This window comes from Paenibacillus sp. MABNR03 (assembly GCF_050455445.1).
GTDB lineage: Bacteria > Bacillota > Bacilli > Paenibacillales > Paenibacillaceae > Paenibacillus > Paenibacillus xylanilyticus.
In genome coordinates this window covers 576,714-634,384 of the sequence record NZ_JBCIYR010000004.1, presented here as the reverse complement: position 1 = coordinate 634,384, position 57,671 = coordinate 576,714, and the positions used below count along the sequence as shown (strand labels likewise).

Sequence of the window (57,671 nt, the reverse complement as noted above, 5' to 3'; positions counted from 1 at the left end):
CCGTTCCTGCAACAGTCGGCGTAGGTAGCATCAAGAGATTACTTTTGTTTATTTGTAAAAAGTATTGGGAAACTTGATCATTCTCCATGATGCTATAAATTTTATTCTTCTCTTTCCGCTGAGAAATTTCAAAATAAGACGATGAAGTGAATAGCAACGTGGGTCGTAGGGTTTCTTCATTAGAGAAGATTTTATTATTTATTTCATGGCCATCCATTATAACACATAAATGAGGCTCAATTCCGTGTTTCATTAGTGCTTGTACACTTGAACCAGCTGCAATAATTAGTGCATGCTTTGAAATTTTTCTAATCCATTCTATATCTTCAGTCAAAGAAGGACCCGACGATACAATGATAGCCGTATTCCCCTCGAAAGCCCCCTTCATATTTTCAATAGAGTGGTTTGTAAAAGACTCGTGCAAATGATACAGATAGTTTTGAGTCCACTCGTTTCTAAAGCGATTTTCCACATACTTATTAGATTGATAGTCACCTTTGTAAGTTAGAAATTCTTTTTTTACCTCATGAAGCACCTCAATCTGGTCTTCCAAAAACTTGCGGAGCCCGATAAAGGCAAGTCTTTCTTGCATATAACTACATAGTAAATGGAATAGCATTCGCAGTTGATCATCACCAACAGAAATCCAATATAGATTAGGATGACTTAATAATAGGCTAATATCATATTCGGTCATCGCGCTGTTGAAGGACACTTCATCCGGTTCGTATACAAAGAGCCACCGATCTGGAAACTCTTCTAAAAGATCAGCGATACTTAATCCCTGCCCAAAACCATATACAAATAGGATTTTTGATTCATCAATCAGTTCCTTGACTGCCTGTAGCCAAACCTCATCTCTTTCAAATCGCTCATATACAACTCGCTCTTGTCGTAGTTCTGATGAATTAATGCTCTTCAATTTTTCTGCTATATGTGGGAACTTGTGCTCCAATACTTCAAGATTAGCCTGATTCATAACTCATCCACCCATCTGCTTTTTCTACATATCTACTATTATCGGCCTATCTTTGTCAATAATGAAGCAAAATAGAAAAAGCATCGGTCATAACCGACGCTTTACTCTACCTATTTTCGATAATCTATAAAGGCGCTGCTTGCAGAATAGGATTGCTGATATGCAATTTGTTGAGATTTGATACTCCCTCTTTTTTCAAGCCATTCGGATGCTTCATTTTTTATTTCCAACATTCTTTCAACGATAGCTCTTTCCTCTATAATCAACTCATTAATCTTGATTTTCATTTCACCTGTTATCAACGAGCGGTAGGCCTTCATCTCGTTAACAATATATTCTCTTCGCTCGGCGTAATCCAACAATTGATCTTCATTTAATTCCAAAATATTCGCGATAGTGGAATGGGATAATTGACAGTACTCATTTACAAATTGCTCCAACTTTTCTCGATCAGTCATAAGGCAAATCCCGTTCCCAAAGATTTGCTGGCTTCGACCCATGCTTCTCTAAGCTCTTTTAAGTAATCCAATACTTCTAATGCTGGAAGAGTAGTTTTATTTACATTAGATTCAATTAAACGATGCAACATATATTCATACACTGAGACCAAGTTATTAGCCAATGAATAGTCAAAATCTAATGATGAGATTAGTTCATGAACAATAGCCTGAGCCTTACATAAATTACGATTTGCTAATTCGAAATTACTTTGCTCAATCCCTTCAATACCTGCTTGAACAAACCGAATAGCACCATCATATAACATAATCAATAGTTTTGGTTTTGAAGCTGTTTGAGCCTGAGCTTGTTGATATTTCTGATATGGAGAATTAATCAATTTTCTGTCCTCCTCACATAAAACTGGACAAACTAGAAGATGTATTATTGTACTTATTCAAAGCAGTCTCCATAGCTGTGAACTTTTTATAATAGTTATTCTCCTTACTAGTCAATCGGCTTTCCATAGCAGAGATGCGAGTATCAAGAGTTCTAAGCTGGTTGCCCATAATACTATCGGTTATAAACGCGGCACTAAGTTCAGTACTTACTTTTGAAGTACCAGCAGTAGTGTATAAGCTGTTTAATGCCTTTGTCGATATCTTTTTCATTTTAGCGAATATACCATCACTTTGAGCATAATCTGTGTTGGAAAATGACGTTGAGTAATTTGTACTAAAAAAGTCATTTACAATATCAGGATTAGAATCCAATGCCGTTTTTAGCTTATCTTGATTCAAAATCAATTTACCTCTACTCTCATATCCACCTGTAGTAATTCCTAATTGAGTTAAATTAATTGTAGATCCATCAGTTAATTTGACGCCCTGTACCATGGCAGCACGCATCTCAGAGATCGTATTTTCAAGAATGCTATCTCTTTTCAACATACCGCTTTGAGCCTTATTAGTCCACAACTCAATTTCACTATCAGACATTTCACTTTTCTGATCACTTGTAAGAGGCGGATATTTACTATATCTTTCTTCATTTACTTTTGTATTCAAAAAAGATAATAACTCATTATAGGCATCGACAAAACTTTGAACCGTTTCCACAATCTTATCCGTATCCTTTGAGACTTCAACATGAGTCGCTTGAGTGCTCACGCTGTTTAAAGTAATTTCAACACCATTTAATGTAAATGCATTCGAACTATTAGTCATCTCCAGACCATTCACTGTGTAACTTGAATCCATTCCACCAGTTAACTTGGAAGCAAGTCCTAAAGAAGTAAACACGTCAGTGGACCCACTATCTAATTCAATTGAATTTCCGGCAACACCTGTACTTTTACTGGTAATCGAAACTTCACCCGTAGCCGAATTAAAAATGGCGGTTACTCCTGCTGCTTTTGTCGAATTTATTTTATCAACAAATGATTTAAGCGTCTCATTTGCATCGATCGTAACTGTTGCCCCGTTAATTTCCACATCTCCAGATCCACTGAAACCAGATATATCGGACAACAATACTTTTCCCCAGTCCGTTTCTGAGCCTACATTTGTTGGTGCATTTGAGGATTTTGCACTTGCAGCAGTAGCCAATGATTTTACAGTAATATCCATAACTCCGCTTGCCGAAGAAGTAGCCTTAGCAGTTACTGCTGATGTATTACCAGTAACTTTAGCGGTTTGTGCATTCAACGCGCTTGCTTTACTAAATATATCTGAAATTTTAGTTTGTGCAAAGGTTACGAGTTTCACGCTTGTTTCACGATAACCCTCTCTTTTCCACTCCATAATCTGTTTATTCTGATTCAACTTATCAAGAGGTTTTTTTTCAGCAGTCATCAATTGCTTGACAATGGATTCTATATCCATCCCTGAGGCCATTCCCATAATTCTTGTTGTAGCCAATGAAAATCACTCCTTATTCAGATTTTTTTATCAACTATCAGTCCTGCTAGTTCCATCATTTTAGCTGCAACATCAAGTAACTTCTCAGGGGGTACTTCTCTGATCAATTCCCCTGTCTCCCTGTTCGTTACTTTAATCATAATAGAGTGGGTTTCTTCATGAACGGAAAATTCAAGTGACTTTTGAGGTCCCTGAATAGCTTCTATCGCTTTTTTCAATTCTTCCACTGCATTCGCTTTATTCTGTTTTTCTCCGTGGTGAGATGCAATTTGGGAATCAGAAGACTGATTAATATTATTTCCTTTTTTAGCAAAGAACTCCTTATTCCCACTGTCTACAGAACTTCCAGCCGAACCAATCGTGCCCATATTTTATCCTCCCTTGTAAATGACCGTGATCACTAAGGCTTTTTGAGGTATGTTATTTTATATATCGGTAAAATCAAACATTTCTTTAAGTTCTTTAATAAAAAAACAAAAAAGGACCTGTAAAATACAGGTCCCAAAGAAAAATAGTATTAACGAAGCAAGGAAAGAACGCCTTGAGGAGCTGAGTTTGCTTGCGACAACATCGATTGTGATGCTTGCAACAAGATGTTGTTTTTGGACAAAGCAACCATTTCTTTAGCCATGTCTGTATCACGAATACGGGATTCGGAAGCAGTCAGGTTCTCAACAGTTGTTCCCAAGTTGTTGGAAGTATATTCCAAACGGTTTTGAACAGCACCAAGTTTAGCGCGTTGAGTTGCCACTTTTTCAATTGCAGTAGTAGCACTTGCAAGAGTAGCCCCTGAAGTCATACCTTTAAATCCGTCAGTGTCGATACCATCAATAGTAATTGTGAATGCATCGTCATCAGCTTGGATTTTTACACCCGAAGCTGCAGTAATGTTAATACCATTGAATTTGGTATTGGATGTGATTGCGTCAATTTGTGCACCCAATTGTCCCAATTCCATTTTAATGTTGGAAAGATCGCCTGATTGGTAAGTTCCGTTCTCGGACTGAACCAGAAGCTCTTTCATACGAGTCAGCATGGAGGATACTTCGTTCATTGCGCCCTCAGCTGTTTGTGCGAATGAGATACCGTCTTGAACGTTACGTTGAGCTTGCTCCAAACCACGGATTTGACCGCGCATTTTTTCGGAGATGGAGAGACCTGCAGCATCGTCAGCCGCACGGTTGATACGCAAACCGGAAGACAATTTCTCCATGTTTTTGCTTGCTGCTGTGTTGTTCAGACCCATATTACGGTGTGTGTTAACCGCTGGTAAGTTGTGATTGATAATCATTGTTTATTTCCTCCCTGAAATGGTTATATGCCCACATCCATGTGGTATTAGCGTCTTCACAGGTCGGCCGCCCTGAAGAATTACCGCCTTAATATATATATCGACGCCATGCCATAATTTGTTTATAGCCATTTCAACTTTTTTTCTATTTTTTATCATGGTTTATAGGACTGCACTAACTTTTGAATAATACTATTCAGAAAGTCTCCCTAATCCTTTTATCGTTTTCTGTAATGCCTCCAGATTCATCGCCGCATTTTGATTGTTTTGCTCAATTGCTTCGAGAACTTCTTTACGATAAATATCAATATCCCTTGGAGCTGCTATACCGAGTTTCACATTCTCTCCATCTACGGATAGCACTGTCAATACGATATCATCTGAAATGACAATGGATTCACCCTTTTTGCGTGTAAGTACCAGCATCAGATGTCACCATCCTTGTTGAGAGAATCTTCATCTCTCCATAATGCATGTTTAGTCTTGTACTCGGTATTTTGCAGTACAATTTGTTTACCCCATTTTTTTTGTTTATTGAACACAATTGGAGCCAGCAAGTTTGCTGTTGCATTTCGAATGTCATCATGTAAAGTGACAATACAGCGGACCTCCACATCACCTGGATCTGTTACGCCAAGATCTTCTACGTTTTCAAGAGAAAGCTCAAACTCATAATCCGGATGAAAATCGAATGGATTTACGGTTACAAAGGCCACAGCCGGTTCTTCAACTGAACTAAAGAGACTGAACACTTCATCATGCTGCTGCAAATCAAAGGATTTCAGTTCTTCAAAACCAGGGATTCCTTTATGAAAAGTATATGTTTCTTTTACCATCTGTTCTTCAGTAGTATTCATATCATTGTATTGAGTCATTTTGTTCATCCTCCCCCATTAGTAAAAAAAGCTACGGACTGTTCTCTGTCCATAGCTTACTGTGTATCCTGGATTAAAATCAATTATTACCTCATAAAGTCCATAAGAGATGGCTGCATGATTTGAGCGGAAGATTTAAGAGCTGCTTCATAGATCGTCTGTGCTGAAGTAGCCTGTATCATAAGACTAGCCACATCTGCATCCTCAGTCTTGGATTGGAGAGTAGTGAAGTTTAGATCCTGATCCTGCAAACGATTTTGAACCAATTCAATCCGGTTGGTCCGTGCACCGACTTCTGAAAGAGATGCTTGCATTTTGGTTGAACGGGACTCGATGTTCTTCAATTGCTGCTGCACTCCGGTCTGATCGCCACTATTTAATGCTGCAGATAAATTATCGATAATTGCGAAAATATTATCCGTATCACCTTTATTACCAAAAAAATCTGATCCAGAGGTATTAATTTGGAATGTAACCTGTTCACTTATGGAGTAAAGAACTCCCTGTTTATCCGTTTCCACATCCGCATAATCTGTTACTGTTCCTGATAATTCATACGGCGCCTTGTCATAGGTTTGGCCATTAAAAATAAATTTCCCACGGATTTGTGTATTACCAATATCCACAAGGTGTTTCTTCAATTCCTCTACTTCCAGATTAACAGCTTCAAGGTCAGAGTCTGACAAAGTCCCGTTGGATCCTTGAACTGCCAGTTCTTTCAACCTTTTCGCCACATCCAGCGCTTGCTGCATATTCGAATCCGTCGCATCCAACCAGCTTACCGCAGCATCCGTATTGGATTGATACTGCTCATTCGCCGCCAACTCTGCACGGTAACGGAGCGCGTAAGTTACACCAACAGGATCATCTGACGGTTTATTGATTTTACGACCGGTAGAGATCTGGTTGGACATGTTATCCATTCGGTTCAGGTTGCGGTTCAGGTTGCTAAGCATCTGAGTGCTCATCATGCCTGAGGTTACGCGAATAGCCATTATTGGTTACTCCTCTCTATGTCTTAGCGACCGACTACACCGGTGCTGTTAATCAGTTTATTTAGCAATTCATCGTAGGCAGTCATGAAACGGGCGGCTGCACTATACGCGTGCTGGAATTTGATCAAGTTACTCATCTCTTCATCGAGAGATACGCCGCTTACCGATTGACGATTCAAGTCAACCTGTTCGGTAAGGAGTTGAGCGTTTTGCGCTTGACGATTGGCTTCTTGAGTTTGTACACCCAATTGACCCACAATCGCACCAAAAAAGTCATCTACCGTGGTCGGTTTAGACAGACCTGTACCAAAATCAAATTTTGCATCTTTTAACCCAGCCAAAGCCAATGCCAAGCTGTTATTACCCAGAACAACACTCTCACTTGTACCCGTTCCGGTAGTACGCATCGAAGTTGCAATGTTATTCGGATCATTTTGAATATCCGTACTTAATGTAATATTCCCAGCCGTAATCGTTCCTGAGCCGTCTTTGGTTGTAAAGAAGTCTCCGCCCGCTGTTGGCGTATTTCCACTAAGCGTATAACCCAATTTGTGCAGCCCATTGATCCCTTGAACCGTCACTTTCAAATCTGATGTTAACGTTCTATTGTTATTGGCATCGGAATAGGTCACGTTGTTGAAAACCGTGCCGCTAGGCAATACGGATCCAGCAGGAATGGTAATCTCAATATCGCCGGTTGCGAGCGTATTCGCCAGTTGATTGATCTGGTTGCGATAGTCTGCTACATATTGATCACGGGAATGGATCATTCCGTAGACTTCGCCGCCAGTTAAAGTCCCCGCTTGATAAGCGTTCTCCAAAATATCAGCCGTGACAGGAACAACCGCAGCTCCAGTAACTGCTACTTGGCCTGCAATCGTTACCTGGTAGCCGCTATCCAGTTCTGTTATCTGAACGCCGGCAATCTTGGAAAGCTGATCTACTGCATAATCACGCTGGTCACGCAAATCATTGGCATTGTCTCCAAGCTGCTCCACTTTTACGATATTGTTGTTCAGATCCGCGATGGACTGCAGATATGAATTGATTTCGGTCGTTTTTAACGAAACGTTATTCGTCAGGTCGTTAGTCAGCGCATCCAATTGGAGACTAATCTGATTTAAACCATCCGTTAATGCCAACGTTGTTTCTTTTACGATCTTTCGGTTAGTAACATCCTGCGGATCTTGGCTCAGATCGGACCAGGAGTTCCAAAAATTATTCAGAACTGTACGAATCCCTGTATCCGAGGGCTCATTCATAATCGTCTCGAGCTTTTCCAGTGTACTGTTTCGAACAGTCCAGCCCCCAAGTGATGTATTTTCATTACGGAACTGGCCATCCAGAAAAGATTCACGGACACGCATAATGGAGTTAAATTCAACCCCTGTTCCAAGCTGACCTGGAGATGTCGTGCGATAAAAGGCCACAGCATCAATCGGGTCTGCCGCAGTCATATTGACAACTTGACGTGAATAACCCGGTGTATTTGCATTGGCAACGTTATGTCCTGTTGTATTCAAAGCGGCGGTTTGCGTAATTAAACTGCGTTTGGCCGTTTCAATTGAATGGAATGTTGAAGCCATGTTGTTTTTCCCCCATTATTAAGCCCGTGTATCAAAGAGTCCGGAGCGAGCCATACCGTAAGGCTTCTCTGAAGGATTCTGATAAGTGGCCTCTGATTCAGAATGAAATGACATTGTCTCAATAAAGAAGTCGATGTACGAGAGTGACTGTTTGATCAGCTGTTGATTGGCTTCATTCAGAAATTTCACCTTTTGCAGCACATCTGTTAATGAGGTTTGAGCTTGAAGGAGTCTCTTCTTCTCGGAAGCATCAAAAACAAGTCTCATTAACTCACTGATCGTCAAATTCAGTTTCGACTTGATTCCACGTTCCTCCAGGAACTGATGAACCGCCTGAAGTCTCTGCTGCTCGATCATCTCAATTTTTTTAGCCAATTTGGTTTCTTGATTGATCAGAGCGATCAGTGTCTCGACTTTGTTGGCAACAACCGCTTCCTTCTTTTGTTCTCCCAGTTCCAGCATATCCTCATGTGCAGCTTGCAGCTGTTCAAGTACATCGATTATCGATTCAATGGCCATGTGTCCTCCTATTGATTAGGGAAGTTCTTAAAGTATGGAGCGAGCTTCTCGGCGAGCTTCTGGCTGTCTACTTGATACGTTCCCGAATTTACCTGTTCTTTTAATTCCTGAATGCGCTGTGTACGTGCTGCATCCTGTGTACGACTTTGATCTTCAAGCATCTTCATCGCCTCCGGAGAAATGGATACTTCGTCCTTACGGCGGCTTTTTTTGGCATCAGCCTGCTGATTGGATTCAATGTTCCTTTGATAGGAATTAATAGCACCAATTCTATTCGGTTCATTGATTTTCATACGAAATACACTTCCTTCACCTTGGGATTTTTACATTATCTTTATCATAGCGAACAATTCGGATAATAAAAAAAACCGATAATCTTTAATAAGTTTATCGGTACGTTCCAAAACATTTGTTATAGCAAGAACTGCATTTAAGCCCTCGTTCCTATGAATCCCGGAGTTTGTCGACAGCATTGTAGGCTCGTCCGCCTATATTACCGTTATCCTTCTGGCCTACCTCACGTGCTGCTCCAGCCAAGTCCTTCGTTAAGCGATTTCGGCACGAATCACACATGTGCCCTTCACGAATTAGCGTTCCACATACTTCACAAGGATACATCATATTCGGGGCATTTTCGATGGAAATCCGTCCCTCACGGATGAACTTGGTAATCTGTTTAATGGAGACCTCCGTTGCATCAGATAATTCCTGTATATTAGTACCTTTATTTTCCCGCAAATAGTCAACACAAGTCTGGTATTCCTGTTCAATTTCTTTGATACAGTTCGAGCACACATCCCGAAAGTTCAATGCATACAATCTGCCACAGCGAGGACAATTACCCAGATTCATCGCTTAAAACGCCCCTCTCAAACTTCCTTATTCCGATGGATAATATCTATACATTACCTTATTGTCTCACATCAAGTCCATAGTCTATTTGCGCACCAAGAGGACAGATAATGCGTACATATGCAAAATTTCTGATGATTTTTTATTGTTATGAACAAAGAATTTATATCCTTTCCTCTTTATGAAAAAGCTTTATTGCTTTTATTTCATGATAATCTATCACATCATATAAATTCAAATTCACTGTATTATCAAAATGTCTTCTATGATCTCGCTAAAGTTAGTGAATAGATCTCTATGGGAATATCACTAGACGCAGCAGCATTTAAAATGACCCTCCCGCACGCGTCCAAGGTGCTGCCTGTTGTGTAAATATCATCGACCAGCAGCAAACGAAATGGAGAAGTGTGCTCTCTTACGGTTTTAGAAGCTGCTCCCCTCATATGAAGCTCCCTCAAGACATCTATTGCCCCCGGGCTCATTGAAAAAGCTTCCTTCATGGTCTCGATTCGCTCGCCACGTGTCTTGAAGCTTTGCTTGGCGGTGTTGATCCGGCGCTGCAGCAGATCAACCACGGGTAGGCGGCAGGCTGCGGCGAGTCCGGCAGCGAGCCGCTCGGCCTGGTTGAAGCCGCGCTCGGCAAGGCGCTCGCTGCTGACAGGGACGTAAGTCACCGCGTCAGGCCGCCATCGCGGCTTGGGGCTTTGGAGCAGCGACTGCGTTTGGCGTGTCGCTGCTTGGGGTTGGTCCCGCACAACTGTTGATGTGTGCGGGCTAGATGGCTGAACGCGCGCGTAAGTTGACGCGCGCGGACTCGGTGGATGGAATCCAGCATCCACCGGAGGTAAAGCAGAGGTGGCGGGATGTGCCACGGAAGCTTGGTTTTCTTTTGCCACAGCCGAACTCAGTTCTTCGCTCATGGCTTGGAAGGCTTGGGTGAGAAGCGACGTTAACAGCGGCGCGTAGCGTTCATGGCCTCTGAATTTGTACATACCGATCCATTCTTTCATAAGGGCATTGTACTGGACGGCACTGCGGTTGCAGATGAACGAACGGTTTTGCATATGTGGACGGATACAGTCCGGACAGCCGATGGCCCGGCCACAGCGCTGACAGCGAATGGAGCGAATCCAGGGAATCTGTTTCACGCAGCGCGTACAAATCCCTGGGTAGGTTGGAGATAGTACGGCACGGGTGCCACAGGTCAGGCAGGTTGAGCCAGGCGGGGCGAACAGGTTATGTATGCGATGGGTCAGTTGGTGAACAAAGTCGGTTATATCGTTAAGCCGATTGAGCATTGCGCCGTAACCTCCTTGGATGGAATGGATTTATGGTTGGAACTGTCGGTGCAGGTAGCCTTTGCGGCGGGCGATGGTGTTCATTTTCCGGATCTGTGCCACCGCCTTGACCTGAGATCGTGTGCGCCGGAAGGATGCGAAAACGACTCTGCCTGCAGGATCATCCATGGAACGCCCTGCTCTCCCCGCCATCTGTACCAGTGAAGCTTCGTCGAAGAGCCCATTATCTGCATCCAAAATAAATACATCGCTGCGTGGAATGGTCACTCCCCGCTCCAGAATGGTGGTCGTCACCAACAGACGAATGTCTCGTTCGCGGAAAGCCATGACTTTACTCGCCCGATCCTTATCTTGGGATGATGTCCCTTGGATATGGATTTGGGGGAATATACGGCGCATCAGGTCAACAAATGCCTCAATCTGAGCAATGCGCGTTACAAATACAAACACCTGCGCTTCACGCTGCAAAGAGGTTTGGATGCTACTCTTCAAAGTGGCGGGAAGACTGCACTTTTTAATGCATTCAGCAACAGTTGGCATCTTGATTAATTGAGGCACGGGTAAAGGATGGCGGTGAAAGCGTACCGGCACTCTGGCATGGGTGAGCTTTCCCTGTGATACTTCTTTTTGTAACCGGGCTGGCGGGGTAGCAGACAAATATATAAAATTCCCATCGGGCTTGCAGGAAGCTGCCGCTGCATGAGCGAGCATGGGATCATTGTGATAAGGAAACGCGTCGAGCTCATCGATAATGACCAGATCGAATCCTTGGTAAAAACGCATCAACTGATGCGTGGTCGCGAGGGTGAGCTGTGCGTCTTTCCATCGCTCGGCACTGCCTCCATACAGCGTGGCAAGCGTAATGTCCGGAAAGGCTTTGGCCAGACGTGGCGCAAGCTCCAGCACCACGTCCCTGCGCGGCGTTGCTACAAGCGCTCTTCCCCCGCGTTCTAGCGTGTGCTGAAGCAAGGGGAAAATCATTTCTGTCTTGCCGGCCCCGGTCACGGCCCACAGCAAGAACCGCCCCGGCCCATCCTCTGCGGAGGTAGGCCGGGCCAAATACGCCAGCGCCGCGGAAGCTGCCGCGCTCTGCGCTGCGCTAAGCCCCCACCGGGCAAGTCCGCCGCCGGTGGGAAGAGCGACCGTGCCCTGCACGGCCGCAGGCGCTGCACTGCGCAGCAGCAGCGCACAGGCACGGCTGCGCCCCAGCGCGAGGCAGGCCTCGCAGTAGGCGCACGCCGCCAGGCCGCAGGCAGCGCAGGGCACGCGCTGCCTGGCAACGCTGCCGCACCTGCGGCAGCGGGGCGCGCCATGCGCGCTCAGCCACGCGTGCCGGCGGCGCGTGGCTAGTTCCAGGGCGGCTGTGATGCTCAGCCGCCCGTGCAGTCGCGCAAGCTGCGCAGCCGCGCGCCAGGAGGCCAGCTGCGGGACGGCGTCCGCCAGCAGCGCCTCTGCCTCGGCCGCCAGCAATTGGCGGCCGCGAAGCCGCTCAGCCAGCAGGGCAGCGCCCCGCTCCAGCTGAGCCCACCCTTCAGCGGGATAAGAATCAGGCATCCCGCCCACCCCAGCTCCACTTGGGGCAGCAGCCATCCCACTTGTCCCAGCCCTACGTTCAGCAGCAGCTATCCCCGCTTTTCCCGCCAAGCCCCCACCTTCTCTTCTGGCTGCCTGTTCCCCTGACAGCTTTTCATATTCATCCACTTTACGCCGTATATATACTTTCCAGTGCCCTGTATTCCAATGATCCATCCCTCGCTCCATCTCAAAATGTTCAACAAGCCAAGACGCCTGACTTAAAGGCAGCGCCTCATCTAACAACAACCAGTTCAGCACCTGCTTCCCACTTGCTCCTTCCAGCCACCAGGTGACATCTACCCGAATATCCAAAGACAGCAGCATTCTCCACCCCTCCCTGAATCGGCACACATATAACGCAACTTTCATCCGAACTCCCCCCTCGTAATGGACTTCCTAGAAACGCAAAAAAAGCACATGCTTACCCGGCTGTTCGCCGGAGCATGTGCTTCATGTCCTGATCTCGTCCAATGTCTTATCCTTTTGTCTTTTTACTATATCAATTGCTCTTATGCAGGACAAGATTTTGTGATGCCAAATTCACGTTATAGTCCCATTTTACCAATTTGGCGAATCCCCCAAAACTCTCTTTTAAAAAGCGAAACTTTTTCCAATCCGATCCGTCTATACTTTTAAGTTAAGATTTACGGTTTCGAATCGCTTCTTACTTCCAATCCAACAACTCATCATACCGACATTAACCATAGATTGCATAAAAACCCATTTTTAATTTAACAGCAGACTTGGCTACAATGAACAAAAAAGATTACAGCCTGAGCTGCAATCTTCATGTGGATCTATCGAAACCAATTCAGTTCAGTCTTCAATTCATCAATGCTCTGCCTCACGTAGATCAATCAGGCGAAATGCACGGTATCCATCCTGCGTGGAACGTTCCATATCAGGTGGTACGGATGACAGGTACGAGGGCTCCATCCCCTGCCTGTGCATCAGCTTTTCAATAATACGAACTGTTTCCGATTCCATACGATCCGCAACGACTGTCAATGTGAAGCTCTTTCCACGGTAAAACAGCTCCCGGCAAAGTGCTCTTACAACGCCTTCGATCTGCTGTTCCTGATTGGAAGGAATGAGCAGAATCTGCTCGTAACCCTCGGGTTCCGGACGAGAAAGATGACGCTGGTGCATGGCATGAACGGCCACTGCCGCCAGGAAGTATATGAGCAGAATCATAGTCAGATGAGCAACCATGGCAACTGCACCTCCTCGGAAGGTCATGCTCACCCATGGCGAACATCCCTGTATACGACAGTATATGCCGTACTCCTGAAAGGGTTACACCTGCACATTCCAAGCGCCATATTTCTTTCTGATGACATCAGGCAAGAAGACAGGCCAGGTCATTCACTCATTCAAACCTAAGCTTGAACAATTGTTCAGCACAGCTTCACACTCTGCTCTTATGCAGTGGTAAAGTCCATTAACCCGCAGACCAATCCGGGCAATTCGGAACGGGCGCGAGTGAACAGAGATCTATAATGTCATGCGAAATTCTATAAGTTAAAATCTCTTATATCGAATTAGAGCGTAACCCAGCCATACTTGATGGAATTAATAACGGCTTGTGTACGGTCATCCACTTCCATCTTCTGCAGAATGCTGCTGACATGGTTTTTCACCGTTTTCTCACTGATAAACAGGAATTCACCAATCATTTTGTTGCTCTTGCCTTCAGCCATCAGGCGAAGTACTTCTGCCTCACGGCGAGTTAGCGGGTTGTTGTCGCCAGCGACAAATTTAACCCCAGCTTCTTTTGAAGCACCCTCACTCATCGCACCTGTTTCATTAAGATACGTCATCCGGCGCAGCTGCATGATCAGTTTGCCTGTTACTTTAGGGTGAATGAACGCATGCCCCTCATGAACGGAACGAATCGCATTGATCAGGGACTCGGCTTCCATATCCTTCAGCAAGTATCCGTTGGCACCTTTACGCAATGTTTCGAATACATAACTTTCATCATCATGAATGGACAAAATAATGACTTTGACGTCCGGGAACAGCTCACGCAGTTTCTCCGTCGCTTCAACCCCGTTCTCTACAGGCATGTTGATATCCATCAAAACGATATCCGGTTTATCCTGATTACAGAATTCAAGCACCTGAATCCCATCGCCGCATTCGCCGATGACCTCAATGTCGTCCTCCATATTCAAAATGCGTTTCAGCCCTTCACGGAACAGCTGATGATCATCAGCCAAAAGAACTTTAATTGATGTATTACCAGTATCACGGTTTTCCATCCTGCTACTCCTTTCCCTTATCCACGTTTGTCGGGATATGAATCACGATTTTCGTTCCTTGATTTTCTCCGGATTCGATCTCTATTCTACCTTCTAACAGTTCAACCCGTTCTCTCATCCCAATCAGACCGAAGTGAGAATGATCCTTGCTTTTCTTCGCAAGAAGCTCCGGTTTGAAGCCAAGCCCATTGTCCTGAACGACAATTTTGACGAGCTGAGCCTGGTATGTAATTTCCACTACAACATGAGTGGGATAAGCATGCTTTGCAGCATTGGACAGACCTTCCTGCACGAGGCGGTAGATCGCAGCCTCCATTGCAGAAGACAAGCGGTGTTCCTTGCCTCTTGTTTCAAAAATCGAGCGGATTTTTGTTTTTACCTCAAAATCCTGCACGTACTTCCGAAGCGTTGGAATCAATCCCAGGTCATCCAGTGCCATAGGACGCAAATTGAATATTACTTTTCTCATTTCTTCAAGACTGGAACGAACCTGGCCTTTCAAATCTACTATTTCGGCCTGGACCATCTTAAAATCCTGCTTAATGAGCATTCTTTCTACAATTTCCGTCCTAAGCACTAGATTGGCGAGCATCTGCGCAGGCCCGTCATGAATCTCACGTGCAATGCGCTTCCGCTCTTCTTCCTGGGCCAAAATTATTTTCAAACCAATCATTTGTCGATTCTTGGCAGACTCGATGATTCGGGTCACCTGACCCAGTTCACCTGACAAGTACTCGAGTACGACCCCCATCTGCGAACCAATCGTCTCGGCACGCTCCACAGAAGCTTCCACATTTTTGGCACGCTTCTGCAGATCATCCCGACGGGCCTTCAGATACATTTCCTTCTCACGATAAATCATCAGGTCCAGCTGCAACTGCGTCGCTTTCTCATACGCCTGTTTGATATCATGCTCGGAATAACGGACGAAGTCACGGCTAACCTCAGTCAGACGGATCCGGGAACGGCGGTAGTTCAGCTCCAATTGATCTACTTTCTCGATCGTTTCCGCCGTCTCCTTCAGAACCGACTTCAACTCCTCGTTCAGAGTTTTTAGCTCCTCACGGGTCGAGTCCATGATTTCGAACATTTGATATTTGCTGTTTTCCATGACTTGTATGGCGTTTTTGATGACGCGGTCTATGGCATCGGCTTGTAAATCCACGTTAGTTCGACTCCATTTCTATCGTTTCCGGTATATATCATACCATATCACGATGAGATGGTAACGGTCTTCGTTTTCTGTTCCCATTTTACAGTCAATCCAAGTTGCTCGGAAACGAGTCGAAGAGGGACTAAAGTCCTACCTCCGGATACATATGGGGCTACTGTTGCGCTTTGTCTTTTTCCATTCAAGATGAATTCTTTCTGACCTACGACCAGGTCGATCAGCTTTCCGCCGCGAATGACGGTGATCCGCTGATTTTTGCTATCCCAGCTTGCCTGTCCGCCAAAAGCATCCAGTACATGCTTGATTGGGACGTACGTCGTACCATTTTTCAGCACTGGTGCTGCATCGATCGCCTTTTTCGTTCCGTTCACGGTCATCGATTTTTGCCCAAGTACCAGGGAAGCTGTTCCTGTAGGCAGTCCGACTTCACTGGATTTCGATGGCATCGTGAAAGCAATATTATCAAATGCAAGCGTACCTGTCATCGCCCGTTCATCCTGTCCTTCTTCCACATTGACCACATAGACCCGTTTCAGCTTGGCCGGATAAGCAATGTTCAGACTGCTTAGGTCCACATTCACCTTTTTCCACCCGCTCCAGTCGATCGCCTTCGCGAGGTCGGCATAAACGGTTTTCCCGTTTGCATCGGTAAACTCTGCGCGAAGCCAGTTCAAGCTCTTATCACCCATGACGTCCATTGACATCGATGTCGCAGCAGAAGATACCTCTCTACCCGTTGTACCATTCAATTGGGCATAAGCATACATTTTCCCAGTGCCAGCCGTCATGTCATAGCTCAACTGCAGCACTTTGGAGCCAGCCTTTTCACCTGTACCCGCTGTTACGGAAGCTGAACCAGTCACGCCAGTCGCGTTCGTCGTGAAGTTGATCGGATAGCTTACATTCTCAAAGTTCTCCCAGACGGTTTCACTGTCCGAAGCCGTGAGGACGACAACGGTGCTGTAGCCGTCATAACGGCCGATCGCATATCCAACTTGTGCACCTGGAGTTACAGAAGACACAGTCAATTGATCGCCTGCAATTTTACCTTTGAAGCCGATAAACTCCCACGTCAGCGATTCTGCCGGAACCGTTACACTTTGTCCGTCTTTCGTTTTTGCAGTCACAGGGATGGACATGGTGGTTCCCGCTTTGAGTGAACCGAGGCCAGATCCAGCAGTCAGAGAGGATAGTTCACTTCCTCCTAGTACCGATACTTTAATGGAAGAAGAAGCGCCATTGCTTGTTGCTGTCAATGTAGCCGTTCCCGGTTTAACCCCTTTAATTACGCCATTGCTCACACTCACGATACCGTTATTGCTTGATTTCCATGTCAGCTTGATATCGCCTGTTGCGATAGGGTTGTAATAGGTGTCATATCCTTTGGCTGTATACTTGCCTTCCTGTCCTACCAGCAGCGTTTGGCTGCCACTTACAGCGAAGCCTTTCAGCTTACCTTCTGGAGCCGTAGAGAACACGCCCAGCGTGTTTACGACCTGACGCTGCTCCGTACCATACTCTGTATTGAAGGTAAGACCTGCGGTTTCCTCGCCCAACGGACGTGTCACCATGGTGGTGGAGCCGCCGCCATCCAGGTTCATGCCTTTCCATACCCCGATGCTGGTCATGAAGGATTGCAATTCAGTCAGCGACATGCCGCTACTGTTGCTGTTTTTCTCTGCCGCAATAATGTAGACATACCGACCATCCTGAGAATAACCTACCGCTGTTCTCGCACGAATGCCGCCAATGCCGGAAGATGCGATATCACGGGAGAAGGTAGCCGCTTTTCCACCATTAACAAGGATCGTATGACCGCCAATCATCATTTCCAGATTACTTGGATCAACCGATTGTCCCGTTGTTTTGGCTACGAGCTTGTAATCCGCGCTAAGCGTCTGTCCCACGGAGAGGTGAGTCATAATCCAGGTAGCTGCTGTTCCGTGCGCACGTAAAATGTACCCGTCTTCCGGCACCGTCATGTCTAATGCCTTTTTGTCAGAAATTTGTGTTATTACGCCGTTCTGCACCAGCACCTCTGTCGGTGTTGTGGAAGGATCATTCGGACGCTTGGTTGATGTCCAGGCTGGTGTATAAATATACATCGAATTGGCGTGACTGTATTTAACCGAGCCTGATTCTACCGTATAGTCTTCCTTGTTAATTCCACGCAAAGCAAACGTTGAGCCATCATCGGCCTTCACCGTACCGTCAAAAGAGTATTCGTCGATCATCGGTTTGCCATCCTTAGTCACTGTCAGAGCATACATACCCTTCAGTTCCGAAGGTGTGGATATCAGAACCCCGTCAGAGACCTGTCCACCGATTGGAGCGAGCTCGCCGGATACGTTGAAATAATCGCCGTTCACGGCTGCGACTGCCTCATTTTCTTTGGCCATGCCGCCTGTGCTTTGTTTGCTGTTCAGATTACCGCCCTTACCTGTCATTACATCAAGTTTCACATAAGGGTTTTGCAAATCCACCTGGATCACGTCAGCCAGTACATTCACCTTTGAGCCGGATCTTGTGGTTGTATATTTGTATTTCATCAACTTCGCACCGGAAGTCAGAATTTCCTCACTTAACTTGCTTGTACTTGTAGATGCCGCAGCGGCTACCGACTGCCACGCTGTTCCCGACCAGACCTGCTGCCCTGCTCCCAGGACCGGTGCAATCCAAATCACACCTGCCAGCGTCACAATTGCCCATTTCTTTGCCTTACTGCCCTTAACGTCTTCCAGCTGTTTCCCATGTTTCCCCAGCATGTTTGAAACGTCTCTCCCATCTTGTATATCAATCTTAGACATCATGTGTCCTGCCAGAAGGCAGGGAACAGCCAGATCCCTAGTATACTCTACTATTAATAGACTGCTTTTCGTGGAAAAAGTTACGCACGCAGCCAACATTGAGGTTATTTCAGACAAAAAAAGACTTCAAGTATGGCATCAAATTGCCAAACTTGAAGTCACAAATATGGTGGATAATCTATTAGCGATGCATTCATTCTGCCTATTAACTTGCATAACAAAAAGCGAAAAAGCAATCAGATAAACTTATTTTTCTGATCGCTTCCCGCTTTAATTAGATAAATCTATTTATTCCTATTTGGATTACAGATAACCCAATTTGTTCAGTACACGTTTCAACATTACCGCTGCTTGTGCACGTGTTGCATTACCTTGTGGCACAAATGTCTTCGATGTCATTCCTTGGATAATGCCTTCCTGTACTGCTTTTGCGACAGAATCCTTGGATTGAATTTTGTTGCTGTCCTTAAACTTGGACAATGTTGATGCTGCCGAAGTATTCAGAACGGTTGGCTGACCAGCATAATCCAAAGCCCGAACCATCATGATAGCCATCTGCTCACGAGTGACGAGGCTATCCGGTTTAAAAGTACCATCCGTATTACCAGTGACAATACCCGCTTTAGCTGCTGCACCAATATAAGCGCCCGAGACATCACCATAACGAACATCTTTGAATTGTTGAGCACTAGCATAGTCGCCTGGCAATCCCAATCCTTTTGCCACTAAAGTAGCGAATTCTGCTCGTGATATTTGCTGATCGGGAACATACAAAGTTCCATTTTGTCCATTAATAATCCATTTTGCAGACAACTCACCAATGACATCCTTAGCCCAGTGCGTAGCAGTATCCCGATATGAAACAGGATGGGATGCAGCTACAATAGCCTGATTGCCTTTCAGCTGACCTGTTATAATAACTGCTCCAGTTGCATTGGAGAAATGATGCGGGATATTAGCTAGAGCTGAAGTTCCTTGATCAATGTAAACCAGACCGGTGGCTGGTCCTGATGTCGTTGATGGTAATCTAAGTGCAAGTTTACTCTTCACTTGTTGTTCTGCACGCTGACCACTATAGCCATTATAGGCTGATAGATAAACGTCCGTAACATCGGATACTCTCTGTGCCCCGGCGGATGCAAGCATGCCGTCCATTGTACCAGATACGGTCACAGGAACTGATTCGAGTTGAACATAAAAGTAGGATGATCCTGAACCTGCATTCACACTTTGTGCAATACTGGAAGGATTCAAATCTGACAAAGGCACGGACCACAGACGCTCTCCATATTTTACTCCAATAAATGAAAAGCGTTCACGTGAAGCAATCTCTGTGAGCGTGTCTATTGGAAATCCTACATAAGCTGATGCTTCTGTGGAAGGAACCTCAAATACAACCATTCGACTTGAATTATTGCTTAAGTTTGCATATTGAAATGCCTGATTTAGCTTACTAGCATCCACATTAAACTGCCGGGTAGAACGACTATTGCGTGACTGGGCAGAATTTGTTGTTGCTGCATCCGTGCTCATGACATACATGGACTGGTTAAAAGCCGATGTGTCCGATACGGTTAGCCATGATGGCAGATTGCCACTTAAACTGCCAGTATTGGTAGTTGAACCCGTGCTTTGAGTTTGGCTAATAGGTAAAGGTCCAAATGCCTCAACAATTACGTTATCAAGCGTACGCAGCGGGATTATCCCTGGTGCATAACTTACAGTTCCTGCTTGTCCGTTGGTGCCCGAACTGGATAACTTCAGAGTTAATGTTGTACCACTTGATACTGCAGAAACCACACTTATCTGTGAGCCCCCCAACTGTACACCGAATTGAGAAGCGGTAAGCAGGGTCTGTGACTGCAGAGATTCCCTGAAGGTAATAGTTACGGTATCTCCTTGCAATGTAGCTGATTTCACCATACCATTACCCGCTGTGTAGCTTACAGGTGTTAGGTTGATATAACCAGCCGGATTACCGTTTAAGTCCGTCAAACGCAATGCACCCGGTACATAAGAAAGTGTTACATTCTGGTTCGTGCCTACGGCAGAAGCCAAAGTCAGCGTCACTGTTTCATCTTCAATATCCGTGTCATTTACAAATAATGGTTTACCGTCTACAAGAACAGAATACTGACTTTTTAACGGTTTGTTGGTTGTTCTAAGTGGTTCATTGTAGCGGATCCACAGCTTTGAGCCACTTATTTCCGCACTCTGAAATTCAGGAGCCTTGGTATCAATGCTATTCCGGACATAGAACCCGCTGAATCCAGCAAGGGCTTGTCCTCGACTATCTTTCACAGGGGAAGAGCCTGGTGCATACGAGACACGCACCACTTCTCCATCGGTGATGGAACGGCTCAGATTCAATGTAACCATTGAACTATTCGTTAAGGATATACTGTTGATCCCTACCGAAGACTGGTTTGCAGTTACACTGAATTGTGACACTGCATCACTGGAATTGATATATACCGTCTCGGGGTAATATAAGTTAATTGTACTGTAATACACCGTGCCCTCACGTGGTTTGGACATGACAGAGTCAAGTGTATTTTCCACATCTCGTGCTGCAAACGAAGCAGCGGGATTCAGGGAAGTATCCTGTATTGGACGCAGTCCAGGCGTATATCCGATCCGGACAACCTGCCCTACAGCTACACCTGTATCGAGTACGACATATACGCTATCTCCTGATACATATGCAGTGCTGACATTACGCGCTTCCCCATTTACTGTTACCGTGAAGCTGCTATAAGCTGGATTCGCGCTAAACAAACTTTCATCGTAAGTAAGTCGAATCGTATTGTTACTATACATCTTAACTGTTTTGAGAACCGGGGCTGTAGTATCTCTGCTAAGCGTCTTAAAGCCCCATGAACTGGTACCTGTCAATCCTGTAAAGAGATTACCAGCCTTGTCCCTGAACACATTTGCAGGAATATCCACATAATAATTCGTGTTGCTTTCCAGAGTACTCTGCGGAACAATTCGCAGCTGTCTATTGTTTGAAGTGCTAATGGTTGTTGTTACGGCTACGGTTCCACCATTGGCCTTTCTCAACGTCGCATTGCCTGGGTAATTGGTATCAAGCTCTTTATTAAATGTAACCGTTAGTTCTCCCGTCAAAGGCGCATTCGTTGTACCGTTTGTTGGAGAAATAGATGATACGGTGAGAGCAGTAGGATCCGAGATTACGCCAAAACCCCACTCGGTTCCGGTTATTCCTCTCGTGTCGTTCCCCCTTTCATCTCTCAAAAAACCTTCTGGCATAACAACATAATACGTGCTGCTACTATTCCAGTTTTTCTCTGGATCAATCACAATGGAATTCGTCCCCAGACCAGTAATACGTGAAGAACCTGCATTCACAGGTATCTCCTCATATAAAGTAGTCCCTTGAAAAATCTGCAGTTTCCCAGCACCTGCAAAAACCTTTTTATCAAATGTCATCGTTATATTAGATGAGGGCGATACCTGCATTGCTGCATTCGCAGGAATTTTCTCTACTAACGATGCTGAGCCTACACCTTGAGTATGAAATGTCCACTCTTTATTCAGCCCATTGAAAGCTGTATTATTCTCATCCGCGTATACAAATGCATTTTTGTCGATTTGAACGTAATATGCCCCTCCTGGCAGAGGTGCATGATTAATCGTCACTTTTTTCCCTACATCCGGAATACTGGCATCATCTGGTGTAATGCTAATATTACTTGATTCCGTTGGGTCCACTAAGATAGGTGGAATGACCTCCGAATCATCTGACACACGTTTTATCGATATGTATCCACTGGTAGTTCCCGCTGCTTTTCGAATGGGTTGGGCAAATTCGATCTCCAATGGGGTTACTCCATCTACATTCTTCTCTCCTGTTACAGGTAATGTTGCCTTGACCCCTAGCGTAGTTAAATCATCTGCTGCATAAGCAGTGTTTTCCACTCCAAGCAGACCTGTTAGCCAACCTTGGGCGGTTAATAGTACGATTAAAAGCCCGATTGTACTCTTCTTGGCTATTCGTTTCAAACGCACCGATTCGTCCCCCTCAACTTATATTTCTTCTCCTGTCTAATGTACAGACCTCATTATGTATGTCGGTCAAAACGAGCATTTTATTTAGCCAAAAGGCAATAAAAGGGATATTAATTAGCAAGGCAGATTCTTCTTTTGACCCAATTGCTTATGTATGAAAAAAAGCCCTTGATTCCTTATCAGAACCAAGGGCTTCAATCTATTCATATTTTAAACTTACAGACCCGCTTGAGCTTTCAAAGCATCGGCTTTGTCCACTTGCTCCCAAGGTACATCCAGGTCTGTACGGCCAAAGTGACCGTAAGCAGCGGTTTGTTTGTAAATTGGGCGACGCAGATCCAGCATACGGATGATGCCAGCTGGACGCAGATCGAAGTTGTTACGTACCAACTCAACCAGCTTCTCTTCGCTGACTTTGCCAGTTCCGTATGTATCCACGTTGATCGATACCGGATTGGCTACACCAATCGCATAAGCGAGCTGAATTTCCACTTTGTCTGCAAGACCTGCAGCAACGAGGTTTTTCGCTACGTAGCGAGCCGCGTAAGCAGCGGAACGGTCGACTTTTGTCGGATCCTTACCAGAGAAGGCACCACCGCCATGACGAGCATAACCTCCGTAGGTATCTACGATGATTTTACGTCCAGTCAGGCCTGCATCTCCTTGAGGTCCGCCAATAACGAAACGTCCTGTTGGGTTGATGAAATATTTAGTCTGCTCATCCAGCAATTCAGCCGGAACAACAGGCAGGATAACTTGTTCTTTAATGTCTTTTTGGATTTGCTCAAGGGTAGTCTCTTCAGCGTGCTGAGTGGATACTACAATTGTATCGACACGAACTACTTTGTCGCCGTCGTATTCGATCGTTACTTGAGTTTTACCGTCCGGACGGAGGTAATCCAGTGTACCGTTTTTACGTACCTCAGCGAGGCGGCGTGCAATACGGTGGGACAATGCGATTGGCAATGGCATGAGTTCTGGTGTTTCATTCGTTGCAAACCCGAACATCAGACCTTGGTCACCCGCACCGATGTTTTCTGTTTCGCGAGCGACTTGAGCCGGATCACGGTTCTCCAGAGCTGCGTTAACGCCTTGCGCGATATCAGCAGACTGCTCGTTCAGAGATGTCAGAACTGCACAAGTATTATAATCAAAACCGTACTTGGCACGTGTGTACCCGATTTCCTTAACCGTATTACGTACAATGGCCGGAATGTCTACGTATTCAGAAGCTGAACTGATTTCACCGATGACAAGCACAAGGCCTGTAGCCACGGAAACTTCGCACGCTACGCGAGCGTTTGGATCATTCGCCAGAAACGCGTCCAATACGGCGTCCGAGATCTGGTCGCAAATCTTATCCGGATGTCCTTCGGTTACAGACTCCGATGTGAATAGATGTCGGCCTTTAACAGACATGAAGTTTCAACCTCCCATAACTAGTAGTATGGCGATTGCCCGAACAAAACATTTACGGTGATTCGTTCACTGTACCCTCGAAAGCTTTCCGGGCGGAATAAGGACGCAGGGTCCGCAGTTACGAAGATAAGGATTTCTCAGGTAATTGCCTTAACAAAAAATCAACCTTTTCCCCCTGGAAAAGGTTGCATACCTCAACTGCCATCTTATCGTATTTGTCAACCCATGTCAAACCGTGTGGGATAAGGAAAAACCTTATAATAACTGCTTTTCTGCCTGACGAATTAGCCTTTTCGTAATCTCGCCACCGACCGAACCATTCTCACGGGAAGTCAGATGACCCCAGCCTTTGTACTGACCATAGGAATGATCACTCACAGCTCCTAACTCAGAGCCAAACTCAGTATCTGCACCAGCAAGAGCATTCTGTCCATACCCAACGTTCAGACCAAATTCGGCAGCAATCTCATATTTCATCTGATCCAGCATCTGACGACTTTCCGGTACCACTCTGCGGTTGCTTCTAGCCATGATTCCTGCACCTCCGTTAATTGGTTTTGTACAATTATAGATTGAGCAGGAACCCTCATGGCTAGCCGTATAAATGTTTGTTAGAACTGGTTAATCTACACATATAAAATGAATAAAAATGCGAATAAATGCTTATCCTATTTTATAGAATATCCGCCCCGAACCATGACCGTCAGACTGTACTTGTTACCATCCAATACCGTTATACCCCGTCCATCCCTTGGAAAAGAGAGCAGGTGATTGGTCGGCGCCGCCTGGCCATTCGTCAGGTCAACCCCGTCCGTCAGATCAGCTACACCGTTCGTACCTTCACTGACGATCACAGCCTTGCCGCTGCGCACAATGAACTCTGCGCCAGAGGCACCGATCAGCTGTTGACCTGGCTTCACGGTTACAATCTCAACGGCATCAGATCCACCGGATACGACCGGAGGAAGCGAAGTGTCTCCACCTGTGCTGCCTGTTCCTGTTCCGGTAGATCCACTATTATTGCCTGCGGAACTTCCTGAGCCTGAAGAACCTCCGTTTAAGGCCTTTTGAATTTGTTGATCTACATAACTTTTTGTCACAACCGGATCATCCGCTGTACCTGGTTGAGTTGTCCCTGCACCTATAGCGGTGTTGCCGTATACGGACCCAACCCACACGCCAACACCAATGGCAAGTGCAGCCAGAGATACTTTCATATAAGGTTTCATTAATGTTGTACCTTCCCTTCTATTAAAAACAATCTACATATATTTGTCGTCAATCTCTATCATATCTTTAATAGAAAGATTCCACAACGATGCTTATTCCAAGATTTGTTCAGCACCTGGTAGATTGCCGACGGCTGGCACAAAGCCCATCGCCTGTGTTGCAAGCTTAATTCGTTGACCTTGAAACTCATCATATATGGCAATGGTATAAGCTCCACTGCGTCGATCTTCAAAGACAACATCCTGAATCGTCCAATTCAAAAATTGATTGTTACCTTCCTTCAAATCTTTATCGAGCACAATCTCTTTATCGAATACTTTTCCAGTAGGTTCAATAATTTGCACGATAAGCTTATGTTCATTTTCAGGCAGATTCAACTCATTATTCCGGGAAGCATCGTAGTTCCATGAAAGGTTAACTGTGGAGCCACCGCTAAGAGACGCTTTGAAATCTCTAGTTTGAATGTTGTAAGGATAAATATCCACATTTTTAATTGTTGTCAAGGTAGGCTCTTGATCAGGTTTGAGTTCGAACGAGGCTGCATCCACATACCCTTTGCCAGTAACTGCTCCCTCTTTATCTGTGCTTTCGCCCCCTACGGTCTCACCAATCAACAGCCTCATATCAGAGACAACCGTCTTCCTTGGGATTTTGGACCACATGGTTACTAATGCAGAATCACCAGGTCCAGCAGGATAATCAATCTGTTTAACCGTTGTTTTATAATACTCACCATTCTTAGATTCGTAATATCCCGTTAATTTGGCTAAATCAATCTGCCGATCCTCAACGTTCTTCACCTGAAGTTCCGTGTATACGATATCAGAAGATGTTCCTGGGTAGATTAGTGTTTTCTTCACTTTAAGTTCAGACTTCTTCCCAGGAGTATTCAATGCATGATTAGCCCCCAACTCTACTTGAGGAACTTGCGGGAGTTGGCCAATGTGAGTGAGTCTGATCAATTCAGATGTGTTCTCGCCCACAACTTCAGACAATGCCACCTGTAACTGAGCTACATCCAAATTGGTAGGTAGCGATGTTAATAGATGTACATCAACCGACATGCCTGGCCCAAGCAAAGCGGTGTTCTGACTAATTAACAACTGCGTATCTGCTATATCTGCTGAATCTATGGATAACATACCTTTTAGCTGCGGGAGTTTAAGCGTATTGGTTGAAATATTACGCAAAGTAACTCTCGCGGACAGAACATCCGCGTTATCCCAAGGAAGACGCTGAATGGAGTTCCATGTTACACCCAATGTTCCATTCTCAATCTGAAGGGTACTCTCTGTACCAATAGATTGCTGCATGGAAGTAGCTTTCGGAAGAATGTACGTTCCCGCAGGATACGAAAACTTAATTTCTTTGCTTTCTGTACCCTCGTTGCCCTCAGCTTTTGGTGTATTCATAACCAACTTCAGTGTTCCATCGGCTTCATCGTAAGGCAAACTAAATGTCAGACGAATTAGGCGCTCTTCATCTGGTTTCAATTTCAAATTATCTAGTGCCTTGGTAGACAACGGATAATCATTTCCCTTTTTGTTTTGAACCGAGAAATCATATTTGGGTACGGAAATTTCCCTTGATCCCGTGTTTTTGAATTTGAAGTTGACCGTATAGTAGTTATTGCCATGAGTCTGACTGACACTGACATCTCCCACACTCGTAGCCATCTTGCCCTTGTTATCTTCGAGCGTTATGGTATGGACCTTTCCAACCTTAATTTCTGTATTCTGCAACGAGGTTGATTTCGGCATTTGCATCGTCGCAAGTGGAATAACCGATTTCTCGGCTTCGTTCTCTTGTACCATAATAAGCTCAGCCCCATCCAGCTTTACCTTTTTGGGAACGGTAGTTATATAATTGATGCTTTTGGACTCTTGAGGCTGTACGCTGTACGTTGTATCGTTCGAATTTAGATTAAGGGGGTAGCTGCTGCCACCTTTTGTTCGCAGAACCCACTTCACATTCGGATTTTCCAACCCCTTATAACCAACGTTATGCAGATTAATTTTCACACTTGCATAGTTGGATGTGTCCGAGGCAGAGAATGTCTGTAGACCCTGGACTTTAATTTTTACCGGAATATCATTGATCCGTACCTTTTTGACTGTATTCACTGGGGTAGCAACCGTATACGAGGCAGGAATATTGATTTTCCCCAGAATGCTTTCATAATTTGGCTTACTGAAGTCCCATTTCACAATTTCAAAATTCAGATTGCTGAGCTGCACGTTCTTTCCAACAGTCGTCACATATGTAACGGACAAAGTAGAGCCAGCTGCAACACTCTTTTTCTCTGCATCTTGCGTCAGCAATTTGGACGTATAACTTGTTCCACCTTTACTTCTAACCTTGGTCCAGTAATCAACTAACTGCAAGCTTTTTTTCTCATTGTTCGTATATGTGAGGGTGTACGTAATCAACTTGCCTTCGTCTTGAGTCAGAACATTGACATCTGTAAGTCTAACACTGCTTTTGGATGATAGCTTGACAGCCGGGACATTAGATAATGTTTTGACAGCCTTTTGAGTTTGAGCTGTATTGCTAGAAGAAGTTGCGGCTTCTGCAATTTGAAAATTGTTCATCCAAGCGGCCTGAGTCAACCCCAGCACGGTAGTTGCGACAATGACATTCTTCAGTTTATTATTCACTTGAAACCTCCATACATAGATTTCCATAATACATATATTATAGACGAATAATATATACAGGAAGTTTCAAAGAGGTAACTTTTAGTACAGCAATCTTGTTTAGATTTATTGAAATAAAACAAAAAACAGCCTAGCATCTATTAAGATGCAAGGCTGTTTCAGAAATATAATATTAGTTATTCAACTGTTGACCGAATGAGAACTCATCCAGCGCATTACCGTTTGTATCAGTAATAGCTTTAGCTGCTTTGTTTTTAGAACCATCGAATGTTACAGACGTTACTTTGTTAGCTGTAACACCATCTACAGTTGCTCTGATAGTAATAGTTTTTCCATCAGTTGAGATAGCAGCAGATTCAACTTTAGTTTCTACATTAGCACCAGCGTCAACACTGAACAGTCCAGTGATGTACTCAGGAGTGTAGTTACCATCTCTTTTAATAACCTCGGATGCATTCACAACAATTGTTACAGTGTTCTCAGTTCTAGAGATGCTACCCAAAGTAACAGTTGGTGCAATACCATCTTCGATATCTTTTGTGATTGCTGTAACTTTGTTACCAAAGCTATCTTGTGTGCTTGGATTTTCAACGATCAATTGAATGCCATTAACATCATTAGCAAATGTACCATTAGCAAATTTCAAGATAAGGGACTTGTTAGAATCTGCCAATGTGTAGCTCAATGGTCGAACATTATTGCTCAATCTGAAGTCATTCAGATTAACACTAGACAATGCAGTGTCAAATTTAACTTTAATTTCGTTACTGCTTGTAGCATATACATCGTCAGTAACATTAACAGCTGAAGAACCTACATTTTTACCTACAGTATAGTTTCCAGTGTTGAAATAGTTACCTTCAGAATCTTTGATGTAGCTTGCAGATACTTTAAGATCTTTAGTCCAGTCTACATCTGGGCTATTTGTTACAGCGATTCTTACAGTGTTTGTAGAAATCAAAGTAATATCATTGTTTTCCTTAGCGATTTGCTGTGGCAACGTAGTAGCTGTACCAGCGGAATTTACATTTGTAACCATGTATTTAGCTGCATCCAATGCATTACCATCACCAGAAGTAGCCAATGTTTTATTGAACTGAACATATACATAACGAACATTCGCATTAGTATTTACTTCAGTCCATACACGCGTTACACTACCGTTTTGAGCAGTGTTAGCATTCAGAGTAGCAGTGTAAGGCAACAATACATTTCCGATGTAAGCAGTATCAGCGATACCGGATACAGTCAACGTATAAGTTGCATCTGATTTCAAGTTGCTTCCCAGGTTAACAGTAACCGTTTTATTGTCAGGGTTGTATTTAGGTGCAATTACTGGGTTACCTTTAGAATTCAAACCTGCAACAGTTACAACTTTACCGTCAGCATCTTTCAGTACATAGTTTTCTGGATTCGAAGCTCTATCTGATTTATTTGCATCATTTTGCAATGATTTGCTGAATTGAATTTCAGCGATGTAGCTACCGTTTTCCATTTTGAACTTAGTATCTACAACGGTTGGACGAACTGTATCCAAAGTTGGAGTTACTTTAGCATCAACGGAAGCGGAGTTATTGCTGTAGTCAGTTACTGCAGTCAGATAAACTGTATTTTCTGCTACGTTCAACGGGTTGTTGAATGTCAATGTAACTTTGTTATCGTTGATTTCAATGGATTGAGCTGTGTTGCCTGTAGTATTGGCGTAAGCACTTGCTACACTTTTCACAGTTTCATCAAACTCAACAGTTACTTCCTTCAAGTCGTTGGATTTTACACTTACAACTTTAGGAGCTGCTGTGTCTACAGCTGCAGTGAATTTACTTTCCACTGGAACGATAGTCAGACCAGAGTAGTCTTGTACTCCGCTCACACGCAATGTGTGCTCACCAGCAGTCAGGTCTGTAGTTACGATTGCTGTGTTAGGATAAACATACTTCACAGAAGCAGCGATCACATTGTTATCTACACGGAATGAAGAAGCTACAACGGATTCAGGTTTAACTGGCTCGCTGAATACAACTTTGAAAGCTTTAGTTCCCAGAGCTTGAACTTCTTTCACTTCTGGAACTGCAACATCAAGTGGAGTGAACTCTACTTTTTGTGTGAATGTTTTAGTAGCGTCAGCGTTTTTAACGTTGTTGATTTGCAAAGATGTTACTCTTTGGTTTGTCAGAGCAGAAGAATTCTGATCTACCAACAAAGTCACAGTTGTTTTGTCATCGGACAATGTTGCGCTCTTGAAAGTTACGCCGCTCACAACATAGTTGTTTTTGCTCTCAGCAGAAATTTGATCTACAGTACCATCAAATTTAACTGTGATTTCTTTCAAGTTTGTAGCAGATACAGAAGATACTGCTTGAGCTACTGTAGTTACATAAGTAACTTTTTCAGTAAACTCTTTATCTTTGTAAGTAAATTTCACTTCAGTCTCTTTGTTAGCTTCAAGAGCTTTATCCAAAGTTACTTTAACGGATTCGCCGTCGCTCATTTTGAAAGTAACAACTTTACCAGCTTCAGTTACATCGTAAGAAGCAACTTTCAGGCTTTGCTCTTGATCAACTGCATAAGCAGCGCCAACGAGCAATTCGCGGGAAGCATTGGATTGGAAGTTCAGGCTGGAATCAAGCAATCCTGCATTGATTGCCGCTTGAACATAACCTTTAGCCCATGCGGATGCTGAGTTGTTAGTTTCAGTTGGAACTTCAAGGTCAAGTGCACGAGTCAAGATGGTAGCCATCTCTTCGATTGTTACTTTACCGTTGAAATCGAAGATTTTTTTCTCAGTGTTTTTACCTTCCATGATGCCTGCAGCTGTTACTGCTTCGATGTAAGGAGCAGCCCAGTTTTTAGCATTGTAGTTTTTGTCAGTGTAAGAATACACACCAGTGATTTCTTTCAGGCCGAGCAATTTAGTGATGACTTTAGCGAACTCAGCGCGAGTCATTTCTTTGTTCAGTCCTGCAGTACCATCTGGATAACCATTGAAGATACCTTTTGCTTTCAATGCATCAAACTGTTGTTGTGGTGTAGTAGCTGTATCACCAAATGCTACAGATGCAAACATCGAGAATGCCATTGCTGTAGACAGAGCTACGGATAAAATTTTCTTCATAACCTTTTTTTCTCCTCCTTGGGTGTTCATAACATGGGAATTTTCTTTAATAGTTTCGCTCGTGTTCCTCATATATTGTTGCACCCCCTTTCCAGAGTCCTGAGCAAGTTAATATAAATGATGTCTGTGAGCTGATCACAGAAACTTGTAAACTAGATTAATCTTAGAATCATACGAAAATAGAGTAGTTTCCTAATCCTACCTAACGTATTATACAATGGGTTACTCTCGCCGTAAAGCAATTTTTTCTAATAAATAGACAAGATTCTTCACGAGGTCATTCTTGGTAAGAGGCCCAATGTTTTTGACTCTACATCTTAAACGCAGTAGATTTCAAAAAGTTGCGGGTTCTGCAAAAAAAGTTTTGAACTTATTTATGTATTGATGCAGTGCGGGTAATTTACTGGGTCCAAAACTTTAAAATCAGCACTGTTGTGGTTTCCATAATGGGTTTCTATTGCGTCTGTATTGATCTGAACGTTTATTTATACCCGCTCAGCTTACACATGAAGCGACAAATTGTCCCAAAACAAAAAATAAAAGGCATTCCGTAAGGAATGCCTTCGTATCCAGTTCTTGCTATATAACACTTAGCGAATTTTCATCGCAAGATCGATAATTTGAGCACGCATTTCTGGATCACTATTCAGTCTCAGATACATATCATCAATTGGTTGTCTGTTTTCACGGTACGTCTTTTCATGCTTCATGGTGGTGTGAGACCATTCAATCAATTCATTCTCAGCTAGAACCAATTGGTTATATGCGTCATGGAAGCCAGTCGCTTGCACGAGCCCTTCCATCACTTCCTGGGTCACTTCCTGCGTTTTGCGTGTATCTTCTATTTTCTTTTCCAGAATGACTGCCTGCTTCTCGAACTGTGTCTTTGCCTTCATGTAGCCCAACTGGGCCTTCGAATAAATCGGTTTCATTAGCTAACTTCACCCTCTAGATCATTGTGTATTTACCGTTATTGTATCTTAAACTCTAGCAAATTACAAAAATAGTTATTGGTAAAAAACAGTTTTCTACTATTATAAATAGTGCTCTTCACCAATTCCTTAACAGTCAAAAAGACCCGCCCCTTTAGCACAAGGGACAGGTCCTTCCAATAATGCATAAATGAACTTTGATGAATTAGCTCAAGTTTTTAGGAAATACTTTGGTGCTTTTCTTGAGCAATTCAACAGCAATTTTACCCGCTTCTGCACGAGTCAAATTACCTTTTGGATTGAAATTGTACTGTGGCTTCTTCTGACCCGGAACCGTTATAGCGGCTCCTTCCATAATTTTAGCCTTTGATACTGCCATGATCGATGGACCTGCATACTTCTCAATGCTGCCTGAATCCAAAAATGCCTTAGCAAGTGAAGCATCCATCTTACTATCATTCGCTGCCAATTTCAGCTTCAGAGCACGGGCAATCATGACTGCTGCTTGTTCACGTGTCAACGGTTGATCCGGTCCAAACACACCGTCCGTCAGACCCGTTACAATCCCTGCTCTTGCCGCTGTCTCAATACGGTCATAATCCCATGTTGCAGAACGTGCACCTGGGACGAGATCCACGAACGTACGATTATTGTCCGAGTTAATTGGCAGATTAAGACCTTTAACCAACAAAGTCGCGAACTCACCACGAGTTGTCTGATCATCTGTACCAAATTGCTCGAAACGCAGGTTGTTCATAAATCCTTTGGAATAGAGACCATTCAAAATATTACGAGCCCAGTTATGATTCGTTATGTCATTGTAGCTCCGACTCAACTTCATCACTTTATAGTAGCCGAATTCATCGAACGGCACAGTGACCGTATGTGCTTTGGTATCTACCTCACCACCGATATTTTCCCACTGACGAGTTGCTGTATACCGATATACAGTAATTGTAGAACCAGCTTCGTCTACCACGTTAGGATCAAAGGCCAACGTAAGAGTTCCCCGCTGTGATGGTGTTATTTTGCGCTCTGTAGGTGTTTGAGGGTTACCAAACAACCCTTCTACGGAGTAAGGCGTCAATCCATTCGTTGGAGCTGCATACGTAGCTGAGCCCAGATCTCCTGCCTCGCCCAAACCTCCATTAATCCAATAGATATCAGAAATTGCTCCAAAGTTGCTGGATGCACTTGTTGATCCAAAGTTAAGCAAGTACTCATCTGGAATACTCCAAGCCGGGGCACCACTATTTTCACCCGTTCCAGGGAAGCCAATAATGTTACCATAGTCATTACGACGTTCTACAATCCCCGTAGTCGGGTCTGCAATACCGAATAGAAGCTTCGTATCCGGATAGTACTTCGTAATACCTCTTGTGCTGGTGCTCTGCATTACAGTACCTTTCGGGAAACTGAGTTGAAGTCCCTTGTTGAATACGGTATATTTGGTTGCCACCTTCGGTGCCATGTACTGAGCATCTACACCTACAGTACCTGTATAGAACACCTCAATGGTATCCGTGTTACTTGTACCAGCACGTGTGATTGTGATTTTGATTTTATTTTCTTTATCTTGTTTCAATCCTACATAGTCATATACAAAACGGTTTTCTCCCAAATCTGTACGTTTCACAGCAGGATCTTTACCGATAAGGACTTCTGTTGCTCCCTCTGCTTCAATGTCAAAGTGAACAAAGTTTTTGTTGACCACGATCTGATTACCAACGGTTGGTTGTGGAGACAGAATGCGATAGGCACTCACTTCTCTGACAATCTCCAGTTTTTGCGATGTCTTAGCTCCGGTCTCATTGATTAGCTCCAAGGTGTACACATACGTCCCTGGCGCATCTGCAACCAAATCTTGAACACGCATAATAAAGTCTTTTTGATTACCTGCGAAATCATAAGTATAGCGATCGCCTGCGAAAGTAACCACTGCATTATTTACTGAGTTAGCCGGCAAGTCAACTGACAGAATATTTTTGGTTCCCATATTCAAATTCATCTTGACTGCACCGCTACCACGAAGAACCAAATCGTAATTCTTTAAGCTGGTCGTGTACTTATTATCATTGTAAATAAACTCAGGCGTAAGATTAAAGATCTGTGCCAGCTGCGGATTATCCGCGCTGAATTCTTTTGGAGGAAAACTAGGACGATCTTTTCCCACAGCAGGCTGGAAGTTAGTAATCGTAGATACATTATTATCTACAACATATATCCGTAGCTCTTTACGAATTTCACGAGCTTGACCCTTATCATCCTTACCTGTTCCTGTCAAAATGATTCTGTTTTCTCCAAAAACCAAAGGTCCGTTCTCTAAGGAAATATTTAGTGGGAAATTGAATACTCCAGTGGTTTTATTTAACCAGGTAGGGTCAAGACCCTCTGAAGTGTTGGTTGATTTAACCTTCTCACCGTTAGCAAACACTTCTGCAACGAAATAATTACTATTGATTGTGTCTTCAAAGTCAATGTATTGTCCTTTGACAGCAAGTGTTTTTCCGGCTCCAGAATCCACATTATAAGTTTGACCATCAGTCAAATTTTCAACGTAAATATAATTTTTGGATGCATAAGAAATCGTAACATCTTTATAGGCTGTAGAACTATCATAGTTAAAACGAACGGTTTGGTTACCGTTCTTTAATCCAACCACTTTGAAGATATAACTGGTATCTGAAACTGTAGCCACATGGTTAACCGTGATTCCGCTTGTCCCGAGTGGAAGGTAATTGGCTTTCAATCCTGTCGTCGGATTAGCTGGTTTACCATTCGTATTGACCATAATGTAGAAGTCACCTGAGTCCACTTTAGCACCGTTCAAAGGCTCACCAGTAGGGAGATTATCGGTCCCACTTCCGCTATAGCCCTTCAGATACTTCAGATCAGTAATAACGGTCTGACCTTTCATGTACTGAAAATCCATATTTTTGCTTATAGTCTTTGTTCCGTAAGTTACGGACAATGTATGATTTTGATCTTCTAAAATTTCGCCATTCGTACCCTTATTAAAATTCACAGCATTAATATCAAAAGAAACTAACCAATACGAAGGCGTGTTATCCTTCAGGCTTGGAATGAAAACTTCCTCGGTAAAAGTAGGTGTCTCTTTTGTCGTATTGTTGTCAACATAAATTTCAGCGCCTTCACTGAACTTGTTTTTATTTACTTCATCATAAGGAATTAACATTTGCACATGCACTTTAGCCTGCTCCGTATCTTCAGTAAATACGGGTTCAACACCAAGCAAACTTTGTGCATTTCTACTGGAATCCAACAGATCCAACTTTACGATTGGATTCTTCTCATCATAATATAATAGTGAATAGTTGAACGTTAGTGTGTCAGAACCATTTTGTACAACCAGCTTCAGATCATTCACGCCTGGCTTCAGCTTAAGCTGCGGTGAAAAGAATGAATAATTTTGTAAAAGCTGTGTTGCCAAAGCTTGGCCATTGTTTACAGACACCGTCACTTTCGTAGCATTCACAGCTGTACCTTGAAGTGTAATCTCGTCCTTGTTTACTACAATTTGAGTCCCTTCATTAAGGTCCAAGTTATCCGATCCACCGAGTACTTGCAACTTTTCTACGTAAGGCACTTGGTCAAACAAGATATAGAACGTTTCGGAACGTTCATTCTGTCCTTGTGCTCCAGTGAATGTGATGCGGTTCATACCCGGATAAAGAGTGAGATTTGCCTTGAAACGATTATCCGGTCTATCTGTATCTAACGTGACTACTGCTGGAGCAACACGTGCAGGATCTTCTACCCAGCGATTTGTGCTTTGGTCCCAGTTCAACAATTGAATGTTTGCACCCAGTGTTGAACCCGTTACTTTGGTATACGTACCCGTAATCGCTTGTTGAGCATCTGTTACTTTATATACTTTATCTCGTGTTATCTGATTAGCCCCTGCTGTCAATGTCAGATCAACCGTATTCCTGAATTCGGAAATATCAGGAGTAAAATAACTCGTCTGTTTGTCTGCCGCCGATGCGACTGGTGCCAAGCCTGCCGGTATCAACGATACAACCAGTGCCACCATCATCAGCCAAATCATCGGCCTCTTCGTACGCTGCATGCAATCATCTCTCCTCTTTTTAAGTCAGTTAACTCTTTTATCGGTGCCGAGGTTCCAATTATTTAGTAAAAACAGCAAATTAAACAAAAAAACCTTATCCATAACGGATAAGGCTTGGGGCTTGGATAATATTCAAGAATTGCAGTAAACGAGCGTTTTTATTTAGGATTTCGAGCGAGTCTCCGGATTAATTTTGACGCGCATGCGCATCAGGAAATTAATAACCGGTCTTCGGGTTTTACTAACAAGTCCAATAACTTCTGCACCAACTTGAAGGAAGAACATCATGATACAGATCACGACAAACGTTACCCAGTTGGCTTCGAACATGGCGGCCGACGATTGAATGATCGCCAGTACACCGAAGAATGCGGCAATACCGTAAATGATCAGCACCGTCTGGCGGTGACTGAATCCAAGCTCACGCAAGCAGTGATGCAAGTGACCTTTGTCCGGTGAGAAAATCGGTTTCCGTTGTACCGCACGACGAATGATCGCGAAAAAGGTATCCGAAAGAGGTACACCGATAATGATCAGCGGCGTGATGAAGGACACGACTGCAATTTGTTTAAACCCGAGCATGGATAGCATCGCCAGAGAGAAACCAAGGAATAGAGACCCCGTATCTCCCATGAAGATCTTGGCCGGGTGGAAGTTGAAGAACAGGAACCCGATAATACTGCCCAGCAACACAAGGCACATCAAGGCAATCATCATATTGCCCATCAGGAAGGACATAACGGCAATGGTACCAATTGCAATACCGGATACACCGGCAGCAAGACCATCCAGACCATCAATCAGGTTAATCGCATTCGTCACACCAACAATCCATAGAATTGTCAGCGGAATGGATACCCAAGCTTCCAACGAGGAATAAGAATCCTGAAAAGGAATGTTAACGAAATCCACTCGGATATTAAATCCGAATACGACTACAGCAGCAGCAACGAGCTGCCCAAGCAGTTTTACTTTGGCTGACAGTTCGAAACGGTCATCCAGTGCACCAATCAGAACGATAATCGATCCACCGATCAGAAAGGCACTGACAAAGCTCATATCTCTTGTTGTAAACCATGCAGATACAAATGGAAGAAGTGCAGCTACTGTAATGATAAAAGCAAGAAAGATTCCCAAACCACCGAGACGTGGCATGATCCGAGTATGCACCTTACGTGCATTCGGTGTGTCCATTGCACCTATTCTAACCGCGAACTTTTTGACAAGCGGTGTCAGGGCAAGAGCCAGTCCCATCGACACGATAAATCCAATGATAAAGATCGCTACCATTTGAACATTCGACCCCCAATTATAATACCCATACGAAATTATAAATCCCCTGATCTCTTTTTATATATAAAGAAATATTGTTAGCCATATTTAATGAAGCATATTTGTTACACGATAACGAAGAGGGCAAGGAAAACCTGGAGAAGTGCAACGTTTGCCTTTATCACCGGATTTCTCCCTATGTAAAGGGAATAAAAGAAATCTGGGGATAACAGCAATCGGAAGGTTGCCTTGCAATCGTAGTGCCAAGTGTAACGGTTTGATTCATTGTTTGCGAACATACATGTAATCCGGAATGAATTATACGCTGATCACACGCGAAACGCCAACCTCAATTTTTAGCAAAAACGTGCATTTTTCTCGTAATAGCCTGTATTTAACGGGCTTTAGTCACGTTTTCTTTGTCCTGGATCACTTTAATCGCGAATTTTGGAAGCGCAAGCATGCGACCTGCACGACTTGGTTCGCGGAGCAGTCGGTAAAACCACTCCAGTCTTAGCTTCTGGAACAGTTTTGGGGCACGTTTACTTTTACCGGAAATGACATCAAAACTGCCACCAACGCCCATGGTTACGGGAACCTGAAGTGCCTCCTTATACTTATGAATCCAGGGCTCCTGCGTATCTGCACCGCGTGCTACAAACAGCAGATCAGGTGCAGCTTCCCGGATGGAAGCAACCACTTCTTCGTCCTCAGCCGGACCAAAATAACCGTCGCGATAACCTACAATGCGGATCGCCGGATATTGCTGTTGTAACCGAACTGCCGTTTCTTGAATCACCTCAGGGGTGGAACCGAGCAAATATACGCCCCACCGATAGTTTTCTCCAACACGCAGCAATTCATGTAAAAGCTCAAATCCGGGTACTCGCTCTGCCACAGGGTCACCACAATAATTGGCAGCCCATACGACACCTGTACCATCCGGTACAATCAATTCGGCAGATTGCATGACTTGCATCATTGAAGGATTCTCCAGTGCTGCCATCACCATGATCGGGTTCGCTGTGATCACCTGGTGCGGCTTCTTTGACAACACGGCTTCCCGGAGAGTCTCCACCGTTTCTTTCATCGTCAGCTTGGAAAAAGGAATACCATAGATCGAAACGGTAGGTATTGGTCCGGTCTGATTCATCTTTATCTCACCCTTTGCGGCCTAAATAGTTAATAATTTGCTGTGCAGGCACTCTGGCCTCCTGCTTCAGTTCAGTAATGCGATCTTCATTTTCTTTCAGCCACTGTGAACGTTGATCCAGAAGCGTAGCCACACTTTTGGCCAATTTGTCTCCATCGAGTGCAGTTGTGCTTCCCACAGGTTCACTATCCAGACGGAGCATGAACTGATCGATTTTGGGGTCATATGAGATGCCCACAGGTGGCACATATTGCGATGCAGCATAGATCAAACTGTGCAGGCGCATGCCTATCACAACATCACACTTGCTGACTTCCTCCAGCATGAGCTGTGGATCGGTCAGATCCTGGATTATGCTAACTTCGCTACCTTTGCTGGTGACGTCACCAAGCATCTCCATAATAAAACGGGAGGCTTGTTCGTCTTTCGGCAAATGAAATGGCAGAAAACGCAGATGCACTGCCTTTTTGGCACATAGTTTTTTCAGTCCTGAGGCAATGGCTGTCAGTTCCTTCCGATCAGACTCCCAGAAACGCACGGATACACCGATCACTGGAAGCTTGGTTTGTCCCGCTGATGAAACATCAGTCGAATTCGCGGAAGCAGCCCCAGCGAGAGCACCCTCCACCCCTTTACCCTCAGGCAAAGGCAGCCCCATAACCGGGTCTGGCACAACATGTATCTGATTCCACTGCAGACCAAGCCCGCGCAGATAATCAGCAGACTGTTCATCCCGCACCGACACATATTTACAACCCTTGAAGACGGATCGGATCATCGGATTAAAGATTTTGCGGTTAACTGGTCCAATTCCCTGAGCATAGATAAACGTTGGCTTCTTCAGCCACTGGGCCAGCTTGATTACACCCAGATAATAAGGAATGGATTTTAGTCCGGTTGCATCCTGCAGCAAACTTCCGCCGCCACTAATCAACCCGTCACTTTCCTTGATCGCCTCGCGGACTTCCTTCAATTTCATACGGTGTACGGAACGAACACCATACATGGAGGTCGTAGACTCCGGATCTATGGAGAGCACGATCGGCTCAATAGTGACGCCAGATCTGTGACTCTCCTCTTCCAGTGCAGTAAGAATCGACTTCAGTACCGCTTCGTCTCCGCTGTTGCGGAATCCGTAATATCCCGAGATGACTAACTTTTTAGAAGTGGTGACCATTTTTTCCAACATCCTTCCGCTACTTGCCACACACCCACAGCAATGATACCGAAGATTAAGCCAATTCCCAGTCCCATCACTCCACGAATGAGAGACAATACAGCCGGTGTATGGATATGCGCAAACGTATCCACCATGGACAACTGTCCAATCGCTGCAATAATGAGCACAAAGATGACTTGACGATATTTTAAAGCGGCGAACACGCCAACGATAAACAGCGGGTGTCCCAGCACAAATTCTTTGAACCTTGGTCGTACGCCAAATGTATCTTCCAGCGTTGTACGCAGGAACATCTCAAATGGGGTGACTGAACCCGAGTTCCCTGTACGTGTCAAATAATAATATCCAGCTCCGGCTGCAACAACCGCAAGAACAACCATCAGTATATTAACCGGTGTACGCAGAATCTCTTTGATTCGCTTAATGGAGATCGTACCTGCCCCACGATAAAACAAGATATAAATAGCTACCAGCCCCATTGGAGCAAAGTGCAGCAAGCTCACGCCCCTGAACTGGTTAATAACCAGACTATACGTAATGCTGTTGAGCAATGAGATCATAAAAGGAACCGCAAGGAACGACAAAATGGACGTTCTTACATACAAAATCAACGTTTGTGTCAATCGACGACCCGCAGTTGCGTCCGGTTGACGCTGCTGCTGGTAATTCACGGTTCTAACTGCCAGCACCATCGCTATGGTCGGCGCGGAGATCGCTACAAGCAAGGCAATCCCTTGCTCCAGCAAGGTCGGTTTCAGAAGGTACAAGCCTGCACTTCCAACCAAACCTAGTATAAACACAAGCAGAGTCAGCAATGGTACAAAGTATGAAACCATCAGGGTAATCATGGCAATCGCACCAATCAGCGCAACCAGCTTGGCATAACGCTGGATCGAAGATTCTTTTACCGTGAACGCTTCAGCTTGTCCAAGCTCAAATCCGCGTTTTTCCATTCGTTCAACGGCATGTCCCGGTTCACCCAGACTGTTGATTAGGTTCTCAATCGGATCTGTAATCATGGCTTTCGCCGTGTTTCGGCTCGGTCCAGCATTCAAATAGAGCATACGAATGTTGCGGTCCTTGGTAGCCAGAACAAAACGGTCAGCAATGACGTCCACATCCAGATTGGCATCTCCCTCGCTTAACGAGTACAGACGAGCGACGTTGTAGTCCGTTTTGTAAGCAAGAATGTCAAAACCGGATTGAGGTTTCTTCAAGTTCTCAATCGCTGCCAGTCCAATGTCATGTTTATTCAGCAATTGTGCGAACTGATCGAGACTCTTCATCTCCGCATTATCATTGTACCCTTTCACTGCATCGCCATCAAACAGGATACGCTTCACACCATTCTCTTCGAAGAAGGTAAGCAGGCGCTCCATCGATTCCTGGCTGTAAGGAACGCTATCTGCGATCCTTGGCAAAATGTAAAATCCTTTATCACGCAGCATCTTCACGGCAACCGGATCCGGCTGCATCGGCTGCATGTTGGCATTCTCCGGAGGAGTTTGCAAAATTAAGCCGCTGTGACCTTCATATTCCCATGGCACCACCGGAATCTGACGATCCGCGAACGTTTGTTCAATGATGGGTGTATAGGTTTGGGCATTTTCTTCTGATGTGAACAGTACATACGTGAAGTTCTCGTTAGGAGAGACGACGTTTTGAGTCAGGTTGGCAACATCCTGCCCGTTGTATACTGTCAGTTTACGTGACTTTCTAAGCTCATCCAGCGTACTTTCGAATACCGCCATCGTTGTTACACCGGCATCTTTCAGACGAGTTAATTGCTCATTCATGAAATCCTGAGGATGGGCTTGATAAGCCGATATATCCAACAGACCTCTATAATTAAAAACAAGTTCCACCTTTTTAGCGGACGATTCCGTCTGCACCCGATCACTGATAACGGGGATGGAAGCAATCAGACCTATGATGACAACAAGCCACAGCCACTTCCGGGAAGCGGTATTCCAATAAAGCCATTTTTGACGCACTACATGTACCTCCTCAAGTGTTGGAACCAAATCCACGTTCAGCTCAAGTAATTCATTCCTAAAAATAATTAACGGGTATATACACAGCTTGTGTCAACAAGCCTTCTAATATCCGACTACCCTGCTTCAACCTCTACAAAAATTCCACCTAAAAGAAAAGCCCCTCCGCCAACCAACCTTACGGTGCGGAGAGGCTTTCAACCATTCGTGCTTCGTACAACGATCGTACTTATTGTCCGTCTACTCGCGACATTACCGTGGCTGCCAGACGCTCAATGCGACCTTCCGCATCTTCGAGGCTCTCACCACGTACCGCAAAGTATACTTTGATCTTCGGTTCGGTTCCCGAAGGACGCAGGCAGAACCATGATCCATCTGCCAAAATGAACTTCAGGACGTTTTCCTTCGGCAAGCCATCCAGGCCAAGGGAATAATCCAGCACGTCTTGTACGACGATACCCGCAACTTCTTGTGGCGGATTGGAACGCCAATCGGTCATTTTCGCTTGAATCTGCGCTACGCCGTCTTTGCCTTTCAGCGTACGGGACTCCAACTTCTCCAGGAAATATCCGAATTGGTTGTACAGCTCTTGCAAGACATCATAGAGCGTCTTGCCTTGACTCTTATAGTACGCAGCAGCTTCAGCAATCAGCATCGAGGCAAGGACAGCATCCTTGTCACGGGCATAGCTGCCTGCCAGGTAGCCATAGCTTTCTTCATATCCGAACAAGAACGTATGACTGCCCGTTGCTTCGAACTGGTTCATTTTTTCACCGATATATTTGAAGCCTGTCAGGGTGTTCATCACTTCAGCACCGTAGTGCTCGGCAATGACGGCTCCCATCTCGCTTGTTACAATCGTTTTGACCACTGCGCTGTTGCTTGGCAGCTTGCCTGTCTTTTGCAGACGGCTCAGCACATAGTGCACCATGATCGCACCTGATTGGTTACCAGACAGTACAAAATACTTGCCATCATTGTCTTTTACAACTGCACCCATGCGGTCTGCATCCGGATCCGTACCGATCAGAATGTCAGCACCTACGGATTCACCGAGTTTCATGGCAAGCGTGAATGCTTCACGTTCCTCCGGGTTAGGAGACTTCACTGTAGAGAACTCAGCATCCGGCTGTTCTTGTTCTGCCACAATGTGTACCTGTTCAAAACCGATCTTCTCCAACACACGACGTACAGGAACGTTACCTGTTCCATGGAGCGGAGTAAAGACAATTTTGAAGTCACGCCCTACACCGGATTGAATCAGGTCACGACTCAGACTCACGCTGGCAACTGTATCAACAAACGCCTGATCTTCCTCTTCACCCAGCCATACCAGCAAGCCTTGAGCTTCTGCTTCTTCCTGGGTCAGCTTTTTCACATCCGCGAGGGAAGGAACCTCCTGAATGTATTGGATGACTTTCTCTGCTTCATGTGGTACCAGTTGACCACCTTCGTGGTTGTACACTTTGTATCCGTTATATTCCGGAGGATTATGACTTGCCGTTACCACAATGCCGCCCGTTGCTTGCAAATGGCGCACGCTGAAGGACAACTGCGGCGTAGGGCGCAGAGATGTGAACAGCTTGGCTACAATGCCGTTTCCAGCAAGAACCAAAGCAGCATCCAGCGTGAATTCAGGCGAGTAGTGACGGGAGTCATGGGCAATGACTACGGAAGGTCTGCCTTCTTTGTCCCCATGCTGCTCCAGCAGATAACGCGCAAACCCTTGAGTCGCCCGACCGACGGTGTATTTGTTCATCCGGTTGCTTCCGGCGCCGATTACACCACGCAATCCACCTGTACCAAACTCCAGATTTCGATAGAAACGATCCTCCAGCTCTTTCGGCTGATCCTGCAAATCACGAAGCTCCTGTTTCGTCGCTTCATCAATCGAAGCATCCTCCAACCACTGCTGTAACGTCTGTGCTGCTGTTCCGCTTAACTGTTCCATTCCTATAAACCCCTTCCGTCTATATAAATTCAATGGTTTGCTGAGCTACTTCAGCATCCTGCATCATTCAAGAACAATCCTAAATGATGCAAGTGCTCACCGTATGTAATCAGCTTGGGTCAGACAGTGCAAACATGATCTCGCCTTCAGCAACCACTTTGTCTCCCACGCGGGCTGTCGCTTTGCCTTTACCAATGGAACCCTTCAGGCGTGTGATCTCCACTTCCAGCATCAACGTATCTCCGGGCACAACTTGTCCACGGAATCGGAAATTGTCCAGTCCCGCCAAGAAACCAATTTTGCCTTTGTTGCTCTCCACGTTAAGAATGGCTGCTGCCCCAACCTGAGCCAATGCCTCCGTAATCAATACACCCGGCATTACCGGGTACTCCGGAAAATGACCAATAAAGAACGGTTCGTTGATCGTTACATTTTTCAAACCAACGGCACGCTTGCCATCCTCCATCTCTACAATCTTGTCCACCAGCAGAAATGGGGGACGGTGCGGGATAATCGCTTGAATCTGTTTGCTATCGAGCACAGTGTACTCTCCTTTCAGGGTCATTTATATGAGCTCTCCATAATGGATTGACCATGTGCATGTTGCGACCGTTACGGTTACGGATCGTTCTTTCGATCGCTGTTGTTTCCGAATGTTTATTGAACCATTATTAAGTGGTATAACATTCGTAAACAAAGGCGAACGCTTCGCTTCTTCAGAATCGATTCCGTTCCCTTCACTAGTTCTCAGCGTCAAATGGACAACTTAACTATTATAAAGTCGACCTCATATAAATGTTGTTATTTTATTTGGTATGAAAAACGCATTTTCGGTTAACACTACTAATATCCTTCATGACTGCAGTAGTGAAGGTTGAGATAAGGGGTCTCTCTTCGCGATGACAATCGTCTTTCGCAGGGGAGGCCTCTTTTGACGTCAAACGTCATCCATCATTATACTGTTTTCAACACCAAAAAGAAAACTCCTGCCTGCGCAGGAGTTTTCGCTATTTCACGATCATGAAGCGAACACCAGATCATATACATGTTTCCAGGTACTCCACTGGAATACGGAGCCGATATCCTGTTTGCCCAGTACCACATAACCAGCGACCATGCCGCCAGCGAGGGCCAGAACAAGCAAGACCGGGATCAGAAACCATCTGGCGATGCGCCATCCACTCTTCTTTTTCTTGACTTCCTTCTTCTCCGGCTTGCTGTTCTGCTTCTGTGTATCTGTCATCGCATTCACCTTTTATGCTCTTATAGTGTTGGCAAGACCCGCCATCGAATCACTTGACGTCAGTGCGCGTGCTGCCAGCTGATAGGTCCGCTGCCCTTGCATCAATAATGCCATCTCCTGTGTCAGATCAACGTTGGATTGTTCCAGGTACCCTGCACGGATCATGGCAGTCGCTTCACGTGTTGCCGCATTAGCTCCAAACACATCATCCTCAGTTAATCCCGCATCCAGACCGAATAGGTTATCTGCATATTGCACAAGTCCTTCCGGACGTTCGATGTCTACAAGCTGCAGCTGGGCTCCAATCGTTGCATTGGCTTCATTGCCGCGACGGATCAGCAGATTGCCCTTCTCATCGAAGGCCACTTTGCTGTTGTTCGGAGCAGTAATCCGGTTACCTTGGCGATCAAGCGCAAAATAGCCTTCGCCGTTAACCAGCACCATCATCTGAGGTGCGTTGGGGTCCGGATTAGGTGTTGGATCAGGGACAAAATGGAATGCGCCCTGACGTGTCCACATTTTCTGACCATTCGCTTCAACGGCAAACATGGCGTTGCCTTCGATCGCCAGATCCGTTGGATTCCCCGTCTCGTTCAGTGTACCCTGAGACATATCCTTCGTCACTTCCGTCAGACGGGCACCGAATCCTAGGTTAAATCCCATTGGGGTGGAACGTCCATCGAGCTTATACTTGTCTGGCTGCTGCTGCACCCGGGTCAGTACATCTTCGAACGCTGCCTGCTTGCTTTTATAGCCTGCCGTATTCACGTTGGCAATATTATCGGAAATGACATCCAGACGCTGCTGTATTGCGGTCATGGAGACCTTCGCACTAATCATGGAATTATTCATCTATTGGTTCATCCTCCCTATTGCCGCGTGTTATACACGACCCACGTCATTGACGGCTTTGTCCAAACTGCGATCGTAGAACTGTACAACCTTCTGATTCGCTTCATATGCACGGTAGGCGGCATTCATATCCACCGTAGCTTGGGAAGCATCCACGTTCGACCCTTCCAGATAACCTTGACGGATCTGTACATTATCTCCCGCTGCCATCATTCGCGCTGCAGCGCCTTCCTGATCATACAGGCTAAAATTACCGTCACCCTCGCGAACCAGTTGGTTTGGCTGATCGATTACGCTGATTCCAAGTGTAACGCCAGTGGGCGCTCCTGTGACCGCATCAACAAGACGGCCTTGCTCATCCACTTTAAATTGGTCCACCGAGCCTGTCAACACAACAGGCTGTCCATTATTATCCAGAACCTGAGCTCCGGTTGAGCTTAACAGTTCTCCCGTTCCTGTAACCTGGAAGTGACCATCGCGTGTATATCTTGTATTACCTTCCGCATCCTGCACCGTAAAATACGCCTGAGGCTGATAGATCACCGTACCATCAGCTCGTACAAATTTGCCTGAACCGTCAAAAGCGACAGGTTGTCCTGTCTGCGGATCATTCACGGACAGGTTGGACGAGATGGCGAAGTCACTCTTCTGCCCACTCTCCATAATCGCTCCCTGCAAATTCATGGACAAGCTCTCTTCCGCGAACACCCCTGTGTTCAGCTTGCCCAGCCGCTTCGTTGGAACATTGGCATCTCCACCGACCAACGTAATGAGCATTTCCGGGAAGGAACGGCTTACGCTGTTCACCTGTTTATATCCCGTGGTGTTCATATTCACAATATTTTGAGTCGCAGTGTCATGGCGGCGTTGTTGCGTAATCATTCCCGCGGTAGCGGTGTACAAACCTCTTAGCATGAATTAACCCCTCTCCTCAAGCGCTTGTCCTGCGTCACAGGATCATAGCTTGTCCGTTCTGTTCCCGAGCATAGGCGAACCTTTAGATATTTATATCGGCAGATTAGAACTTTTTCTTAACCACCTGATCCAAATTGTTGAGCATAATGCCTGTCCCCTTCACGACACAATGCATCGGATCCTCTGCAACCCATACCGGTACATGCAATTCATTGGACAACAGTTCGTCCAGTCCATTCAGCAGAGCACCCCCGCCTGTCAAAACAACGCCCCGGTCAATAATATCCGCCGACAGCTCTGGTGGCGTCCGCTCCAATACCGACTTCGCCGCAACGATAATGGATTGCACGGAATCCCATAGCGCTTCCTGCACTTCATTTCCCGACACCGTTACGGTAACAGGCAGACCGGATACCATATCCCGCCCGCGAATATCCATCTCGGTTTGACGTCCAGCCGGGTTTACGGAACCAATCGCAATCTTGAGATCCTCAGCAGTGCGTTCACCGATCATGAGTTTGTACTTGGCTTTGATAAACTTGATAATTGCTTCGTCGAACTTGTCCCCTGCGACTTTAATAGAAGAGGCGGTGACTACGTCGCCCATAGACAGGACTGCAACGTCAGTCGTTCCGCCGCCGATATCCACGACCATATTGCCGCTCGGCTGAAAAATATCCATTCCCGCACCGATCGCTGCCGCTTTCGGCTCTTCTTCCAGAAACACTTCTTTGGCACCGCTGCGCTCCGCAGCCTCACGGATGGCCTTCTGCTCCACGGAAGTAATATTGGTTGGTGCACAGATCAAGATACGCGGGTGGCTGTACCAGCTTCTCGCCCCCACTCGATTAATGAAATGTCTGAGCATCGCTTCCGTAATTTCGAAGTCCGCAATAACCCCGTCACGCAGCGGTCTAATGGCAACAATGTTACCTGGAGTACGCCCCACCATACGACGCGCTTCTTCCCCAACAGCAAGGACCCGCTTCGTATCGCTTTCAATGGTCACGACGGAAGGTTCATCGAGGACTACCCCACTTCCTTTCACGTGAATAAGCACGTTCGCCGTGCCAAGATCAATACCGATATCCTTGCTAAACATAAAAGAGCCCCCAAAGTGATATTATTTGGTCAGCGTATCCTGTGAAAAAGAGTCCCTTATCACGTCACCGCTCGTTCGACAAAGTGCAACAGATATATGTAAAAATCGGGCTGATAAGATGTCATAATTCGATCCTGTACCAGCTTTTAACATATCATACTTCAGGGGAGGGATTCAATCCATGTGTGAGCTTTTTGACCTACGTCTTTCCGCGGTTGTTACGATTTAGCGGAAGCCAACACCTCACGTTTTTTACCACTTGTTTTTTTGTATTTGATTTTGGTCGCTTCCCCGCCCCGCAAATGGCGGATGGATTTGTGGTACTCCAGGATATGTTTCACCTGGTCAGCAAGATCAGGGTTGATTTCCGGCAGACGCTCCGTCAGATCCTTATGCACAGTACTCTTTGACACGCCGAATTCTTTGGCAATGGTACGGACCGTATTCCTCGTCTCGACAATGCAGCGACCTATTTTTATGGTCCGTTCCTTGATGTAATCGTGCACGCTCCCGCCTCCCTACTGTGTGGATAGTTTGGTACATTATATGAGGAGCATGCCTATATATTCGCGGTTTAGAGGTGTGACAAGCTTCGAAGGTCCCAATAATTTCAGAAAAGCACAAAAAAGAGCAGAGGGAGTTTCCCCCTGCTGCTTTTATCCTGCGTTAAAAATCATTTATTTTTCCGGAAGATATCCTTGCGGGTTAACCGGCTGACCGTCTTCGTACACTTCGAAGTGCAGGTGGTTGCCAAGCGTTTTTTCCAATTCGTTTACGCCAGCAGATGCAATCGCATCTCCCTGTTTCACTTCATCGTCCTGTTTCACTTTGACGTCAGACAGGCTTTGGTATACGGTTTTGAGGTTATCACTGTGCGTGATTTCCACAACTTGACCTGTCAGCGGATTTTGCTCCACCCGTGTCACTTTACCTCCGAGTGCTGCTTTTACTTCAAACGATTTGTTATCCCCACGTGCCAGGTCCACACCTGTGTTTGGAATAAACGTATCGTTGTACTGCACCATCGCTGCTTCATGCTCTTCTGTTGAACCTTCGTTCTCATAGAACGGTTTTACAACTGAAATTTCCGACGGACTTGCTACTGGCCATGCAAAATTCTCCGACTTGGCGACAACTTCCATACTTTCTTCTCCACCAACTGCTGTTTCCTCTGTACCCGATGCTCCCGTCTCTACTACTCCACTAGCAGGATCGGAGTTCAGCGTTTTCTCGCCTGTACCCTGATAGACCCACACTAATGTTAGTATAATGCCTGCTGCTGCGATGTAGGCTGCCGGGAAAACCCAACGTTTGGACATTGCTCTTTTCCATGAAGAGGGCTGGCTGGCCGGTACTCCTTGAGTTGTTTTAGGAGTTTCTTCTTGGACTGTTTTTTTGTTTTGTTCATTCATCTTGATCACCTCAGTAACAAGTGTTACCGGGTGCAACTCTTTTATACACGCGCGACTCTAATTATTTTCACGTAGCTTTCAAAGACTGCTATATAAGGCCGATTGGAGTTACACTGAGCCACTCCGCGCGCAGAACAACCTTTCGACCGGCTGTTATCCCCGGATTTCCATATTATATTCTCCCAAGGGAGAAATCCGGTGATAAAGGCAAGCTTATGCTTCCGAAGCAGCTTTCTTCCAGAAAGCTTTTAGCTTTGCTTCTACTGGTTTTTTCTGCACTCTCCGTTCCGGTGTAACTTATGGTTCAGACTGATATAGCCAAGTCTTAAAAGCTCCGGAATGGGTGGTTGGTAGAGAGGCCGGGATTGGCTATAATGGCCAATCCTTCTATGAAGTGAGTTTATCGGCTGAAAGCGAAGCGACATGATATGGGATGTGATGTCATTGGATAAACCAATTCATTGCGCTCTAAGCTCATTAAAGTGAGATGGGAGATTACGTGGCCGCGGCGCTAATGACTGTTCCATCCAACCTCGAGATTAGATTATTGGAAATTTCTAACGAACCCAAGTGGCCTTATTGGGGACAAATTGACAGCTTCGGAGTTCTAACGAATCGTCGACACCCTAATTACTCTTTTGGGCGCTATTATCGGTTTAATTACGTGATATGTCTTGATATAACGCGTCTGAGATTCGTTAAAATTTCTATTCGTCATGATATACCTCATAAGGTATCTCAGATTCGCTAGAGTCAATGGTGTATAAAAGGCACAACCTAACCTGCTCATCTGTGTACATTCGTATTCATTCGAATTCATTCGGATTTATCCGGATTAATTCAGACTGATTCGCATCTTCATCCGTATTGATATCTCTTATTTCGAGGCCAGCATCTTTGATGCCTGTCCAAACGAGATGCCTGTATAGTAGTGTTTCAGGATCTGAGTTGCGGTGTGTCCCTCCTGTGCCATGCCGTTTGCTCCCCACTGGCTCATGCCCACACCATGTCCATATCCGTAGGTTGTGATTTGGATCTCATCGCCCTCTGCCTTCCAGCTGAATTGACTGGATCTTAATCCAAGCAGCTTTCGAACCTCTGGTCCGCTGAACGTTTTGCCTGCGATCTGCATTTCCTTAATACGGTGGCCCTCTGTTGTAGACAGCACTTCCATCCAGGAGCCGCCCTCTTGGGCTGTAACCGGAATAGCACTGGCATCCAGATTTAACTTTTGAAGAATCTCACTGCGCTTCATCGTAACCGTTTCTTCAAACTTCGGGGCCAATGTCTTATCCCACGGACTCGCTACACTTTTCAAATACGGCACGACATTGCCCCATACATCTTCGGCGTTTTCGGTGTAACCGTTGCTAGTGGAGAAAAAGGAGGCGGTAATGGCCTTGCCCTGATATGTCATAACCGCATCACGGCTTTCGCGAACGGCCTGCTGTAACTTCTCCCACTCTTTTGCTTTCCCGAGCCGCGTCCATTCATCCTTCACCTGATCCGGTGGCAGAAACACCTGGTGGTTGACCGTATCCGTGACATCTGCATCCCCTGAAGGTACACCGCTGGTATCATGTGCCGCCAGCCTTCTGACGATAAAGGTACGCGCTGCAATCGCCTGGGCTTTCAATGCCTCTAACCTGAACTCAGCAGGCATCTCCGCCGCAACCACACCCGTCACATATTCCTCAAGCGGGAGATTCATGGTAGTTCCCGTTGCAGAGAGATAAACTCTGACGTTCGGTTCAGGGTACGTAACGGGTACAGCCGGAGCAGGCGCTGGAGTTGATACGCTGCCTGTCGTTGGTGTGGCCGGAGTCGGCTTTGCCGGATCATTCGTCCGGGGCCAGACCAGAATGGCCGGGATCAGGAGTGCCAGCGCAAGTAAGCCTGATACGGCAGCAGCAGGCTGCCAGCGCTTGGAGCCGCTTGACCATCTGCGACTTCTGCCAAATGCACGCATTCGGCGCCGTTTAACTCGGCGGAACTGATCCAGCTCAATGACGGGCACATGAATACGCCCTGTTGACTCACGCTCTGCCCCCCGGGCTCCTGATTCGGTTGGACCGATCGATCTCCTTTTCTCTGCATAAGGGGTACTGATATCCATTGAGGTTAGCTTGTCTTTTTCCGTTCCAGCATTTGAAGTCTCATTCGACTCCTCCATCATTGGACGGGGGACAAGGGGTACCTTAACCTGCACACGAGCTTCTTTCATTTCGACATACCCTCCGTTGTACATAGACCGTCAAATAATGGTCCTTTTGTTTAAATCCATAGTTTAGGGTATGAGCCGTGCCGATCTGATAGAACCTGATTTGAGAGAAACGAAGCATGGGCAACTCTTTTTAATCTTAGATTAACATTGCTCTGCTATAGTGAATAAACCGTTGTTCTACAGCCTTTTTTGCATGACAAGACCATGCAGTGCATTCTCTAAATGTGTTCTTTCATTTTTATGTATATATACAGCATTTGATCCGATACACTTCCATTAGGACCAGCTATTAATAGAATCAGGTACTGAATCTCAGCTTACCTTTCTTATAGCACTATATGTAAAAAAAGAGCACAAAAAAAGCCAAGCCAGATGGCTTAGCTTTTTGCGATTCATGATTTAGGCCCAAGTCGGTTGCACCTTGAACATTGGCACTTCTTCCTCAGCTTTTTCGTTGGCAGGCTTAGCTGCATCCAGTTTCGGTTCTTCAACCGAAATACGGTAAATGTCAGCTCCCAGTCCATTCAGCTTCTCAGCCAGATGAACATAGCCACGGTCGATGTGATGAACACCGCCGACTTCAGTTGTACCTTCAGCAACCAGACCGGCAATGATGAGTGCAGCACCTGCACGCAGATCAGTAGCCGTCACTTTGGCACCCTTCAGTTTGGCATTGCCTGTAATGATGGACGAACGGCCTTCCACTTTGATCTCCGCATTCATCAACTGGAACTCATCCACATGCATGAAGCGATTCTCAAACACCGTCTCAGTTACAACACTGGTTCCTTCAGATGCAAGCAAGAGTGCCATCATCTGGGACTGCATGTCAGTAGGGAAACCAGGGTATGGTAATGTTTTAACATCCACAGCCTTAAGCGGGCGATCCGCAATAACACGAACACCATTCTCATCCGGCAGGATGGTAACACCCATCTCTTCCATCTTCGCAATAACCGACCCCAAATGATCGGAGATCGCACCTTCGATGTACACGTCACCACCCGAAATTGCAGCAGCAGCCATGTAAGTACCTGCTTCCACCCGATCCGGGATTACCGTGTGCTTCACGCCAGTAAGTTTCTCCACACCCTCGATGCGAATAACCCCTGTACCAGCGCCACGGACTTTGGCACCCATTCCGTTAAGGAAGTTGGCCAGATCCACGATTTCAGGTTCTTTTGCCGCATTCTCGAGCACGGTTACACCGTCAGCCAAAGTTGCAGCCATCATAATATTTTGAGTAGCTCCAACAGAAGCTACATCCAGATAAATTTTTGCACCGCGCAACCGTCCTTGGCTGCGAGCTTCGATATAGCCTTGGCCCAAGCTGATCTCGGCACCCATGGCTTCAAAACCTTTCAAATGCTGATCAATTGGCCGTGTACCGATGGCACATCCACCAGGAAGTGAGATTCTTGTATGACCCATACGCGTCAATAAAGGCCCCATGACCAGAAAAGACGCCCGCATTTTACTTACCCATTCATACGGGGCTTCGCAGGAAGTAAGTTTTTCCGCATTTACGGTAATCACTTCGTCCCGGTATGTAACACCCGCTCCCAGCGATTCCAACACCTTGTTAATCGTCATCACATCGTCTAGAGGAGGCGCGTCAATAATAACGCTTTGTCCTTCTTCTCCTAAGAGAGAGGCAGCGATGATCGGAAGAACAGAATTTTTAGCGCCGCTAACTTTGACACTTCCGGTCAACCTTTTGCCACCGCGGACGATAAATTTGCTCATCATGGTTCCCTCCGCGCTTTTATTCCCTTTTCTTCATTCCGGAGTACGTAAGCCCTCTGTGTTAGCAAGGACTGTTGCTGTGTGTGGAATTTCGACATAACCCGGCAAAAAACGCCCTAGATGTCTGTTCAGAAAAGAATTGGTTTATAATCCAAAATTGATGATAACACTTGCCGTGCTGTTGCCTGCAAACTTGTAAATTAAGCCCTACAGGTCAGCAAAACATCAGGACAGACGGATTGGGATGATTATTAGCCGGTAAATACCGGGGATCCCGTTTATAACCTCATATTAAAGTGAACAATTGTGAATTCCCTAACTTCCATCATAACATTGTTGAATTGTACGATACAAGCATTTTTACATAAAACATCTCAAATTCAACCAATTACACGTCACACATTTTTCTTAATTCTAGGCCGACAAGTCATACTCTAATTGTTGACACAATCAATCGATGTTATTCGACAATACGCTTGCATGAAGAACCTAACAGATGATTAACCAACCATCTCAACATTAAAACAAATGACGCAGCATTTGGGTCCATGATAAATAATCAATAACGAACCCCGATACCGCATGACCCAGAATAATCGCGAGCAGTAAATGCAGCAATCTTCCTTGGGCTCCCTTCGGCTGCCTGATGATCAGATCAAGCTTCAGGTTTTGCAGAGCCCACCATGCGAGTGCTATACACAACAGTGAGACGATAATCGAAACTAGCCCATTCGTGCTTAATGACTGGTTCAATTGATTTGTCAGATCAATATCCATATATTCATTACCTCCACATTTGTTGCAGCCATCAGCGTAATTTTGCTTGTCATCCCCGTTTTGGAGTCCTTAGGATGGTTTGTTCCCGCACAACACGACTGAGTTACTGCTGAAGTCCCCACATAGGGAGTCTTCGTGTTGCCCAATCATCGAGCAGCACCATCTGGCTGTGAATGATCATGGAATTCATCTACGCAGCTGCATTCTCTGCTGACTCTATGGAATATAGGCTCTTTCATCATACATTGTCAATTACATTGATTTCCACTTTGAAAATATTTTAATTTTAAATCACCGGGATTTTGTGACTAAAACGACATAAAAGAGCGCTATTTCGATATCGATCTTGTCATTTCCTCGGAAATAATTAGTAATCTTCTAGTCAAAAATGGGTCTATAAGTGGTAACTATCACCACTACTATAGTCCTATAATATATTCCATTTCACAGGAACGGTGATTGTCATTTACAAAAAATAGCGAGGTAATTACATGAATTATCCATTAATTATTTCAACATTAAAATTTAATATGGAAGATTCACCTTTTTGAAATCAAAGCAAAAAGCCCGGCAGATCAGCCGCCGGGCTTCCTTAGATCGTTTATTTGCCGTATACGTTGATCCGGTTAACCGCTTTTTGCAGAGCGATCTCTGCCCGGCGGTGATCAAAGTGGTCCTGGTTGCTTTGGCTGCTGAGACGGCGTTCTGCCCGCTCTTTCGCTGCACGCGCACGATCCACATCGATGTTTTCCGGGAATTCGGCACTTTCTGCGAGCACAACCACCTTATCTTTGCGGACTTCGATAAAGCCGCCGCCTATAGCGACCTGCTTGTTCTCTTTTCCGTTTTTGATAACGATCGGTGCAATCTGCAATGGTGTAACCATAGGGATATGACCTGGCAAGATCCCCAGTTCCCCTTCAATACCACGAGCGATGATGCTATCCGCTTGCTCCGAATAGACCAAACGCTCAGGTGTTACGATTTCCAACAAAAAGGTGCTCAATTCCATCCCTCCTGAAACTATCCGAAGGATAGCTCGCTTCATAAGGACAATCCTGGATTCAGATTATACCAGTGTTTTGGCTTTCTCCACTGCCTCTTCAATTGTACCCACGAAGAGGAATGCTGCTTCCGGCAGATCGTCATGCTTGCCTTCGAGAATTTCTTTAAAGCTGCGCACCGTTTCTTTAACCGGAACGTATTTACCCGGAATACCGTTAAATGCTTCAGCAACGTGGAAAGGCTGGGACAAGAAACGTTGAATTTTACGAGCACGGTAAACGAGCGCTCTGTCTTCTTCACTCAGCTCGTCCATACCCAGGATAGCAATGATATCCTGCAGTTCATTATAACGCGCCAAAATGCGTTTAACGCCTTGTGCAACGCTGTAGTGTTCTTCACCTACAACTTCTGGTGACAAGATCCGGGAGCTGGATGCCAGCGGATCTACCGCAGGGTAGATACCCATCTCGGAAATTTTACGCTCCAGGTTCGTTGTTGCATCCAAGTGAGCAAACGTTGTTGCAGGAGCCGGATCCGTATAGTCATCCGCAGGTACGTAGATCGCCTGGATGGATGTAACCGATCCTTTTTTCGTGGAAGTGATACGCTCTTGCAATTGACCCATTTCTGTTGCCAGCGTAGGCTGATAACCTACCGCGGAAGGCATACGTCCGAGCAAGGCAGATACTTCTGAACCCGCTTGGGTGAAACGGAAGATGTTATCGATAAAGAGCAACACGTCACGGCCTTCTTCATCGCGGAAGTATTCCGCCATCGTCAGACCTGTGAGGGCTACACGAAGACGTGCGCCTGGAGGCTCGTTCATTTGTCCGAAGACCATTGCTGTTTTGTTGATAACGCCGGAATCACTCATCTCGTGATACAAGTCATTACCTTCACGTGTACGCTCACCAACACCCGCAAATACGGAGATACCGCCGTGCTCTTGCGCAATGTTGTTGATCAATTCTTGAATCGTAACGGTTTTACCTACACCGGCACCACCGAACAAACCGATTTTACCACCTTTGGCGTAAGGAGCCAGCAAGTCGATAACTTTGATACCCGTCTCCAGCATTTCTGCTTGGGTAGTCAGTTCATCGAATGCAGGAGCAGAGCGGTGAATCGGGTTTTTATGTTCAGCAGCTACCGTACCGCCAGTATCAATCGCTTCGCCGAGTACGTTAAATACACGACCCAGTGTCGCTTCCCCAACAGGTACAGAGATTGGAGCCCCTGTATCTACGGCTTCCATACCACGTACGAGACCGTCCGTGGAGGACATCGCGATACAACGTACCCGGTTGTCACCCAGATGTTTCGAAGCTTCGAGTGTAAGACTTACACTTACGCCGCTTTCGGTTACTGTAGTGATCGTAATGGCATTGAGGATTTCCGGCAGACCGCCGCGATCAAACTCGACGTCAACAACCGGACCCATGATGCTCACAACGCGTCCTTTGTTCATCTTAACGTTCCCCTCCTACAAGCCTGCTACTTTGACAAAAATAATGTTCCGTTCGCTTATCTTTGCAGTGCAAGCCTTCATTAAATAAAAAACGGTTAGCCTTGTGCTGCGTTGGCACCTGCCACAATTTCCGTAATCTCCTGCGTGATCGCTGCTTGACGGGCACGGTTATAAGTCAATGACAAATCGTTGATGAGTTTGGATGCATTTTTGGTTGCATTGCCCATCGCCGTCATTTTCGCACCCAGCTCGCTCGCCTTACCGTTCAGAAGTGCACCATAGATCAGTGTTTCCGCATAACGCGGAAGCAGAACTTCCAGTACAGCTTCAGCTGACGGTTCGTACTCGTAGCTTGCAGTTGGTCCTTCCGCAGCAGATACCTCAGGTGTTTCCATTGGAAGAAGACGTTCTACCGTAGGAATCTGGGTCAACGCATTTACAAAGCGGTTATAACAAATGTACAATTCATCAAATTCAGCCAGTTCAAACCCACGAACAGCTTCGTGTGCGATGGATTTGATATCTGCAAATGAAGGCGAATCCGACAGATCCGTAGTCGTGGAAGCCATCGCAATTTCACGCCGTTTGAAATAATCGCGTCCCTTACGTCCGATAACGAACAACTCGTAGTCATTCTGAGAGTTATGTCGCTCTTTCAGCGTCAGATTAACCTGACGCAAAATATTCGCATTGTATCCACCTGCAAGTCCACGGTCCGATGTAATGATCAGATAAGCTGTCTTTTTGACCGGACGGCTCTCGAGCATCGGATGCTGGATTCCTTGCGTGCTTGATGCAATACTAGCCACAACTTCTTTCAGTTTCTCCGAATAAGGACGGGCTGCCTCCGCTTTTTCCTGCGCTTTGCGCAGTTTTGCAGCTGCAACCATCTCCATTGCTTTGGTGATCTGCTTGGTGCTTTGTACGCTTTTAATTTGCCGCTTAATTTCGCGCATGCCTTTTGCCATGATTTCACCACCTTCAAGTTTTGACGTAGTCAAAACTACTTCGTAAGCCCAAACTTTACTTTGGCGAGCCAAAGTTACTTCGTAAGCATAAGCTAGTTTTGACGTAGTCAAAACTACTTCGTAAGCATCATCTTACTTTGACGGGGTCAAAGTTTTACATGCAGACATGCGGAATCGGTTTAACAACTCCGCAGCTGCAATCATCTATTTAGACAGAGACAGCAAAGCTCTTTCTGAACTTCTCGATTGCGCCTTTCAGCGCATTTTCGTTGTCTGCAGTCAATTCTTTTGTATCACGGATGGACCCGAGAATTTCCGGATGGCTGCTCTCCATGAACGCGAGGAACTCACGCTCGAAACGAGTAACG

Annotated in this window: 46 protein-coding genes (2 of these 46 cut by a window edge); all 46 read right to left on the bottom strand. The window is 45.4% G+C overall.

Annotated features, from left to right (window positions below):
* Positions 1-979: the 5' portion of a motility associated factor glycosyltransferase family protein gene (locus AAIH57_RS22500; protein ID WP_430023047.1), read on the bottom strand. It extends 812 nt beyond the left edge of the window; 979 of the gene's 1,791 nt are visible here — the first part of the coding sequence; the start codon lies at positions 977-979; the stop codon falls past the left edge of the window.
* Positions 980-1,089: 110 nt separating this feature from the next.
* Entirely contained in the window at positions 1,090-1,437 is a 348-nt protein-coding gene (locus tag AAIH57_RS22495; RefSeq protein WP_430023046.1) for a hypothetical protein, read from the bottom strand.
* Positions 1,434-1,817, bottom strand: coding sequence for a flagellar export chaperone FliS (gene fliS / locus AAIH57_RS22490; protein WP_430023045.1), 384 nt, complete (start codon positions 1,815-1,817; stop codon positions 1,434-1,436). The genes AAIH57_RS22495 and fliS overlap by 4 nt, the downstream gene beginning before the upstream one ends.
* Positions 1,818-1,830: 13 nt before the next feature.
* A complete protein-coding gene (gene fliD, locus AAIH57_RS22485) occupies positions 1,831-3,336 on the bottom strand; it encodes a flagellar filament capping protein FliD (protein ID WP_430023044.1) in 1,506 nt (501 codons plus the stop codon).
* A 17-nt stretch (positions 3,337-3,353) separates the two neighbouring features.
* A complete protein-coding gene (locus tag AAIH57_RS22480; RefSeq protein ID WP_430023043.1) occupies positions 3,354-3,704 on the bottom strand; it encodes a flagellar protein FlaG in 351 nt (116 codons plus the stop codon).
* Between the two features lie 149 nt (positions 3,705-3,853).
* Positions 3,854-4,627 carry a flagellin gene (locus AAIH57_RS22475; RefSeq protein ID WP_430023042.1) on the bottom strand — a complete coding sequence of 258 codons (774 nt, stop codon included), beginning with the start codon at positions 4,625-4,627 and terminating at the stop codon, positions 3,854-3,856.
* A 192-nt stretch (positions 4,628-4,819) separates the two neighbouring features.
* Positions 4,820-5,053 (bottom strand): carbon storage regulator CsrA, encoded by a 234-nt coding sequence (gene csrA / locus AAIH57_RS22470; protein WP_430023041.1) that lies wholly within the window; start codon positions 5,051-5,053, stop codon positions 4,820-4,822.
* The gene (gene fliW / locus AAIH57_RS22465) at positions 5,053-5,502 is read right to left on the bottom strand and encodes a flagellar assembly protein FliW (RefSeq protein ID WP_430023040.1); all 450 of its coding nucleotides are present in this window, start codon (positions 5,500-5,502) and stop codon (positions 5,053-5,055) included. The genes csrA and fliW overlap by 1 nt, the downstream gene beginning before the upstream one ends.
* An 86-nt stretch (positions 5,503-5,588) precedes the next feature.
* Positions 5,589-6,497: a flagellar hook-associated protein FlgL gene (gene flgL, locus AAIH57_RS22460; RefSeq protein WP_430023039.1), complete on the bottom strand. Its 909-nt coding sequence runs from the start codon at positions 6,495-6,497 to the stop codon at positions 5,589-5,591.
* A 23-nt stretch (positions 6,498-6,520) separates the two neighbouring features.
* The gene (flgK, locus tag AAIH57_RS22455) at positions 6,521-8,083 is read right to left on the bottom strand and encodes a flagellar hook-associated protein FlgK (RefSeq protein WP_430023038.1); all 1,563 of its coding nucleotides are present in this window, start codon (positions 8,081-8,083) and stop codon (positions 6,521-6,523) included.
* An 18-nt stretch (positions 8,084-8,101) separates the two neighbouring features.
* Positions 8,102-8,602 carry a flagellar protein FlgN gene (locus tag AAIH57_RS22450; protein ID WP_076287616.1) on the bottom strand — a complete coding sequence of 167 codons (501 nt, stop codon included), beginning with the start codon at positions 8,600-8,602 and terminating at the stop codon, positions 8,102-8,104.
* Positions 8,603-8,610: 8 nt separating this feature from the next.
* Positions 8,611-8,895 (bottom strand): flagellar biosynthesis anti-sigma factor FlgM, encoded by a 285-nt coding sequence (gene flgM, locus AAIH57_RS22445; protein ID WP_076287615.1) that lies wholly within the window; start codon positions 8,893-8,895, stop codon positions 8,611-8,613.
* Positions 8,896-9,046: 151 nt separating this feature from the next.
* Positions 9,047-9,454 carry a TIGR03826 family flagellar region protein gene (locus tag AAIH57_RS22440; protein ID WP_413036153.1) on the bottom strand — a complete coding sequence of 136 codons (408 nt, stop codon included), beginning with the start codon at positions 9,452-9,454 and terminating at the stop codon, positions 9,047-9,049.
* Positions 9,455-9,717: 263 nt separating this feature from the next.
* Positions 9,718-10,752 (bottom strand): ComF family protein, encoded by a 1,035-nt coding sequence (locus AAIH57_RS22435; RefSeq protein WP_430023037.1) that lies wholly within the window; start codon positions 10,750-10,752, stop codon positions 9,718-9,720.
* Between the two features lie 30 nt (positions 10,753-10,782).
* Positions 10,783-12,696, bottom strand: a complete 1,914-nt coding sequence (locus tag AAIH57_RS22430; RefSeq protein ID WP_430023036.1) for a helicase-related protein — start codon at positions 12,694-12,696, stop codon at positions 10,783-10,785.
* A 462-nt stretch (positions 12,697-13,158) separates the two neighbouring features.
* Positions 13,159-13,539: a hypothetical protein gene (locus AAIH57_RS22425; protein WP_430023035.1), complete on the bottom strand. Its 381-nt coding sequence runs from the start codon at positions 13,537-13,539 to the stop codon at positions 13,159-13,161.
* Between the two features lie 329 nt (positions 13,540-13,868).
* Positions 13,869-14,591 carry a response regulator transcription factor gene (locus AAIH57_RS22420; protein ID WP_175396642.1) on the bottom strand — a complete coding sequence of 241 codons (723 nt, stop codon included), beginning with the start codon at positions 14,589-14,591 and terminating at the stop codon, positions 13,869-13,871.
* Positions 14,592-14,595: 4 nt separating this feature from the next.
* The gene (locus tag AAIH57_RS22415; RefSeq protein ID WP_175396643.1) at positions 14,596-15,756 is read right to left on the bottom strand and encodes a sensor histidine kinase; all 1,161 of its coding nucleotides are present in this window, start codon (positions 15,754-15,756) and stop codon (positions 14,596-14,598) included.
* A 47-nt stretch (positions 15,757-15,803) separates the two neighbouring features.
* On the bottom strand, positions 15,804-18,527 hold the full coding sequence (locus AAIH57_RS22410) for a stalk domain-containing protein (RefSeq protein WP_430023034.1): 2,724 nt from the start codon (positions 18,525-18,527) through the stop codon (positions 15,804-15,806).
* Between the two features lie 345 nt (positions 18,528-18,872).
* On the bottom strand, positions 18,873-22,601 hold the full coding sequence (locus AAIH57_RS22405) for a SwmB domain-containing protein (RefSeq protein ID WP_430023033.1): 3,729 nt from the start codon (positions 22,599-22,601) through the stop codon (positions 18,873-18,875).
* Positions 22,602-22,817: 216 nt separating this feature from the next.
* Entirely contained in the window at positions 22,818-24,020 is a 1,203-nt protein-coding gene (gene metK / locus AAIH57_RS22400) for a methionine adenosyltransferase (RefSeq protein WP_175396646.1), read from the bottom strand.
* A 255-nt stretch (positions 24,021-24,275) separates the two neighbouring features.
* Positions 24,276-24,551: an alpha/beta-type small acid-soluble spore protein gene (locus AAIH57_RS22395; RefSeq protein ID WP_095291345.1), complete on the bottom strand. Its 276-nt coding sequence runs from the start codon at positions 24,549-24,551 to the stop codon at positions 24,276-24,278.
* Positions 24,552-24,688: 137 nt separating this feature from the next.
* Positions 24,689-25,249 carry a hypothetical protein gene (locus tag AAIH57_RS22390; RefSeq protein WP_430023032.1) on the bottom strand — a complete coding sequence of 187 codons (561 nt, stop codon included), beginning with the start codon at positions 25,247-25,249 and terminating at the stop codon, positions 24,689-24,691.
* 93 nt (positions 25,250-25,342) lie between these two features.
* Positions 25,343-27,907, bottom strand: coding sequence for a DUF4352 domain-containing protein (locus tag AAIH57_RS22385; RefSeq protein ID WP_430023031.1), 2,565 nt, complete (start codon positions 27,905-27,907; stop codon positions 25,343-25,345).
* A gap of 172 nt (positions 27,908-28,079) precedes the next feature.
* On the bottom strand, positions 28,080-31,091 hold the full coding sequence (locus AAIH57_RS22380) for an S-layer homology domain-containing protein (protein ID WP_430023030.1): 3,012 nt from the start codon (positions 31,089-31,091) through the stop codon (positions 28,080-28,082).
* A 518-nt stretch (positions 31,092-31,609) separates the two neighbouring features.
* On the bottom strand, positions 31,610-31,951 hold the full coding sequence (locus AAIH57_RS22375; RefSeq protein WP_095359948.1) for a hypothetical protein: 342 nt from the start codon (positions 31,949-31,951) through the stop codon (positions 31,610-31,612).
* Between the two features lie 205 nt (positions 31,952-32,156).
* Positions 32,157-36,041 carry an S-layer homology domain-containing protein gene (locus tag AAIH57_RS22370; protein WP_430023029.1) on the bottom strand — a complete coding sequence of 1,295 codons (3,885 nt, stop codon included), beginning with the start codon at positions 36,039-36,041 and terminating at the stop codon, positions 32,157-32,159.
* A gap of 162 nt (positions 36,042-36,203) precedes the next feature.
* The gene (locus tag AAIH57_RS22365; RefSeq protein WP_127537232.1) at positions 36,204-37,331 is read right to left on the bottom strand and encodes a glycosyltransferase family 4 protein; all 1,128 of its coding nucleotides are present in this window, start codon (positions 37,329-37,331) and stop codon (positions 36,204-36,206) included.
* A gap of 376 nt (positions 37,332-37,707) precedes the next feature.
* On the bottom strand, positions 37,708-38,466 hold the full coding sequence (locus AAIH57_RS22360; RefSeq protein WP_095359951.1) for a WecB/TagA/CpsF family glycosyltransferase: 759 nt from the start codon (positions 38,464-38,466) through the stop codon (positions 37,708-37,710).
* A gap of 7 nt (positions 38,467-38,473) precedes the next feature.
* Positions 38,474-39,643, bottom strand: coding sequence for a polysaccharide pyruvyl transferase CsaB (gene csaB, locus AAIH57_RS22355; RefSeq protein WP_430023028.1), 1,170 nt, complete (start codon positions 39,641-39,643; stop codon positions 38,474-38,476).
* Positions 39,619-41,640 (bottom strand): DUF5693 family protein, encoded by a 2,022-nt coding sequence (locus AAIH57_RS22350; RefSeq protein ID WP_175396654.1) that lies wholly within the window; start codon positions 41,638-41,640, stop codon positions 39,619-39,621. Before AAIH57_RS22350 ends, csaB begins: the two co-directional genes overlap by 25 nt.
* A 229-nt stretch (positions 41,641-41,869) precedes the next feature.
* A complete protein-coding gene (locus tag AAIH57_RS22345; RefSeq protein ID WP_430023027.1) occupies positions 41,870-43,591 on the bottom strand; it encodes a phospho-sugar mutase in 1,722 nt (573 codons plus the stop codon).
* Positions 43,592-43,700: 109 nt separating this feature from the next.
* Entirely contained in the window at positions 43,701-44,132 is a 432-nt protein-coding gene (fabZ, locus tag AAIH57_RS22340) for a 3-hydroxyacyl-ACP dehydratase FabZ (protein WP_175397056.1), read from the bottom strand.
* A 477-nt stretch (positions 44,133-44,609) separates the two neighbouring features.
* On the bottom strand, positions 44,610-44,834 hold the full coding sequence (locus AAIH57_RS22335) for a DNA-directed RNA polymerase subunit beta (protein WP_175396656.1): 225 nt from the start codon (positions 44,832-44,834) through the stop codon (positions 44,610-44,612).
* Between the two features lie 12 nt (positions 44,835-44,846).
* Positions 44,847-45,686, bottom strand: a complete 840-nt coding sequence (locus AAIH57_RS22330) for a flagellar hook-basal body protein (RefSeq protein ID WP_175396657.1) — start codon at positions 45,684-45,686, stop codon at positions 44,847-44,849.
* Between the two features lie 30 nt (positions 45,687-45,716).
* Positions 45,717-46,601 carry a flagellar hook-basal body protein gene (locus AAIH57_RS22325; RefSeq protein ID WP_430023026.1) on the bottom strand — a complete coding sequence of 295 codons (885 nt, stop codon included), beginning with the start codon at positions 46,599-46,601 and terminating at the stop codon, positions 45,717-45,719.
* 103 nt (positions 46,602-46,704) lie between these two features.
* On the bottom strand, positions 46,705-47,703 hold the full coding sequence (locus AAIH57_RS22320) for a rod shape-determining protein (RefSeq protein WP_175396659.1): 999 nt from the start codon (positions 47,701-47,703) through the stop codon (positions 46,705-46,707).
* A gap of 218 nt (positions 47,704-47,921) precedes the next feature.
* The gene (gene spoIIID / locus AAIH57_RS22315) at positions 47,922-48,209 is read right to left on the bottom strand and encodes a sporulation transcriptional regulator SpoIIID (protein ID WP_024632710.1); all 288 of its coding nucleotides are present in this window, start codon (positions 48,207-48,209) and stop codon (positions 47,922-47,924) included.
* Between the two features lie 171 nt (positions 48,210-48,380).
* A complete protein-coding gene (locus AAIH57_RS22310; RefSeq protein ID WP_175396660.1) occupies positions 48,381-49,115 on the bottom strand; it encodes a M23 family metallopeptidase in 735 nt (244 codons plus the stop codon).
* An 877-nt stretch (positions 49,116-49,992) separates the two neighbouring features.
* Positions 49,993-51,339 carry a stage II sporulation protein D gene (gene spoIID, locus AAIH57_RS22305; RefSeq protein ID WP_430023025.1) on the bottom strand — a complete coding sequence of 449 codons (1,347 nt, stop codon included), beginning with the start codon at positions 51,337-51,339 and terminating at the stop codon, positions 49,993-49,995.
* Between the two features lie 399 nt (positions 51,340-51,738).
* Complete coding sequence (murA, locus tag AAIH57_RS22300) at positions 51,739-53,085, bottom strand: UDP-N-acetylglucosamine 1-carboxyvinyltransferase (protein ID WP_413036173.1); 1,347 nt, start codon at positions 53,083-53,085, stop codon at positions 51,739-51,741.
* Positions 53,086-53,604: 519 nt separating this feature from the next.
* A complete protein-coding gene (locus AAIH57_RS22295; RefSeq protein WP_430023024.1) occupies positions 53,605-53,862 on the bottom strand; it encodes a DUF1146 family protein in 258 nt (85 codons plus the stop codon).
* 601 nt (positions 53,863-54,463) lie between these two features.
* On the bottom strand, positions 54,464-54,868 hold the full coding sequence (locus tag AAIH57_RS22290; RefSeq protein ID WP_413036175.1) for a F0F1 ATP synthase subunit epsilon: 405 nt from the start codon (positions 54,866-54,868) through the stop codon (positions 54,464-54,466).
* Between the two features lie 63 nt (positions 54,869-54,931).
* Positions 54,932-56,335 carry a F0F1 ATP synthase subunit beta gene (atpD, locus tag AAIH57_RS22285; protein ID WP_175396664.1) on the bottom strand — a complete coding sequence of 468 codons (1,404 nt, stop codon included), beginning with the start codon at positions 56,333-56,335 and terminating at the stop codon, positions 54,932-54,934.
* A 95-nt stretch (positions 56,336-56,430) separates the two neighbouring features.
* A complete protein-coding gene (atpG, locus tag AAIH57_RS22280) occupies positions 56,431-57,303 on the bottom strand; it encodes an ATP synthase F1 subunit gamma (RefSeq protein ID WP_175396665.1) in 873 nt (290 codons plus the stop codon).
* A 208-nt stretch (positions 57,304-57,511) separates the two neighbouring features.
* Positions 57,512-57,671, bottom strand: partial view of a F0F1 ATP synthase subunit alpha gene (atpA, locus tag AAIH57_RS22275; protein ID WP_175396666.1) — the 3' end only. Its footprint extends 1,355 nt past the window's final position; only the last 160 of its 1,515 coding nucleotides appear in the window; its start codon lies off the right edge, out of view — the gene reads right to left on this strand; it ends in the stop codon at positions 57,512-57,514.

What these genes read in the sequence shown, in the direction of transcription:
- fliW (WP_430023040.1), bottom strand. Translation starts at nt 5,502, where the DNA reads ATGACTCAATACAATGATATGAATACTACTGAAGAACAGATGGTAAAA.
- AAIH57_RS22475 (WP_430023042.1), bottom strand. Translation starts at nt 4,627, where the DNA reads ATGATTATCAATCACAACTTACCAGCGGTTAACACACACCGTAATATG.
- AAIH57_RS22335 (WP_175396656.1), bottom strand. Translation starts at nt 44,834, where the DNA reads ATGACAGATACACAGAAGCAGAACAGCAAGCCGGAGAAGAAGGAAGTC.
- AAIH57_RS22375 (WP_095359948.1), bottom strand. Translation starts at nt 31,951, where the DNA reads ATGAAACCGATTTATTCGAAGGCCCAGTTGGGCTACATGAAGGCAAAG.
- AAIH57_RS22365 (WP_127537232.1), bottom strand. Translation starts at nt 37,331, where the DNA reads ATGGTAGCGATCTTTATCATTGGATTTATCGTGTCGATGGGACTGGCT.
- spoIID (WP_430023025.1), bottom strand. Translation starts at nt 51,339, where the DNA reads ATGAAAGAAGCTCGTGTGCAGGTTAAGGTACCCCTTGTCCCCCGTCCA.
- AAIH57_RS22380 (WP_430023030.1), bottom strand. Translation starts at nt 31,091, where the DNA reads ATGAGGAACACGAGCGAAACTATTAAAGAAAATTCCCATGTTATGAAC.
- flgL (WP_430023039.1), bottom strand. Translation starts at nt 6,497, where the DNA reads ATGGCTATTCGCGTAACCTCAGGCATGATGAGCACTCAGATGCTTAGC.
- AAIH57_RS22435 (WP_430023037.1), bottom strand. Translation starts at nt 10,752, where the DNA reads ATGCTCAATCGGCTTAACGATATAACCGACTTTGTTCACCAACTGACC.
- AAIH57_RS22495 (WP_430023046.1), bottom strand. Translation starts at nt 1,437, where the DNA reads ATGACTGATCGAGAAAAGTTGGAGCAATTTGTAAATGAGTACTGTCAA.
- AAIH57_RS22320 (WP_175396659.1), bottom strand. Translation starts at nt 47,703, where the DNA reads ATGTTTAGCAAGGATATCGGTATTGATCTTGGCACGGCGAACGTGCTT.
- AAIH57_RS22430 (WP_430023036.1), bottom strand. Translation starts at nt 12,696, where the DNA reads ATGAAAGTTGCGTTATATGTGTGCCGATTCAGGGAGGGGTGGAGAATG.
- AAIH57_RS22410 (WP_430023034.1), bottom strand. Translation starts at nt 18,527, where the DNA reads ATGCTGGGGAAACATGGGAAACAGCTGGAAGACGTTAAGGGCAGTAAG.
- AAIH57_RS22480 (WP_430023043.1), bottom strand. Translation starts at nt 3,704, where the DNA reads ATGGGCACGATTGGTTCGGCTGGAAGTTCTGTAGACAGTGGGAATAAG.
- murA (WP_413036173.1), bottom strand. Translation starts at nt 53,085, where the DNA reads ATGAGCAAATTTATCGTCCGCGGTGGCAAAAGGTTGACCGGAAGTGTC.
- AAIH57_RS22330 (WP_175396657.1), bottom strand. Translation starts at nt 45,686, where the DNA reads ATGAATAATTCCATGATTAGTGCGAAGGTCTCCATGACCGCAATACAG.
- AAIH57_RS22420 (WP_175396642.1), bottom strand. Translation starts at nt 14,591, where the DNA reads ATGGAAAACCGTGATACTGGTAATACATCAATTAAAGTTCTTTTGGCT.
- AAIH57_RS22295 (WP_430023024.1), bottom strand. Translation starts at nt 53,862, where the DNA reads ATGGATATTGATCTGACAAATCAATTGAACCAGTCATTAAGCACGAAT.
- atpD (WP_175396664.1), bottom strand. Translation starts at nt 56,335, where the DNA reads ATGAACAAAGGACGCGTTGTGAGCATCATGGGTCCGGTTGTTGACGTC.
- AAIH57_RS22345 (WP_430023027.1), bottom strand. Translation starts at nt 43,591, where the DNA reads ATGGAACAGTTAAGCGGAACAGCAGCACAGACGTTACAGCAGTGGTTG.
- AAIH57_RS22360 (WP_095359951.1), bottom strand. Translation starts at nt 38,466, where the DNA reads ATGAATCAGACCGGACCAATACCTACCGTTTCGATCTATGGTATTCCT.
- csaB (WP_430023028.1), bottom strand. Translation starts at nt 39,643, where the DNA reads ATGGTCACCACTTCTAAAAAGTTAGTCATCTCGGGATATTACGGATTC.
- AAIH57_RS22390 (WP_430023032.1), bottom strand. Translation starts at nt 25,249, where the DNA reads ATGAAACCTTATATGAAAGTATCTCTGGCTGCACTTGCCATTGGTGTT.
- AAIH57_RS22450 (WP_076287616.1), bottom strand. Translation starts at nt 8,602, where the DNA reads ATGGCCATTGAATCGATAATCGATGTACTTGAACAGCTGCAAGCTGCA.
- AAIH57_RS22310 (WP_175396660.1), bottom strand. Translation starts at nt 49,115, where the DNA reads ATGAATGAACAAAACAAAAAAACAGTCCAAGAAGAAACTCCTAAAACA.
- AAIH57_RS22395 (WP_095291345.1), bottom strand. Translation starts at nt 24,551, where the DNA reads ATGGCTAGAAGCAACCGCAGAGTGGTACCGGAAAGTCGTCAGATGCTG.
- flgM (WP_076287615.1), bottom strand. Translation starts at nt 8,895, where the DNA reads ATGAAAATCAATGAACCGAATAGAATTGGTGCTATTAATTCCTATCAA.
- AAIH57_RS22370 (WP_430023029.1), bottom strand. Translation starts at nt 36,041, where the DNA reads ATGCAGCGTACGAAGAGGCCGATGATTTGGCTGATGATGGTGGCACTG.
- atpG (WP_175396665.1), bottom strand. Translation starts at nt 57,303, where the DNA reads ATGGCAAAAGGCATGCGCGAAATTAAGCGGCAAATTAAAAGCGTACAA.
- AAIH57_RS22440 (WP_413036153.1), bottom strand. Translation starts at nt 9,454, where the DNA reads ATGAATCTGGGTAATTGTCCTCGCTGTGGCAGATTGTATGCATTGAAC.
- csrA (WP_430023041.1), bottom strand. Translation starts at nt 5,053, where the DNA reads ATGCTGGTACTTACACGCAAAAAGGGTGAATCCATTGTCATTTCAGAT.
- metK (WP_175396646.1), bottom strand. Translation starts at nt 24,020, where the DNA reads ATGTCTGTTAAAGGCCGACATCTATTCACATCGGAGTCTGTAACCGAA.
- AAIH57_RS22325 (WP_430023026.1), bottom strand. Translation starts at nt 46,601, where the DNA reads ATGCTAAGAGGTTTGTACACCGCTACCGCGGGAATGATTACGCAACAA.
- AAIH57_RS22425 (WP_430023035.1), bottom strand. Translation starts at nt 13,539, where the DNA reads ATGGTTGCTCATCTGACTATGATTCTGCTCATATACTTCCTGGCGGCA.
- flgK (WP_430023038.1), bottom strand. Translation starts at nt 8,083, where the DNA reads ATGGCTTCAACATTCCATTCAATTGAAACGGCCAAACGCAGTTTAATT.